The organism is Chryseobacterium sp. MYb7 (assembly GCF_002979455.1).
Lineage (GTDB): Bacteria > Bacteroidota > Bacteroidia > Flavobacteriales > Weeksellaceae > Chryseobacterium.
Window position 1 is genome coordinate 1 of record NZ_PCOU01000015.1, and the last position, 57,671, is coordinate 57,671.

The window sequence follows — 57,671 nt, forward strand, 5'->3', positions numbered from 1 at the left end:
TTAGGATATAAAACAGCTAAAAGACGCATCGCTATGGAACTTCGGGATATGATTACCGCAATTCTAATAATATTTGCGGGGGGTGATCCTGCAAAAGTCTTCAAAACTTAAAACATAAAAAATGGTCGGAAATTTCTTCCGACCACGACTAGGTTTCGATCCGGCTTTTTATTTCTTATTCCGTTTATTTCCGGTATGAATACGCTGAAAACATTGATCCAGATCATAAAAAGTAAACATAGGAACCTATTACATTTACAATTATAAAATGGCAAAGCAGATAATGAAGAAACGGGCTGATAAAAGCAGTTATGATATTTCAGCTCAAAAGATAACGTGGTATCTATGTGGTACACGGTTTTAACAAAATTTTAATCATTTTTTCTTTCTTTGCCAGTATAAATATAAACCGAAATTTATAGGTGATGTTTTTTTACTTAATCATTTGCTGAATACAACTAAATGTTATTTATCATTAGATTACGTTAAAAAAAACAATTAATTTTTGAATATATAGAAATTATTTTGTTCACGATATTATATTATCAGGAAACAGATTGATCAGAGAAAAAACTTGTACAGATACACAAAAGATGTGGCATCTGAAATGCGTAGATGAAAAAGTATTATGAAAAATAGAAAACCTGAAACTAACTTAGAGGATTTAAAACAAAAGATTCTTGTACAAGACGAGATAATGGCATTGGCCAAGTCGAATTCTCCTCGTCTCCTGAATAAATTCAGACTGGTTTATCCTGATTTTTTTAAAAAGTTATCCAATATACAGCCTTCCCTTAAAAATTCTGAATTGATCTTTTGTATTTATCTTAAGCTCAATATGACTACTAAGGAAATTGCAACTTATATTTTTGTAACCCCAAAAGCAATACAAAACAGGAAAAACAGGATCAGAAAAAAACTGAATATTCCTTCTGAATTTGATATTTATAAATGGTTTAATGAATTTTAAACCATTTTTTTCTGTATTTAAACGTTTATTATGGCTTTGTCCAGATCATGATACAAAAGAATTTTCCAATTGTTTTCTCTTGCTTCTTTTTCCCACTTAAGCCTTAGTTCCATTGCTTTTCTGCCATCAAAATCACTTTTATAGGCTAAGTGATATTTTAAATAGGAAGCCTGTGGCAGGTCATCAGCACCGTAGAAAACCGTTTCCCCATTTTCCTTGATCCAGAAAACCTGCATAAAAGGGGTATGGCCACCTACTACTTCATAGGAAATTTCATCTGTGATCTGTCCATGATCTTCATTCATCCATATAATATTTGGAAGTTTGATCAATTTTTCCAGGATATCAAAATCAAAAGAAGGATTGCCTTTCTTTTCCATCGCAAAATCCAGTTCACGTTTTTGGATATAGATCTGGGCATTCGGAAAAGCAGCCTCGAAACCATTTTCCGTAAGCTTCACAGCTCCTTCAATATGATCTTTGTGAAGATGGGACAACAGTAATTTTGTTATTTGCTCAGGACGGATATTTTCTCTCTCCAGAATTTCTGAAACCACTGTTTTTCCGGAGTCATTTTTCCAGCCAATTCCAGCATCCAAAAGGATATAATCATTTTCAGTAATAATAAGAAACGGCTGAACAGACATTTTGATTCCTCCGATTGTATCAAAATTTTCTTCAGTTAAAAGGGTAAAGTCTTTGGTTTTACTTGCCGAAAAATTGCCTTCTTTGAGTAGAATGATTTTCATGCTGCAAATTTCCTCAATATTTCTAATATTCAAAAAGTTTTTCGTCGATATATATTATCAATAAAAACAATCATAGAGGCAGAATGCTGAAATTATTCTACTTATTGCAAAATCCTGCGCTATTCATGAAAATGTAAAGGAAGGAAGCTGATCAATTCTTTTTTTAATGATTATCTTTGATCTCTTAAAAATCTGGCGGTAGCTGCCGTTGGATTACTTTCAATTCAAATAAAACTTTATACGTAATGCAGGAGAGTTCTTCCCATGGTATTTCCCGGACTGTGATCTGGCTTATGGCCATTATTTCCGGGCTTGTAGTCGCCAACAATTATTATAATCAACCTTTACTGGCCCTCATTTCTGAAGAGCTTCAGGTTTCTGAGAGTGCTGCAAGTAAAATTTCTGTACTTACGCAGATAGGCTATGCGTTAGGATTGCTGTTGATTGTTCCGTTGGGAGATAAGTTTTTCCGCAAGAAATTAATTTTAATTGATTTGTTTCTGGTGTTCGGATCGCTCTTATGGATGACTTTTGCTACTCAGTTGTGGATGCTGTATGCTGCCAGCTTACTGATTGGAGCTACATCGGTTATTCCGCAGTTGTTTGTCCCCATTGCCGCAGAACTATCGTCAGATAAAGAAAAATCCTCCAATATCGGATTGGTAATGTCCGGGTTATTGCTAGGAATTCTTCTTTCCCGTTTTATAGGAGGAATTGTAGGAGAGGTTTGGGGCTGGAGAGCCATGTTTGGTATTGCGGCAGGACTGATGATTCTGGTTTGGCTGGCTGTCTATAAAATGCTTCCTGAAATGTCTCCTAACTTTAAAGGTACCTACAAAGAACTGATGCGTTCTGTTGCCCAGCTTGCGAAAACACAGCCTGTCCTTCAGCTGGCATCATTCCGTGGAGCAATGGCATTTGGATCTATGTGTGCTTTGTTTACCACACTGGTTTTTCATATGGAGAAACCTCCTTTTAATGCCGGATCTTCTGTAGTGGGCAGTTTTGGATTGGCAGGTGCTGTAGGCGCTTTAGCCGCAGCCAAAGTGGGAAAATTGCAAAAATATCTGGATATTAACCGAATCATACTGTATTCTTTATTAATCGTTATTGGAAGCTGGGGCTTTACCTATTTTGCAGGAGAAACGTATTGGGGGCTGATTGTAGGGGTAATTCTTGTTGATTTAGGAGTACAGTCGAGCCATATTATGAATCAAACCAATTATTTTTTGATTAAATCAAATGCTGTGAACAGGCTGAATACTGTGTATATGGTATCTTACTTTATCGGAGGATCATTGGGAACCTGGCTGGCTTCTATCGCCTGGCAAAAGGCTCAATGGAGTCGTGTATGCCTTGTAGGAACTGTATTTGGTGTATTGGCTTTGATAGCGCATATATTATTTTGTAAAAGAGTCAATAAAGCATAAATCAGAATTTGTTTTACATTTCTGATTTTTTTAAGTTTCGGGGGATTTTATCTGCGATAAAATCCCCCGAAACTTTTTTATGATCATTCTTCTGCATTTTCCTGTGCCTGCATTAATTCTCTGTGTCTTCCTCCCCATTCGTCAAGCTGTTTCCATATGGGGATCAGCTCACGGGCAATAGCTGTAAGTTCGTAATCTACCCTTGGCGGAACTTCTGCATGAACTGTTCTCTTTACTAAGCTTTCTTTTTCCAGCTCTCTCAGTTGAAGCGTCAACATTCTTTCCGTTATTCCGGAAATAGAGTTTCTAAGCTCACTGAAACGTAATTTTCCGTCTTTTAACTTGTTTAAAATAATCAGCTTCCAACGTCCACCGATTCTGCATACCGCATAGCTCAGATCACATCCCTGTATATATTGTTTGTTGATATTATTCGTTGAATTTTCTTTTATTTTACCCATTACTTACAAATTTGTTAGTACCATACATTTAGCTGTATACAATGCAAATGTAAGGTTTGAGATTTAATTTTGTTCATCAAAACAGAAAATATACTGCAATAAAGAACAATAGCGCTCATGTTCTCCGCAGGAACAATAATTTAAATCAAAATAAAAATGCAATTAACGCCTAAAATAACGCAGATTTTAAATCATTTAGAAACCATACAGCCTTTCAACCCTCAAAATTCTTTAGATGGTGCCCGTAAATTTCTGGAAACCATGTCTCTTCAGCTTAGTGGTAAAAAAGAATCAGTAGCCATGATTGAAGAACTGCATATTTCAAAGGAAAGTCATCAGATTCCTATTAGAATTTATCGTCCTCATGGAAAAGAAATCCAACAATCGTCAGCTATTATTTATATTCATGGAGGCTGGTTTATAGCTGGAGGATATGAAACCCACGATGCTGTAGTCCGTAAACTGGCTAATAAAACCGGGTCTGTAGTGATTTTTATAGATTACCGTCTTGCTCCGGAACATCCTTTTCCAGCTGGTTTAAATGATTGTATTGATGGGGTAAAATGGGTATTCGACAATGCAGAATCTCTAGGAATTGATCCTGATAAGGTTGGAATCATTGGTGACAGTGCAGGTGGTGCCTTGTCAACGGCAGTTTCTACTCAGCTAGGAAAACAGTTGAAATTTCAGGTATTGATTTATCCTGCAGTAGACAATCAATTGAACTCTAAAACCTGGGAAATCTATGAAAACGGTCCAGTTCTTAACAAACAAGGTGGTATAGAAGCCTGGGCTGGCTATCTTCCGGAAGAAGAAAAAGATAATCCCCTTGCGATTCCTATTTTGATCAAAGACTTTAAAGAAACACCGCCTACCTTAATCATTCTGGCAGAGCATGATCCTTTATTAGATGATGGAAAACAGCTTTCTGAAAATATGGAAAATGGAGGGGTTGAGCTTAAAACAAGCCTTTACAAAGATATGGTTCATGGATTTATGCACATGGGAGAACTGTTGGAAGAAGTACAGTCTGCAGTAGATGAAATGGCTGATTTTGTCCATCAAAATTTAAAATCTGGTGAATAAAAGGAGCATGAAAAAATATGCATACATTGGATGTCTGGGATTTATAGCGGTTATTACCACAGAATTTGGGGTCATCGGAATTCTCCCGCAGGTTGCTGAACATTATAAAATCAGTATAGACAAAGCGGGATACCTCTTAAGTGCTTTTGCTTTGATCATTGCCCTTACAGGATCTTTTATGACCTTGCTTACATCAGGTTTTGACCGTAAAAAAATAATGCTCACTGCTATTTTCATGTTTCTGGTTACTGGATTTGTGTCTTCTTTTTCGCCTCCTTTCTGGCTACTGATGCTGGTGAGAATTTTGCCTGCATTCCTTCAGCCTGTGTATATTGCAACAGCATTATCAGTGGCAGTTTCTCAGGCAGATCACCGGAAAAAGAATGAATTAATGGGAATTGTATTTAATGGAGTCGCCATTGCCATGGTAACCACTGTGCCTTTTGCGACATGGATTGCAGGACTTTGGTCCTGGGAATATTCATTTATGATACAGACTATGGTAAGTCTGATTGCTCTGGTAGTCATTTATTTTATTCTTCCTCCCATGCCTGTGAAAGAGAAGAAATCTTATGGAAATCAGATCAGAATATTGAAGCAGCCCCCCTTTGTTCTGAGTACACTGACTAATTTTTTCATGATTACAGCCTGGTTTTCTACCTACAGTTATTTTGCAGATTATCTAAACAAAGCCAAAGGAATGGATACATCAATGGTAAGTTATATGCTCTTGTTATTCGGAATTATCGGAGTGATGGCCAATGGAGTTGCCGGAAAAATGCTCAATAGAAATGTAGCAGGTACAACCGCTATTTTTCTTTCCGGAACCATTCTAGTGCCAATTCTTCTCTATTTTTCTGATGGAAACTTATGGGCAACGATAGCAGTTATTGGAATCTGGGGGGTTCTGTATTCACCAAGCTTTTTGAATGCATCTACGTATATGATTTCTTCAGCACCTGACTCACTGGAGTTTGCCAACAGCCTTGCTACATCTTTCGGAAATCTTGGAGTTACGGTGGGAACTACAATCGGAGGATGGGTAATCGTTACAAAGGGCGTAGAGTATATTCCATGGATAGGCGTTGTTTTTGGGCTTCTTGCATTTCTGATGATGATCTTAAAAATGATAGTAAAGAAACGTAGTCAGGTGCTTTCCACCTGTCAGAGTTAAACTGTAATAATTTTTGTTACATTAAATAAAATACACTATCTTTGCATTATTAATTTGAAACTGGGTTAAACTTTTATTTTGATCCATTAAGATTTATAATTAAGCATTTAAGAGTAGTAAGATGAGCTTCGCTTTAAGCTTAAAAATCAGAATGATTCATCTTAACTATACTTTATTACTTAAATCTTTCTTAATGGTTTTATATTATTTGATAAGTTTAAACAGTTTTTTGATGTAAAATTAAATACAATGAAAATAGAAATCTGGTCGGACGTGATGTGTCCGTTTTGTTATATCGGAAAGAATAATTTTGAGCAGGCTTTGAATAAGCTTCCTTTTAAAGATGAAGTTGAAGTAGAGTGGAAGAGCTTTCAGCTGGATCCAAGTTTAGATCCGAAAGAAACTCAGGATACCCTTCAATATTTCAGAGAAAAGAAAGGTTTCCCTGAAGCTCAGGCTACCCAAATGCTTGGTCAGGTAACTCAAATGGGAAAAGGAGCAGGAATTGATTTTAATTTTGAAAAAACTCTAATTACCAATACCTTCAGTGCTCATAAATTGCTTCATTTGGCTAAAAAGCACAACAAATCCAATGAAATGGAAGAAGCTTTATTTATTGCTCATTTTATTGACGGGAAAAATGTAGGAGATGCAGAAGTTTTAGTATCTCTTGCTGAAAATTTAGGAATTGATAAAGAAGAAGCAAGACAGGCAGTTACAACGGATCAATTGGACGATGAAGTCAACCAGGATATTCAGGAAGCGAGAAACAATGGTATTTCCGGAGTTCCTTTCTTTGTTTTGAATGGTAAATATGCCGTTTCCGGTGCTCAGCCTGCGGAAGTATTTGAAAATGCACTTCAACAGACTTATAAAGAAACGGTGAGCCCGTTTAAGGATCTTTCCGGTGAAAACGGAGCCTCCTGTGATGCAGACGGATGCAGCATTTAAGATATCAAAAACCCCAAAATAGTTTTATTTTGGGGTTTTTAATTAAATAGAGTCTCGTATCTTTGTCATACAGTGGTAATAACTGTATAAATCTAATTTCTCAATGATAAAAATTAACACCGAAAGTCATTATTCAATTGATGATACCCTTTTTGTTTTTGCATTAGATTCCGAAGCGGGAACAGTATTCAACGCTAAAAATAAATTAATTACCGGCATCGGAAAGGTGAACGCAGCAATTGAATTAACCAAAGAAATTCATGCTAGAAAACCTAAACTGATTGTGAATTTAGGTTCTGCCGGAAGTAAAGGATTTCACAAAGGTGAAGTAGTATGCTGTACAAAATTCATCCAGAGAGATATGGATGTAAGAGGTCTTGGATTTAAACTATACGAAACCCCATTATCCGGAGTTCCACCTGTATTGGAATACGGTCTTAAAATGGACACCTTGAAAGAAGGAATCTGCGGAAGTGGTGATAGCTTTGAAATGAATCATTCCGAAACCGATTATAATATCGTAGACATGGAAGCTTATCCACTGGCATTGATTGCCCAAAAGGAAAACATCCCGTTTCTATGCCTGAAATATATCTCCGATGATGCCGGAAGCGATGCTGCAGATGACTGGAGTGTACAGGTACATCTGGCTTCTGAAGCATTTAAGAAAATTCTTTTTTCATAACATTTATTCTTACCATCATGAGCTCCATCATTATTAACAAAGCCTCAGCTGAGGACGTAGAAATTATACAAAGTTTAGGTATAGAAACGTTTTCTGAAACTTTTGCAGAAGATAATACGGAAGAAGCTATGAAAAAATATTTGGAAGAAAGCTTCAATACCGAAAAGATAAAATCGGAGCTCAATAACCCTGATTCTCATTTCTATATTGCATGGGAAGAAGACAATCCTGTAGGTTATCTTAAAGTAAATACGGGCAATGCCCAAACAGAACTTCAGGATGATAAGAGCCTTGAAATTGAAAGAATCTATGTAAAGAAAAGCCATCATGGAAAAAAAGTTGGACAATTACTTTATGATCAGGCTTTGGAAACTGCTCAGCAACTCAAGAAATCTTACTTGTGGCTTGGAGTATGGGAAGAGAACCTGAGAGCTTTACAATTTTATAGAAAAAACGGATTTGTTGAGTTTGATAAACATATTTTCAGATTAGGAGAAGAAGAACAGACGGATCTGATGATGAAAAAAATGCTGGATTAAACTTTTTTAACCACAGATAACGCAGATTTTCACAGATAATTATGTTTTAAAATTTGAGAAAAATCGGGATTTTAATTTTTTATCAGAAATTTTGTGATTAAAAGACAGAAAGTAAGGCAATTGTATTTGAGTAAAATATTCCCAAATGAACCATTCTGAATTTGTAAAGCATATTCATCAGTATTATCCTTTATCCGAAGAAACAGTTAAAGATTTATTGGGTATCTGTACAGAAGAATATTATCACAAAAATGATCTTCTGCTGGAATCCGGTTCTATGGCAAGGTATTATTATTTTGTAAAGTCCGGATTGATAGGCTATTATACAGAGGATGAACAAGGGAATAATATTTATAAAATCTTCTTCGAAGAAAACAGTTTTGTAGCTTCCACAGCAGCCATTATTAAAAATGAGCCCAGTGATTTCAACATCATTGCACTGGAAGACTGCTCAGTGATACAATATCCTGCAAAAGCTTATCGAGAATTACTCGAAAAACATCATGATCTGGCTCTTTTTCATCTGTACTATCTGGAAAAAAACTGGGTAGTAAAAAAAGAACCGCTGGAAGTATCCCTGAAGTATGAAACCGCTAAAAAACGGTATTTACAATTACTGGAAAATTCATCTTTGTATAACAGGCTGAAACAACACCATATTGCTTCTTATCTGGGAATTACACCTACACAGCTAAGCCGGATCAAAAAGGATGTTAGCTGAGATTGTAAATTCAACTAGAAAATAAATTAACAAAAGCTTCAACATATGTTGAGGCTTTTTCTCTTTTTCTGCCGCAATTTTGCTCTGTCAAAAGATCATTGGTACATTATATGTTCTACCATTAATAACCTGTGATTATCATTCATTAAATATTTTTCAACATGAAGAAGCTTATCAACATTGTATTTGTACTGACGGCATGTATTCAGCTATCAGCACAAAAAATTATTCATCAGGAAATTTTCAGTCCGAAAATGAATAAAAAAATTAAAACAGTAATCATTACCCCTAATCTTCAACCTAACACAACTTATCCATCAGTTTATATTCTTCACGGTTTCAGTGGAAATCCGGACAGAATTATTAAGCAAGATATTCCGGATCTGGTTAAAAAAGCACAGGAATTTAAAACCATCTATATACTTCCGGATGGTAACTACAGTTCATGGTATGTGGATAGCCCAATCATTAAAGATTCACAATATCAAACCTTTATTGGGAAAGAGCTGGTAGAGTTTATTGATAAAAATTATCCTGTGAAAGCAGAGAAAAAATTTCGCGGAATTTTAGGATGGAGTATGGGAGGTTACGGAGCAACCAATATCGGAGTTACTTATAATAAGACATTTGGTATTGTAGGAAGTTCTTGTGGAGCTTTGGATTTCAATTCATTTGGAGAAGGATATCAAAAATATATGGTGAATAAAGTATTGGGACCGTTGGAATCTATCAATCCCAATTTCCTCACTGACAGCAAAATAAAACTGATGGCCGGAGCAGAGCAGCAATATATTTTCGACTGTGGTACAGAAGATACTCAAATGATCAATATGAACAGAAATTTTCATAAAAAGCTGACAGAAATGAAAATCCAGCATCTCTACACCGAATCTTTGGGAGGACATGTCCCTGAATACTGGAGCAGATCATTATCTGAACAGTTGTCTTTATTTGACAGGTTTTTTAAACAGTAAATTATACCCCATTGATTTTAGGTTTCGGCTAAGGCCAAAACTTAAAATCAAATAAAAAAATCCTTTTTGCGCATAGCGCAAAAAGGATTTCGATTGATTGATGTTAAAAATTGCTAATAAGTCAGCATATTAAAAATGTTGAAAGTTTTTACCCAAATGTTCTTCTATCACAAAGAACGGATCTTCTGTAAGTGTATGTGCTCTCATATCAATAAGGCTCACTTTACTCATCATACGAAGCATGATTCTTCTCTCGCACGGATGTTCTATTCCGTCAATATTTCTTACTCCTGCACGGAAAGCCGATCTCCCATGAGCACATAAATGATTGTTTACCAGAATAACGTCTCCTGCCTGAGGCGTAAATCCTGAGTAAATCAAATGTCTAGCTTCTTCCCAGAACTCATGCAGCGTACTTTGCGCTTCCTCCGATTGTCTTATGCTGGAATTGAAAAGCTGTTCTGCAGCATCAAATCTCATAAACGGAAGGCTGTAATTCCCATACAATACAGAATCTAATGTCTCTTCTTCATTTTCTGCTGTTTCCAGATTAGCATCTTTCGGGATTTTATAAATACGCTCAAAAAGAGGTCTGTAATTTTCTCCGATAGACTCATGAGAACGGATTGAATAAAGAGTGGAAGGAACCTGCTCCTCATTTCTTACATACATAAAGCTTAAAAAGTCAGCCTGATGTTTCAGAAAAGCATCTTCTGTATGTACATATAAATCTGTTGAAGATCCTGATCCGGTTTGTGTTTCCTTCATTTTTTCGTCAGGAATGATGGCATGGATCAGTCCACCTCCTTTACGCTGTGAATAATATTGCACAGGCTTTGATGGAAGTGCCCCATGAATAAGAGCACACGCAAAACCATATAAATTAAATTTCGAATAATCTGCCGCCTGCCAATTCGGAGGGGTAGATCCTATATCCTCCTGATCTATATCCATTAATCCTGTAAAGATCAGTGCACCATACTGATTTTTTGAAAAGTCACTCGCAAAATCAGCCGCTATGTTTAAAATTCTCTCCGGTAAGAAATAAGACGCCAGCTGATGTACATGCTTTATAAAATCACGGTTTTCATAATTGTCATACTTTTTCTGAAGATGCAAAGCCGCATCTTTTATCATTCTTCTTTCCTGAGAGGTGACTTCTATGACCGTAGGAAGCAGTTTTACCGCTGTTAAACAGTCTTTATCTAAAATTTCTGTAGAATTCATTAAAAAAAATTTGGTGTTAAGTAATAATTTTTATCTTTGTTTTTAATTATTCTAAATAACAATAGCTGGTTCAAATTTAGTAATAATTACTCAATCACCAAATAAATTATAATAAAAAATGTAAAATTTAAAAACCTGACTATCAGATATATATAATCATATATCGAAAAAACCACAACAACTCACAGATTTAAAAAATCACATTACAAAACTTTTATGAACAACAATTTAATATCCCTAGAAGAGCTCGCAAGCACCACTTCACCTCACATTTCGGGGAATTTTGGGAATATTTTTCATCCTGACAATTATGATCATTATCGTAATGCTGTCAACAGTACTTTAGACCTGGTTCAGGAATTTCTTCACAGAAACAACAAGCCTTTCAGTGGTATAGAAGCCAAAACAATGAAAGGAATGGTACAACAGATTGATCTTAATCAAAAACTTTCCAATTATAATGAGCTTCTGGCAGAAGTAGATGATATTTATGTGAAACATGCCACAGCCTTTCACCTTCCACAATATGTAGCTCACCTTAATTGTCCTGTAGTAATTCCGGCATTGGCAGGAGAAATCCTTGTAAGTGCTATCAATTCTTCACAGGATACTTATGATCAGAGTGCCGGAGGAACCTTCATGGAAAGAAAACTGATCGACTGGACTGCTGGTCAAATTGGATATAATACGAATGAGAGCGATGGTGTTTTCACCGCGGGGGGCTCACAGAGCAATTTAATGGGATTGGTCATGATGCGTGACTGTTTTTCTCAGAAAAGATATCATCACAATATTAAAATGGATGGTCTGCCAGCAGAGGCAAGCCGTTTCAGAATATTTGTTTCAGATAAATCTCACTTCAGCAATCTGAAAAATGCGTCCATTATGGGACTGGGTGAGAAAAGTATTGTTAAAGTGCCTACTGATGACCGTTTCCGTATGGATATTTCTCTTTTGAAAAAGTATATCAAGAGAGAAGAACAGCTGGGAAACATCCCTATTGGTATTGTAGCAACAGCTGGAACCACAGACTTTGGAAATATCGATCCATTGGATGATATCGCCAATATTGCAGAACAATATAACATCTGGATGCACGTAGATGCAGCTTATGGTTGCGCTTTATTATTAAGTGAAAAGTACCGTGACCTGATCAATGGTATTGAAAGAGCAGATTCTGTAACGATTGATTACCACAAATCATTCTTCCAGCCTATCAGCAGCAGTGCTTTTATTGTTAAAAATAAAAAAGAATTGCTGATTCTTAAACACCACGCCGATTATCTGAATCCGAAAGAAATGGACGAAGAAGAAATTCCGGCACAGATCAATAAATCCATTACCCAGAGTACGAGAAGATTTGATGCTTTAAAACTTTGGTTTACCATAAGAATGATGGGGAAAGAACAGTTAGCAGAATATACAGACACCGTGATTGATCTTACCAAAGATGCCGCTGCAATGATTACGGAAGATGCAGATTTTGAACTTCTTTCAGATTCTGACTTAAGTGTTCTTGTTTTCAGATATATCAATCCGGAAATCAGTGATCTGAATGCGCTGAATCAATACATCAAGATGAAATTGTTCTACAGTGGAGAAATCCTTGTAGCAAGTACAAAAGTGGATGGAAACTTCTATCTGAAGTTTACGTTCCTGAACCCGATTACGACTACAGAAGACATTCATCAAATTCTCACCACAATCAAAAATCATGGAAAAGACTTTAATTCAGAAAAATAAAACGGGAGAAAAAGCCCGGGAAATTACTTTCAGAATTCTGTTGAACGGAATGTTGAGAGAACTGGGAAACGGAAAATTCTATCAGGGTGTTCCGAAATATGATCTTCTGACAGCAAAAGCTCTTCAGAATAGCAATTATCCGCTGTATATGAGATTTGAAATGAAGAAAAGCGGACTGTTTTTATTTGCTCCGGTTTCTTATCGTTCCGAAACCCTTTTTCATGAATACGGACCTGTTTTGTGGGCAGTGGATCATCAAAATCAGGAAGTTTTTGAAGTTAATGATCAAAAGCTTACTGAACTGGTTTACAGAGAACTTTCTGAGACGACAAACGAAACGGGTTTCAGAAACTTTGTGGAAAGAATTCAAAGCAGCTTAAGAAATCTGGAACTGACAACAGAAGCTTGTCTTCAGGATGATCAGCTGTTGACCTATTCTTTCCTTGAATCTGAGCAAATGCTTCCTGCCGGACACAATCTGCATCCTTTCACCAAATCAAGAATGGGATTCTCTGAGGAAGAACAGCTTTTATATGGTCCTGAATTCGGGAAAGGATTTCAACTGGATTATTTCCTGATTCACAAAGACTGCATCACGGAAAAGTCCCTTCCAGGAATTTCTGCAAAAGAAATCTTCGAAAAATGGACTTCTTTACCGGAAAGCTACGATTTTGAAAACACAAATGATTTTTATATAGTTCCATGCCATCCATGGGAAGCACAGTATCTTTTATCAACCGAAGAATATCCTGAAATGCTTGGTTCCGGGAAAATTATTCACATCGGGCCATTAGGAGAAGATTTTTACGCAACATCTTCCATAAGAACGGTATACAATCCGGACTTTAGCTGGATGTTAAAGTTCTCTTTGCATGTTTTAATGACAGGCTCTGTAAGAACAAATAGCTTAAAAGATCTCAACAGAGGATATGCTTCGGCAATCTGGTGGCAGCATCAAAAAGCTTCATTTGAACAAAATTTCCCGAATTTTAAATTACTGTTGGAACCTTCCACGTTAAGTGTTCATTATGAGGGAAAAAATATGGACAGTCTTAATATACTGCTCCGTGAAAATCCTTTTTCAAATGAAGATAAGGTGATTTTATTAGCAAGGCTTTGTCAGGATGAATCTACAGATGGTTTCAATTTTACGACGCATTTCTTTAAGAATGTTGCGAATCAATTGGGTGTAGATGTAGAAAAAGCAGCTATTATCTGGTTTGAAAAGTATGTAAACCTGTTGCTTTCTCCTTTAAATAGATTGTACAATCAATTAGGTATGGCGCCGGAAGTTCATCAGCAGAATCTGCTTGTTCAGCTGGATAATCAATTGCTTCCTCAATCTATTTACGTAAGAGATGGGCAAGGATATTTGATCAAAGAAAGTTTTAAAGGAAAATATGAATCACTGATCAAAGATTATCCTGAAATTGAAGATCTTTTCATCAGAGATGAGCGTCTTCTGGATATTGTTTCTCATCATCTTTTGGTAAGTAACCTGAGTGCACTGATTGCTTCCATAGGTAAAACAGGTCTGGTTAAAGAAAGAAGATTAATCCATATTCTGTACAGAGAGTTTGAAAATCTTCATGAAACTGAACCTTCCTCATTAACGGATTATGCATTGAATCAAAGATATTGGGCAGTAAAGTCAAACCTACAGTCGGCGGTTGCTGATGTAGATGGAGGTGTAAATGCTTCTTCTATTTCTTATGCTAAAGTTCCGAACCTTCTTCACAAGCATTTCTTCTCGGATCAGTTAATCAATCCACAGGGAACAGAAGTTTTCTTTAAAAGATATTTCCAGAAAGAGGATGTGACGATGAGTATGCGTCCTATAGATCTTGAAAATGACCTTGAAATGCTTCATGAGTGGTTCAACCGTGAACATGCTGTAAAAATCTGGCAGATGAACTGGCCGATAGATGAGCTTGAAACCTACTACAGGCTGATGCTTCCAAGTGATGAAACACACAGTTATATCATCGCAGGAAACGATGAACCTTCTTGTAATATTGAAGTGTATTGGGCTTGCAGAGATATCGTAGGCGATTATTACGAAGTGCTTCCTACCGATTACGGAACGCACCAGTTTATTGCACCTATTGATCCTAAAAAGAAATTTGTATCTCCATCCACTCAATCTATGGTTGACTATGTTTTTGCACAGCCACAAGTAGGAAAAATGGTAGGAGAAGGATCTGTAGACTCTCTTGCATCTATGATGAATAAAGCCCATGTAGGCTTCAAAGTAGATAAAGTAATAGAAATGCCTCATAAAAAAGCCAATCTGAACTTCTGTTACAGAGAATGGTACTGGGAAAAATTTCCACAGAATAAAGAGGTACAAATCACCACAAACATCACAAAAAATGACTAACGAAGCCGTATACAATGTAATAGGCATAGGTATAGGTCCTTTCAATCTGGGACTTGCCGCATTATCTAATCCGATTTCGGAACTGAAAACCCTTTTCCTGGACCAGAGAGATGGTTTCGACTGGCACCCGGGACTGATGATTGACCATGTAACCTTACAGACTCCATTTTTATGCGACTGCGTATCCATGGCTGATCCTACGAATCCTTTAAGTCTTTTGAATTATCTGAAGGAAACCGAAAGATTGTATAAGTTTTTTATCAGAGAAGATTTTTTCATTCCGAGAAAAGAATACAATCGTTACTGCCAATGGGTGATTGAACAGCTTCCACAATGCCGTTTTTCTACTCAGGTAGTGGATATTACTTATGAAGATGGTTTATATCATGTAACTACGATTCACACCAAAACCAAAGAAACTACGGTTTTCAAAACGGAAAGACTGATTTTGGGAACAGGGACACAGCCTCATATTCCTTCTTTCATTCCGAAGGATGATTCCCGTGTTATTCATACAAGTTCTTATCTGTATAGAAAAGAAGAACTTTTGTCTCAGGGTAAAAAAATAGCAATTATCGGTTCTGGCCAGAGTTCAGCAGAAGTTTTTTATGATCTTCTTCAAAACAGGAATGAAGAAACACAACTGGGATGGTATTCCCGTCCGGACAGATTTTTCCCTATGGAATATTCTAAGTTGACGCTGGAACTTACTTCACCTGACTACGTAGAATATTTCTACAACAGAAGTGAATCTGCAAGAAAAACCATTTTAAGCAAACAGCAAGCTCAGTTTAAAGGAATCAATTATGATCTGATCAATGATATTTACGACTTTATTTATGATCTGAATATTGACAATGCTGATCCTAATCTTAAAATTATTCCTAACAGCCAGCTGAATAGAGTAGACAGCAGTAACCCTGATTTCATCAATCTCGAATTTACCCAACTGGAACAGGAAGTACCTTATGATCAGGAAGCGGATTATCTGATTCTGGGAACAGGATATCGTTACCACGAGCCTGCATTCTTAAAGAATATTCAGGATAGAATCAAGAGAGATTCCAGCGGATTGTTTGATGTCAACAGAAATTATTCAATAGACCACAACGGAGGGGAAATTTATGTGCTTCATGCTGAAGTACACACTCACAGCTATATTTCTACAGATCTTGGAATGGCTGCATACCGTAATTCCTACATCATCAATGATATTCTGGGAAGAGAGCATTATAAAATTGAAAAGAAAATTGCTTTCCAGGATTTCGATGTAGAAAAATATGCTGATTTACCAACTGCCAAAATTTAATCAAAAAATGAACACCAACTTAAAAAATACAGTAAGCCAGGAAAACTGGAATCAGGCTAACAGAAACCTAATGGCCAAAACCATCGCAGAACTGATGCATGAAGAGCTTCTAAAGCCTGTGGTAACCTTTGAAAATAAAAACGGATATACTGTTTTTACCCTTGAAACCGGAGTTGAAAATATTGTCTACAGCTTCCGCGGACAGGAAAGAATGATGGATTATTGGCATATTGATAAAGACAGCATTACAAAAACAGAAAACGGTGAAGACCTGTCTTCAGTAGATGTAGCGGCTTTCTTTCTGGAAATGCAGTCTGTATTCGATTTAGATCCTTATACCATTGCAAGATACACGGAAGAATTACTGCATACTTTGTATTGTGATGCTTTAATCTTATCAAGAGGAGTAATGTCTTCAAAAGAGCTTGCAGATGCAGATTACCAGACGGTAGAGCATAATATGACCGGACATCCATGGGTAATTGTAAACAAAAGCCGATTAGGTTTTTCTCCAAGAGATCTTAAAACATTTGCCCCTGAAGCCGATGAAAATTTAAAAGTAATCTGGCTGGCTTCGCATAAAAGCAGATCGTCATTCCAGTCTTTGGAACATATTAACAGAGAAGAATTTTATCGTTCTGAAATAGGAGAAGATCTATATAATGATTTTCAGCAGCAGTTGTTGAACAAAAGAAAGGTTGTTGAAGATTATCATTTTATTCCTGTACATCCATGGCAGTGGGAGCATAAGCTTCAGATTCATTTTGCGGGAGATATTGCTTCCGGACTTTTAATACAATTGGGTGAGGGTAGTGATACGTACAGTGCGCAGCAGAGTATCCGTACTTTATTCAATGTAGATCATCCTAAAAAGAGATACCTGAAAACGGCTGTTTCTATTCTGAGTACGGGAAATATCAGAGGATTATCACCTAAACAGATGAAAATTGCTCCTGCTATTACAGATTGGGTAAAAGGTTTGATTAAAGACGATGCTTATCTGGATAATAAAGAAACTATTTTCTTAGGAGAAGAGGCTGCAATTACCTATTTGCATCCACAATATGGAGCTATTGCCAGTGTGCCTTATCAGTATAATGAATTCCTTGGCGCATTATGGAGAGAAAGTGCTGAAAACTATCTGAAAGAAGATGAGCAAATGGTAACCATGGCTTCATTACTTTATGTAGATGAAAATGGAGTTCCATTGGTTCAGGCATTTGCAGAAAAAGCAGGTGTGAGTATCAAAGAATGGATTGAAAGCTATCTTGATGCCTATCTTACCCCATTATTACACATTTATTACACCCATTCATTATGTGTAACGCCACATGGAGAAAACATTATGGTTGTTTTGAAAAATGGAATTCCAAAAAGAATCGTAATCAAAGATTTTGTGGATGATATTGTACTTACCACAGAAGCCAGAGAAAAACTTCCTGCACACCTTGCAGACGGTTTGATTCAGTCTTCCAACAAAGAAAATATCCCATTGTTTATTTTGCTTGGCGTTTTTGATGCCTTCTTCAGATATCTGTCGAATGCTTTGCATACGTATTCCAACTTTAATGAAGAAATATTCTGGGAACTCGTTCACAACTGTGTAGAAAATTATAAAACTGAGAATACCCATCTTCAGGAAAGATACGAAAAGTATGACCTGTACGTGCCGGCATTCAAAAGATTCTATATCAACAGTCTGCGTCTGAAAAATAACGGGTACAGCGAAAATAAAGCATTTGCTATTCCAAGAAAAGATGGAGCATTGCCTAATCCGTTGTATCAGATTGCTAATAAAAATTCAGTAGCAGCAGTATGAGGAAATTCCTGCATATACTAAAAGAAGGAGCGGTTTTTACGTATGGAGCCATAGCCGGAAAGAAAGTTGAACTGACTTCCGGAAGTATCAACCGTTCCATCTTTAGTCTTGCCATTCCCATGGTGATGGAACTTGTCATGGAATCTGTTTTTGTAAGCGTCAACCTGTTGATTATTGCAAAATTAGGCGACAAGGTTCTTGGTCTTGTGGGAATTACAGATAACTACATCAATTTTGCTTATGCCATTGCAGTAGGTTTGGGAATTGCAGCAGCAACCCTTACCGCCAGAAGAGCAGGCGAAAAGGATAAAGAGGGAATGGGAAGAACAGCCCAATACATCATCTTGCTGGCTCTGTTTTTTGCAGTGCTGATTGGTGGAGTTTCCTGCTTTTTCGCATCAGAAATCGTTGATTTTTTGGGAATCAATGCCAGTACGGTAACCGAAGGCGTTTCTTTCTCAAGACTGGTTTTCTTGAGTATCGGGCTTGTGATTCTCCGCCTTTCTGTGAATGGACTCTTCAGAGGGGCTGGTGATGCTGATATTGCTATGAAATCACTTTGGATCTGCCATATTTCCAATATCATTTTTGCAGTGATCCTGGTTTTCGGATTAGGATTTATTCCTGCTTTTGGATTAATGGGATTGGCGTATGCTACAGTTTTATCAAGAACGTTAGGTGTTTTATACCAAGCCTTTGTATTAATATCCGGAAAAACCAGTATCATCATCAGAGTTCCATTACAGCTTGATATTCCATTGCTGCAAAAGATTTTGAAGATAGCCTTTGGTGGATTGGTACAGTATATCATTCCAACATCCAGCTGGCTGATTATGGTGAAGATCATCTCTACCTTCGGAACAACAGCTCTTGCAGGATACATTATTGCCCAGCGTATTGCTTCAGTAGCAACGATGCCTGCCTGGGGAATAGGAAATGCAGCAGGAGTTCTTACAGGACAGAATCTGGGTGCAGGAGAACCGGAACGTGCTGAAAAAACTGTTTGGAGAGCCGGAACCATCAACATGACTTATCTGCTACTTGTAGCCTTATTCTGGCAGATTGCAGCGGAATATGTAGTGAAATTTTTCACTACAGAACCGGAAGTTGCAAGATATGCGGTTCAATACATCCATGTGGTATCTATGGCTTATCTGCTGTTAGGATTCACCATGGTGATCAGCCGTGCTCTGAATGCGGCCGGAAACATATTACAGGTAACGTTGTTGTACCTCGTCATGTTTTATGTGATTCAGCTTCCTCTGGCTTATCTCTTAGGAGTAAGATTTCAGTGGGAACTGAGAGGAATATTTACCGCAATCGTTTCTTCGGAAATCGTTTTGGCTGTACTATTCCTCATGATTTTTAAAAATGGAAAATGGAAAACTATAAAAATTTAAAATGAACACTACAGAAGAATTTTATGAAATTATCGCCTCTGCCATCGCCATAAAAAAAGAATTGGTAGATGAAAAACTAACGTATCAGGAAATCCCGGAATGGGATTCTATGTCTCATCTTCTTATCGTAGAAGCGCTTGAACAGTTTTATCAGATCAAGTTTGATTTTAATGATATTCTGGAGATGGGAACCGTCGGAAAAATTCGCGAAAAAATGAAAAAATACGAAGTATTCGTAGAAAACTAAGCATATGAAAATTTTAGAAAATGTAATTGCCAATAAGAACTTGGGGGTTACAGATGCTTCCACCGGTACAACAATACCGGTGGGAACACTGTACCGGTCTTTAGGCTTAAACCCGGTAGAAAAAGGACTGATGTTTTTGTACAATGACAATCAGCTGTCCAGTATTGAGGTGCTTCTCAATTTTTATGGAACAGCACACACGATTGCCGTACTGGGGCAGAAACTGCATGAGGAATTCAAAGAACGTATTGAGGCAGAATACCGTCCGAAATACATCTTTGATCCACAAAGAGAAGCCATTGAAGGATATACTCTGAAAGCATTCTCAGACAAGATCAGCATCTTTGCAAAGGATGATTATAAGAGTGAAGTTACGATTCATCCTGACATTAAAATCCTTTTGAGTACGTCTGGGACAACAGGTGTTCCGAAACTGGTTAAATTATCTGATGAAAGCCTTTATCAGAACGCATTGAGCATTCTTCAGTACATGCCGATTCAGGGAACGGATGTAGTTCCTTTAAATGTTCCGATCAACTTCGTATATGGATTCTCTATTTTCACTACCAATTGTATGCGTGCCGGAAGAATCGTGTGTACAGATAAAGACATTATGCAGAAAGCATTCTGGGATGAAATGGAGGAGTACGGCTACAGTACGTTGGGCGGAGTTCCTTTTCTTTATGAAAACCTAAACAGAATAGGATTTTTCAGAAAAGATTCTCCAAGTCTTAGATATTTTACCCATACCGGAGGGGTGATTAATGCTGAATTGAGAAAAACTATTTTCTCTTATTGTCACGAATTTAAAAAAGATTTCTTTGCACAATACGGACAGACGGAAGCAGGAGGAAGAATGGCTTATCTTACTACAGAAGGATTGCTGGAAGAAGAAACATCAATCGGAAATGTGGTAGAAAGAGGAAGCTTCAAAATTGATCCTGAAACGGATGAATTGCTCTTTTCTCATGTCAGTATTTTCGGAGGCTATGCCAATAAACTGGAGGATCTTGCCACTTATGAGCAGCCTTCCGTACTGCATACCGGAGATACCGCCAGAAAAGGTGAAAACGGAATTTATTACATCACAGGTAGAATAAAGCGTATCATGAAGCTTTTCGGAATACGTCTTAATCTCGATGAGGTAGAATTTATCCTTAAAAATGAAATGCAGGGCAATACTTTCGTATGTCTGAATGCCCATGATAAAAAAATCGTGGTATTGTATGACAATCCGGAAATAGATCCTCAGATCATCACCGAAACTATTAAAAATAAACTGCGCATCAACCCGCAATATGTACGCACAGAACTTATAGAATCATTCCCCTTATCACAAAACGGTAAAATAAACTATCCCCTGTTACAAAACTTACAGCATGAAAACATCTAAAACCCTTATATTACTTCTTGGTCTTGCTTTATCTTCAAATTCGCTTTCTGCACAGCAGGGCGACAGAATTCATGGCAAAATCATGCTGTCTGAAAAAGCACCGGTAAAAAACGCTGTTTTAAGACTTGTCAATACGTCTTATCAGGCAAAAACCAATAATTTAGGAGAATATTACTTTGAAAATGTACCACCTGGAGAATATATGCTTCAGGTGGTTTTAAATGATATCGAACTGATGAGGGAACCTATCCAGATTCAGAAAGATGTCTATGAAATCCCTGCTATCTATGCCCCTTTACATAATAATGTGATTGAGGGAATTACGGTATATGCAGTGAGCAGAAATAAATTTTTGGATAAAGACAGTACTTCAGTGGCTAAAATGCCTTTAAAAGTTCTTGAAAATCCGCAGGCTTACACAAGCATCAACCAGCAGATCATGAAGGAACAGCTTACTTACGATATTTCGGAAGTATTGAAAAACGTTCCGGGTATGGTAAAAATGCAGGGAAGCCCGGGAAGAGGTTCAGGAGACGGAAGTTTCTACTACAGCCTTAGAGGTTTTCCTACCAAAGTATCTATGGTAGACGGAGTGCCAGCAACCACCAACGGAGAGATAGACCCTGCCGATCTTGAGCGTCTTGAAGTGATCAAAGGACCTTCAGGAACATTGTATGGTGGGGCTGTAACATCTTTTGGAGGTTTGATCAACGCTGTAACCAAAAAACCGAAAGATTATTTCGGAGGAGAGGCCTCTTATCTGATGGGAAGCTATAACCTGAACCGTGTAACTGCTGATGTGTATGGGCCAATGACGGAGTCCAGAAAAATGTTATTCCGTTTGAATGCCGCTTATCAGTATCAGAACGGATTCAGAGATTCTGAGTTCAGAAAATCATTCTTTGTAGCCCCTACGATAAGCTATGAAGTGAATGACAGATTGAAATTCAATTTAGGAGCTCAGATTTACAATTATGAAGGAACCAATACACCGATTATTTTCCTTGCGAGAACAAGACCTTACTTCGCCCACAATCCGGACGAACTGGGCTTCGACTGGAAAAAATCGTATTCCAATAATGATATTACTTTAAAAGCACCATCTATTAATGTAAAAGCTGAGGCGAATTACAAAATTTCAGATAAATGGACGTCACAAACCTTGCTTTCAAGAAACTTCAGAAAGACAGAAGGATTGTATCAATATCAGTTCATCAGAGGGAATTTAAATGATGCTACGTTGGAACGTAATGTACAATGGCAGAACTCAGAAGCTTCTTCTACAAGTATTCAGCAGAACTTTAATGGTGAATTTAAAATCGGAAGCATAAAAAATAAAGTGTTGATTGGATTAGATTATTTAAATCAAACCATCAATAACAACCATTCCCCAATTGTGGTGTATGACAACATCAACGGACAAACTTTAGCAGGTTATGCCAATATCACAAGAGATCTTGTGCTGCAGAAAATCCAGACTTCTACAGCTCCTTTGGTAAGAAATAATTCTGCTTCAAATCTTTATGGAGCTTATATTTCAAACGTTACCTATATTACAGACCGTTTGATTACGCTTTTAAGCTTACGTATGGATCACTACGAAAGTAAAGGACAGCTCAACCTGAATAACAATACCAGAACCGGAGATTTCAATCAGACTGCATGGTCTCCAAAAGTAGGAATTGTATACCAAATCCTTAAAGATCAGTTATCTGCCTATGGTAACTATATGAATGGTTTCAGTTATACAGCACCTGTTGCACAGCAGCTTCCGGACATTAGCGGGGAAATGAAACCTCAAATGGCGAATCAGTGGGAAGTAGGATTGAAAGGAAACCTTTGGAGAAACAAGGTTAATTTTACCGTTTCATATTACGATATCCTTGTTGACAATATCCAGAGAGGAAGCGGTGTAATCCGTGACGGAAAAGAGTACAACATTGTTGTTCAGGATGGAAAACAAAGAAGTAAAGGTATTGAAATTGAAACCATCATGAACCCTGTTCAGGGATTAAATATTATGGCCGGATATGCCTACAATCACAGCAGATACGAAAAAGCAGATCCAGCTGTAGACGGGCGTCGTCCTGAGTCTGCAGGTCCTGCGAATGTATTCAATTCATGGATCAGTTATATCTTTCCAATCAAAGGACTTCAGGGACTTGGAGTTGGTTTTGGAGTAAACCGTGTTGGAAAACAGATTACCGGAAACAAAACCGTTACCGGACAGTTTGCATTCCCAGCTTATACTTTAGTGAACGCTTCCATCTCCCTTGAAAAAGAAAGATACAGATTAGGATTTAAAATGAATAACCTGGGCAATGTACAATATTTTGCAGGACAGGGAGTGGTAGTCGCTCAAATGCCTCGTAATTTTGTTGCTGAGGTGAGCTTTAAATTTTAAGAATGAAGCTGAAGTTTAGAAAAATTGCATATCAGTTACATCTATGGCTCGGACTAACGTCCGGGCTTATAGTTGTTATTATGGCCGCTACGGGATGTATTCTGGCTTTTGAAGAAGAATTAAAACATATTGTTCACCCCAACAGATATTACGTTGAAAACATCGGAAGAAACAAACTTTCATTGTCAGAGCTTACGGAAAAAGCAGAAAGAGCACTTCCGGAAGGTTTAAAGGTCAAAAGAGTCATCATGCCTTCCGATCCCTCAAGAAACTATGTATTCCGTACCTTAAAAATGGATAACGAAGCATGGACGTATTGGGGAACTTATCTTTATTATTATCGAATTTATGTAGATCCTTATACCGGAAAAGTACAGGAAGTAGAAGATGCCAAAAAAGACTTCTTCGAAATTGTACTCGATCTTCACAGAAGACTTCTGCTGGGTGAAAAAATCGGAAAAGCGATTACCGGTTATTCCACATTGATATTGGCTATTATACTTTTATCGGGGCTTGTGATATGGTATCCCCGCAAAATGAGTAAAGCCATGCTGAAAGGAATGTTTTTCATTAAAACATCCGCCAATTGGAAAAGGATTAACTATGATGCTCATAATGTGTTGGGATTCTATGCCATTATTCCTTTACTCTTAATCTCTTATTCCGCATTGATAAGGAGCTTTGAAGATGTAGACAAATGGGTAAAGAACACACTGAATGGAAATACTCCCACAGAAAAGAAAGCCAAAAGTACCATTCCTTCCGAAGAATTTTCAAACCGTGAAAATATTCTCAATCTGATTGGAAATACGATGGAAAAAGGATTGAAAGACAAGAAATCAGCCCTTGTGAATTTTCCGAGATCGGAAGAAGGAACCTATTATGCTGAGCTGACTTATGACGGAAGGCAGTATAGAAATGAACATTTTAATTTTGATCAATATTCAGGAGAAATTTTAAAATCTCAATCTTATAAAAACAAAAATATCGGATATGGAACCGCATTAAGAGAAAGAAATTATGATCTTCACACCGGAAGCATCCTGGGACTGACCACCAGAATTATTTATTTTCTGGCAGCGCTTATAGCACTATCACTCCCAATTACCGGTTTTATTATCTATTTGAATAAGAAAAAGAAGAAACCAAAACATAAGAAAAACAAAATTGTTTTTCCTACTCAGAATTGATAAAGAGAAATAAAAGTATTCATTATCAATTTTATCGGAGATAAAATCCTAGCGCCTTAAAAACAAAACGTTATAATCTAACTTGCGCCTTTGCGTTCTAAAACTAAAGTAGACTCTTTGCTTAAATTTTTTTTAAAAATCGCAAGGCGCAAGTTTTTAATCTCTATACTTTTTTAAGACTCAAGAACATTTCGACTTCGCTCAATATTAGATTTTCAGCAAGATAAACTGTAATTTATTCAACCAGTGTGATATTTCATCGCCCAATCAATCCCTTCACATTCTTCGAAAAAACCACAATTCCTTTGTTCATCTCATCAAAATTAAGATCTCCAAATCCTAAACGCATGGCCGTAAGCCCTTTATTCTGATACAGTAATGTTTTAGGAATGAAAAGATTGTCTTTTGCACAATTTCGGCTCAGTTGCATCAGATTCAGTGGAATATTCCATTCCAGCCATATGGCAAGCCCTCCGGAAGGTTTCTGAAACGTAATGAAATCACCTAAATTTTCTTTCAGTAATTCAGAAAAATAATCACGTCTTTCCTGATATACTTTTAAAGATTTTTTCAGATAACGGTTGATTTCCCCCTCTGCAATCATTTCTCCAAGCGCTCTTTCCATCAGAATATCTCCTTGACGGTCAATAATTCCCAGATATTTACGCATTTCCGTCATCAGATTCTCCGGAGCAACAATAAAACCTGTCCTAAACCCTGGAGCTAAAGACTTTCCGAAAGAACCAATATAAATTACCATTCCGTTTGTATCAGCACTGGCCAAAGGAAGAATCGGACTTTTGTCGTAATGAAACTCATAATCATAATCATCTTCCAGAATAATAAATCCGTATTCATTGGCTAATTCCAATAACTCAAATCTTCTCTGAGCACTCAAAGCAACAGTAGTAGGATAGTGGTGATGAGGTGTCAGATAAAGCATCCGTATTTTCTGCTTTTTACAGGCTTCCCGCACGCTTTCTACAATAATTCCTTCCTCATCAATGGGAATAGAAACAATATCAACCCCAGCTTTCATAAAGATCATATTGACAGAAAAATAACTCAAAGCTCCCACCAATACGGTATCTCCAGCAGAAAGAAGAATCTCGGAAACAATATAAATACTCATTTCCGTACTTCGGGTGATGAGCAGGTTATTTTTAGAAATAGGAAGTCCTCGGGAAAGATTCAGATATTGGGATAAATGTTCTTTAAAAAATTCACTTCCATCATGATTATAATGTCCCAAAGCCTTCTGATTAGATTTACGCTTCAAAATTGAGCTATAAAATCTTGAATGCTGTCCGATTTGGGTTAAACGGATATCCAGCACCCCATCATTAAACACATACTCACAGTCCGAATGTTCAAAAGGATTATCTAAAATATTGGATGTTTTGAATGAAAAACCAGTGGAAACAGGATAGTTTTGAAGGTTATTCTGTTCAAAATTGTTCAATTTAACAGGTTTTTCCTGATCTTTTCCAATCACAAAAGTTCCTTTGTTTGGAAAACTCTCTGTCCAGCCCTGAGCCGACAGTTCATCATACACCGCAACTGCTGTATTTCTGTGGATTTCCAGCATTTCACTGAAAGTTCTTGTTCCCGGAAGCTTGGTTCCGAAAGGCAAAAAGCCTCTCTGAATCGCATTGATCAGCTGATTGGCAATCTGTAAATAGATAGATGTTTCTGATTTTCTATCAATTTTTATAAAACTTTCATAAGGAATCTTAACCGGACTATCCATAATATCAAAACTGGCACCATATAACCATCCGGCAATATACTACTTTTGACATCAAAATAAAAATCTATGGAATTTCATCATCTGTTAAAAAAAATTGTACAGGAAGGAAACACCCACGCCAAGTGGCTGAACACACTTTCTTTTATGGAAAATGCCGGTGCAAGAAAAATATCAAAATGTGAACATCCAACATTGGTTTCTCAGATACAGCTGAAACACGCTGCTGAAGAGCACCGCCACGCTTATTATTTAAAGAAACAAATAGGGAAAATCAATCCTGAACTTTGCAAAACCTACGAAACTACAGAACTTCTGGCACCTATTGCAACAAGCCAATATCTTCACTCATTGGATATTAAAGCCTGCCGTTATCTTCAGAAAGCATTCAATCTTGATAAGGTAGATATTAAGTATGCAGCCTATCTTTTTGTAACCTATGCTATTGAAGTTCGTGCTGATGAGCTTTACCCAGTATATCAGCAAGTACTTACGGAAGCGTCTTCTAAAATCATGGTAAAATCGATCATTCTTGAAGAAGAGGGACATTTGGAAGAAATGATTCATCAGCTCAATGAATTTGCTCCAGACTGGAAGCATCATGCAGAACATATTTTAACCATTGAAAAAGAATTACATGAAGAATGGATCAATGCTGTTACCCAGGAAGTCGCTCAGTTGAATTATGCTTAGCAACAGCTCTCGTTTTCAGGAATCTCTTGATAAAAGAAAAGAGGAGGGAACGTTAAGGCGTTTACGGCTTCAACCTGATGGAATTGATTTTTATTCCAACGATTATCTGGGATTGGCAAAAAGCAAAGAACTTCAGCATTTATTGCTGCAAAAGATTACGGATAACCCTCAGTTGCTTTCCGGAAGTACAGGTTCAAGGCTGATTAGCGGAAATAGTGATATTGCAGTTTCTGTGGAAAAGGATATTGCCCAAAAACATCATTTCGAATCAGCATTGCTTTTTCCGTCGGGATATAATGCAAATCTGGCTTTGTTTTCTACGCTTCCCAGTCGTCACGATACCGTTATTGTGGACGAACAGATTCATCGGTCAGTACATGATGCCTGTAAACTTTCGAATGCTAGAAAATTGAAATTCAAGCATAATGAGATTGAAGATCTTGAAAATATTTTAAAAAGACAGGAAGGTCATTGTTATATCGCTATAGAAAGTCTTTATTCCATGGAAGGAGATTTTGCTCCTATTCAGGAAATTGCTTCGATTGCAGGTAAATATAAAGCTTCTTTGATTGTAGATGAAGCCCATGCATTTGGAATCTTTGGATATGGATTGATTGAAAAATATCAATTACAACATCATGTTTCAGCGGCAGTTGTGACCTATGGAAAAGCTCTTGGAGCCCATGGAGCGGCAATTCTCTGTAATGAAACGGTGAAATCTTACCTGATCAATTTTGCAAGTCCGTTCATTTATACCACATCAGCACAGGATTTCCAGTGGATAAGTATAAAAACAGGATATGAATTTTTAGATCAGCATCATGAACTAGCAGTAAAGCTTCAGGATAATATTAAAATTTTCCGAAGCAGAAATTTACAGTCTCCGTCAGCAGAAACAAGTCCGGTTCAGGCTATTGTAATTCCAGATAACCAAAGATTAAAAGAATTACAGGGCACTTTATCTGAAGAAGGATTTTTAACCTACGCCATCTACAGCCCTACAGTAAAAGAAGGAAGTGAACGGTTAAGAATATGTCTTCACAGCTTTAATACAGAAGAAGAAATTATGAAACTGACAGAAATTATTAAAGAATTTATTTAAAATAAAAAGGGAAAATAAAGCAATTTTCTCGGAAAACTTCCAATCACGAATCACGAAAACATGAAATTATTTATAACAGGAATAGGAACCGAAATAGGGAAAACAGTCTGTTCAGCCGTTTTAGTACAGTATTTTAAAACAGAATACTGGAAACCCATACAGTCTGGAGATCTTCATTATACAGACAGTCATAAAATTGAAGCCTGGACAGATACCGACTTTTGCCATCCGGAAACTTTCCGTTTACAGCTGGCTGCATCGCCACATCAGTCTGCAAGAGAAGAAAATATCACCATCAACCTGAATGATTTTCAACTCCCAAAAACAGCAAGTCCACTAATTGTAGAAGGAGCCGGAGGGCTTATGGTACCCATATCAGACACTACTTTCATGATCGATCTGATTGAAGAATTAAACCTTTCGGCAGCATTGGTAGTGAGAAATTATTTAGGATGTATTAATCACAGTTTGTTGTCAATCATCGCGCTACGACAGAGAGAAATTCAGCTGGAATATTTAATTCTTAATGGAGATTTTCCGGAAGACACAGAAAGAGTGATCTGCAGTTTTATCGAAAAAGAAACAAAAATTATAAAGATTCCGGAGATCAATACTACCGATAAGGAATCTATACAACTTGCTGCAAAGCAATTAACAATAACAAAAATAGGATAATGGATACAAAAACAACATTAAGAAACAACTGGACTAAAGAAGAAATTGAGGAAATTTATCACCTTCCTCTCATGGAACTGATCTATAAAGCAGCCACCGTACACCGCGAATGGCATGATCCTTCTGAAGTACAGATTTCCACTTTATTATCCATCAAAACCGGCGGATGTCCTGAAGACTGTTCATACTGTGGACAGGCAGCCCGTTATCACACGAATATTAAAGTACAGGCTTTATTGCCTACAGAAACTGTAATTGCCCATGCCCAGAAAGCAAAAGATTCCGGATCATCAAGATTCTGTATGGCTGCTGCATGGCGTGAAGTTCGTAATAACCGTGATTTCGACAGGGTAATTGATATGGTAAAAGGCGTAAACGATCTTGGTCTGGAAGTTTGCTGTACACTGGGAATGCTTACCGAAGAACAGGCGATCAGATTGCAGGAAGCAGGATTATATGCTTACAATCACAATCTGGATACTTCTGAGCAATATTATGAAGAAATCATCTCTACTAGAACTTTTGACAATAGAATCAATACCATCAATAACGTAAGAAAAGCAGGAATCACAGTATGTTCCGGAGGAATTATCGGGCTTGGTGAAACCCACAGAGATAGAATTTCAATGCTTCTGACGTTGGCAACAATGCCAAAACATCCGGAATCTGTTCCTATCAATGCATTAGCGAGAGTTGCAGGAACACCGTTAGAAGACAATGAGAAAGTAGATACCTGGGAAATGGTAAGAATGATTGCCACAGCAAGAATTGTAATGCCTTCTTCTATGGTGAGATTAAGTGCTGGTCGTATAGAAATGTCGGAAACCGAGCAGGCATGGTGCTTTATGGCAGGAGCCAATTCTATTTTCACAGGAGAAAGAGAAACGTTATTGGTAACACCTAATCCTGGAGTTTCCGAAGATATGCAGATGCTTCAGACATTAGGACTGAAACCAATGATGAAAAAAGAAACATGCTGCTAGATAATTATGAATGATAAATTATGAGTGATGAGTTGGATTATTGTTATTATAGCACTTATTATAAAATTGGTTTTTGAATTTTTATAAACTACTGTAATCGGATATGAGTTGGAAAACGCAAAGACGCGAAGATTTTGAAGGTAAATAATATTTTAAAGCGCAATGATTTTATCTCCGATAAAATTGAAAAGTACAAATTTTATCCTTTTGCAAGTTATGAATGATATAAAAAATCTACGGGAAAATTATAACACATTCTTTGCTGAAAATCTAATATTGAGCGAAGTCGAAATTTTTTTGCGCCTTAAAATATTAGCAATCGATGATAAATTTTGCGCCTTTGCACTTAATCTAACATTTAACATATTCAACTAAATTATTGTTAGATCCAATTTCATCACTCATTATTACTTTTTTACATCAATATATGAATACAATAACAAAAGAAATCAGCCTGCAACAGAGAGATAAATCCGTCAACTGGCATCCCTATACGCAGATGAAAACAGCTGACGATATTATTCCCATTGTAAAGGGAAAAGGAGTTTACCTTTATGATAATGAAGGTAAACAATATCTGGATGTTGTTTCATCATGGTGGGTAACGTTGCACGGGCATTCACATCCTTATATTGCACAACGTGTTTTTGAGCAGTTAAGCACGCTGGAACAGGTTATTTTTGCAGGATTTACGCATGAACCGGCTGTAAAGCTTTCAGAAAACTTACTGAAGCTGCTTCCGGCTGGTCAGGAAAAGGTTTTTTACTCCGATAATGGTTCTACAGCAGTAGAAGTTGCATTAAAAATGTGTATTCAATATGCATATAATCAGGAAAAAAAGAAAACCAAGATTTTAGCTTTTAAAAATGCATATCACGGAGATACCTTCGGAGCGATGTCTGTAAGCGGAAAGAGTTTCTGGACAAGACCTTTCGAAAGCATGCTGTTTGAAGTTGTTTTTATTGACACCCCCAATGCTGAGAACCTGGATAGTTTACATGCGCAGATTAAAGAATTAGCCGATGAAGTAGCCTGTTTTATCTATGAGCCATTAGTTCAGGGTGCTGCCGGAATGTTGATGTATAAAGCAGAAGATCTCAGCCAGTTGATGAAATACTGCAGGGAAGAAGGAGTCCTTATGATTCAGGATGAAGTTTTTACAGGATTTGGGAGAACGGGTAAGCTTTTCGCAGCAGATTATCTCACAGAAAAACCGGACATTATGTGTTTTTCAAAAGGATTGACAGGAGGAACAATACCTATGGGAATCACGACCTGTTCCAACGAAATATACAATGCTTTCCTTTCTGATGACCGTTATAAAACCTTATTTCACGGGCATTCGTTTACAGCTAATCCTTTAGCATGTACCGCAGCTCTTGCCAGCATGGAACTATTACTTACAGACGAAACTCAAATGAATATCAACCGCATTACACATCAGCATTCTGAGTTTGTGAAAGCACTTGCTTTTCATCCTCATGTAGAAAAGGTTCGACAAATCGGAACTATTTTAGCGTTCGATTTTAAAACCGGGAATGATACTTCTTATTTCAATGAAATAGGGAAGAAGCTTTACAATGAATTCTTACAGAGAGGGATTATCATGAGGCCGTTGGGAAATGTAATCTATCTGGTTCCTCCGTATTGTATTACTTCCGAAGAATTAGACTTTGTATATCAGGATATTATGGAAGTTTTGGATCTGTTTAAAGAGTAAACAATCCGTTTTTCGGTAATAATTATTTTTAATTTTTTTAATGTACCTTATAGGTTTCCAGAACCTATAAGGTTTTTATGTTTAATGCTGGTGCCAGTATTTTTTAAAGTTCCTGTTCTGCTTTCTTCAATACACTAATCAGCTCTTTCAATTCATCTTTACTGAATTCCAATAAATTCTGGTTTAAATAATGAGACGGAATTTTTATATAATTAACCCACGAAGAAAGTTTTTCCCGATAAACACTTCCAAATTCAATATTACTCATCGTAACAAACTTGTATTTGGTTTCCTGATTCGCCTTTTCATTTTCTCTCTGTTCAACAGTCTGAAGAGCCTGAATCAGTTTTCCCAGTTCATTCTTATCAAGGGTGAGTGTTTTTTTGGATATTTCATCAAATGTTTCGTATTCATACATGATTCCCAGAAGAGATTCTGATGAGCTGTCAGATACATCTTTCGTTACAATTTTTTGAATATTCAGGTTTTTAAACTTACCCAGATTGGTGATTTTTTTCTCAATTAATGTACCTTTTCTTGAATTGACAGTAAGTCCGCGGGATGTGGTATTAGATCTTTGAATCGTTGGCGGAGGCGCTATCTGTGCACCTGCCCATGTACCTAGTACACAGGATATCAAAATAATGATTCTTTTCATTTGTAAAAATTGTTATTAGTTTTTATACACTTAAAATTATACTGTAATATTCGACAATATATAAAATATTAATCAAATAGTTTTAGCCAAGTTCATTTCCCCAGGAATGAAGTTCGGAAAGAATAGGTCCCAGCTTTTGCCCTTTCTCCGTTAATTTATAATAGACTTCCGGCGGAAAATTATAAACTTCAATCCGTTCAATAATAAAATCATCTTCCAGCTGCTTCAGCTGCTCTGCCAATACTTTCTTGGAAACCCGGGGTATATTTCGCCAAAGCTCCACAAAACGCACCTGATCTTCTTCCAAAAGATTATGCAGGATTAAAGGTTTCCATTTACCCGAAAGAATTGTCAGGCTTCGTCTTAATCCACAGTTTTTATATTCTTCAAAATTCATAAGTTCATTGAATATTTATGGTTAACCTTTTGGTAACCTTCGATTGTTTTACCCTCATTGGGCAATAGCTTTGCTATACAAACTTAAGTAAAATGAAATTACAATTATGGCGCAATGCAACATTGCTATTGAATATTGACGGCATTTCTATTCTGGTGGATCCCATGCTAGGAGATAAAGGCTCTATGGGAAAGATGCCTATGACAGACAGTGAATTACTGAACCCCCTAGTAGGACTGCCTTTCAGCAGAGAAGAATTAAAGAAAAAATTAGAAGGAATTGATGCTGTGGCGGTAACCCATCTTCATCCAGATCATTGGGATACTGAGGCTATTGAGCTTCTTGATAAAAATATTCCGATCATCTGTTCTGATTCTATTTCAGACCATATTGCAGCACAAGGATTTACCAATATTATTGCTTTGAATAATAAGATTCAGTGGAAAAATATTGAGATATCTACAACCAAAGGTCAACATGGAACCGGAGAAATCGGAGAAAAAATGGGAATCGTAAATGGTTTTGTTTTTAAAAAAGAAAATCAATCTGTCTACATTGTAGGAGATACCATCTGGTATGATGAAATTGCACAAGAAATTGACAAACACAAACCACAGCACATTATTGTAGCTGGAGGTGCTGCTACTTTTTCCGTAGGAGATCCTATTATCATGACCAGTGAAGATATTATAAAAGTCTGCAAATACGCTCCGGAATCCACTGTTTGGGTAACTCATCTGGAAGCCGTAAGTCATTGCAGGGAAGACCGAAAATATATCAAAGAGAAGATTAATGAAAATGGATTAGCTACAAGATGTTTTATCCTTGATGATGGAGAAAAAGTTGACTTTCATTTTTAATTTTTGAATACAAAAATGACTCAAAAAGAAGTAATATAGAGACAAATAAAAAAGGATAGAAATGAGTTCTATCCTTTTTTATTTATCAAATGGTAATTTTAATCTTCTACACACTTATTTCTCGCAGCTTTCAATCCAAAATACAGCATCAGCAATACCGCACAGCTTAATAAATAAAATGAACTGTTCCAGGAAATATCCCAATCATGCAGTTTTCCAAACAATGGAGGCCCGAATGCGGCAATCAGGTATCCTACAGACTGCGCCATTCCCGATATCTTAACTGCATTGATACTGCTTTTCGTTCTCGTAGAAAAGAACAGGATCGAAAGACTGAAAGACAACCCATTGGAAATCCCTATAATTACGGCATTCACATAGATCCACTGAGATTTCATGAATACAAACATCATTGTACTTCCAAACATCAAGGTACATATAAATAGGATCATGATCCTCTGATCTTTCATTTTACTGGCAATAATTGGGCAGCAGAACGTCACAGGAATCATCGTGATCTGAATTACAAAGAACACCCAGCCGGAGCTTTCTCCCTGCATATGAAAATCAGCAAGAAATGAGGGAAGCCAGGCTACCAGACAATAATAAAATAAAGACTGTAGTCCCATGAAAATGCTGATATTCCATGCCTGAGCAGATTTGAACATATTAAAATCTGAAGTACTGAGTGCTGTTTTAGATGGGTTTGGATTCTTTTTATTGAATATAAATTCCAATGACAACACCAGAACCCCCAATGCCGCAATCACGAGCCAGATTCCCAGAGAACCTTTCCACCCAAATCCTGTCAATTCTCCGATTTTCACACTGAATCCTGAAGCTAAAGCAGCTGTGAGATTCATAGACACAGCAAAAATACCTGTCATGAGAGCAATCTGCTTAGGGAAATTATTCTTAACATATCCAGGAGTGACCACATTTCCGATACATATTCCCAAACCAATAAATATCGATCCTAAAAATAACAGCCAAAGTGATCCGGTAATCCGCAGAAACAATCCGAAACTTAAAATAATCAGAGAATACATCAATAGTTTACTGATCCCTAACTTATTAGAAAACCTGCTTACAAGCACAGAGCACGCTGCAAACATAAACAGTGGAATAGAGGTAAGCAGGCTCACCTGAAAATTATCAAGTTTCAAAGCATCTCTTATCTCTCCCAATACAGGAGCAACTGCCACAATCGGTGATCGCAGATTGCTTGAAATTAATATAACTACCAGAACATTAATAATTAATAAAACATACGAAGCATTCTTTTTTACTCCATTCTTCATCATAATAAAAACTTTTGTACAAAATTAGCACAGTAATTTTGTTTAATTTTGCCAAAGTTTTAACCTAAAACGACATGAACATCAACGACAGTATAGAAATAGACGAACTGAAGAAACCTTATTTTGTATGGTTTGAAGAAAACTGGGTTCACGATGATGTTCTCCATAATCACCAGAAAGGCCAGCTGGTATATGTAGAAAGCGGTTTTCAGTATATTACTATTGAAGAAAAAATATACCTTCTTCCTCAGAACCATGCCGTGTGGATTCCTCCCCATGCTGTTCATAAGACCAATTCCCATTCTGAAAAGATCAAACTGATGATCATGTTTGCAGATATTGATACCAAAGAACCTTTTTATCAAGAAATAAATGTATTTTCTGTTCCCCCGGTTTTAAAAGAAATGATAAAATATGCTGAAAAGTGGTCTAAGCTAATGATATCGGGCAACGATGAAAATTTATTTTTGAAAGCACTTTTCAATGAACTTCCAAGGATTGTAGAACATTCTCTGACCCTCCATATCAGCCTTCCAAAAGATAAACGGCTTACCAGAGTCATGGAGCATCTTCATAATCATTATCAGGATGAAATCAAGATGGAGGATCTCAGTGATGCAGCCCTTTTATCTTTTCGTACGCTGGAGCGTATTTTTAAAAAGGAGACTGGGCTTACCTTAAGTAAATACCAGCAAATGCTTCGTATTATTAAAAGTCTTGAGCTTTTAAGTTCAGAAAATTTCACCATTTCAGAAACAGCTTATAAGGTAGGATATAAGAGTGTTCAGGCCTATTCTAAAAGTTTTTTTTCCATGATGAAGTTCAGGCCTACAGATTTCATTAAAACTATTTAATAACCTTTTAAAGCAATTACAAAGCGGGTTGAAATATATTTAAAAAGGGATTTATTAACCCTTTAAAAGTTTGAATATTCCTTTATACAAAAGCAATTAACTTGTTTGAAAAATGGAATATTTCACATTTTAGTCAATTTTCCACTTCAGTAGGCTATATTCAATTATGAGATTGTTCAAAATAAAAAGGTCTCCACGAATGGAGACCTTAAAAAAACACAAATGATGAAAAAAAATTATTTCGATTCACAAATATAAGCAAAAATCCCGTTATACAAGACACTATAAGCTCATTTTTTTTAAAAAATATTTATTTTAAGTAAAAATAATTATTCTCTAAATGATTTTACTTTTTTTTAGGATTCCGGAATTCTTTATATAAAAATGTTCCTTATCAAAGATAATTCGCCATCTGATGAATTGTGTGCTGTTTTTTAAGCAAAATAAAATATTCATTAAAAGTGAATTATTAAAGAATTACAGCCTATATAAGTCTATATCTAAACAAATATTTAACTATTTTATGACGCTACTCATAAAATTCAGTACGGTTTTTGTATTAGTTTTCCAAAACATATAATTGCATGGGGCCAAAAACATTCAAGGGAGTTCCTACACAAACATTCGGAGGTTTCCACGATACGGAAAGCAGAATACTATTTAAGCAGGACTTAATTCCGTTGAAGTTTGAAATATTGAGAGAAAGATTCTTATCAATTAATAAATGGGAAGATTTTTGCGGAAAGACATTTGCAGCATTTAAACTCTATGACTTCAATGGTCATCCGGTAGATCGTGAACCTCAAAAAGGAGATTTTATCCGTATTGATATTCCGGGACCAGGTGAGAAGGAAGCCAAAGGATATGATTGGGTAGAAATTAGTGATATCTGTTTCTATCAGGACAGCTTTTCCGAAAGTATATCGATAATCTGCAGACCATCCATCAATCCGCAAAATAAAAAAAGCAGGCATATTGCTCATTTTTACAGTTCTGCTGCCAGCTCTACCTTTATGATCTCCAGAAATCCGGCTCACTTGAAAGCCGCAGTATACGGACGAAATGAAAGGCCTAATCTTAATGCTAATTTTCTTGATATTATAAGAAATCTTATCATTGCACCCGGAGGAATGATGGGGGCTGCTAAAATACAATGGAAGCAGCTTACTGATGGTTTTTTGAATCTTGATTAAAATACTTCTGCCTTTTTTGATCTAAGTCAAAGTTTTGTATTTGTTGTACAGGGACATTTGCACCCGAATATTTTAAACAAAATTTATGAGTACAACATTAGAAAAAGGGCAGACTATTAATTTCTACCAGGCAACCGCTCCAATTATTATTTCGGTATTTGCAGTATACCTTACCATAGGAATTGCTTTGGGAGTTCTTCCCAGGTTTGTCCAGAACACTTTAGGCTTTAACAGCATTATTGTAGGGCTTGTGATTGGATTACAATCGCTGTCAACACTTTTAACCCGTGCCTATTCCGGAAAAATAACAGATACCAGAGGAGCTAAGAAAAGTAAAATGGCTGGCGTAATACTGGCTGTTATTGCAGGAATTGTTTACGTTTTGGCCGTCTTGCTTCAGGCTCATCCGGTTCTTTCACTTGCTTTTCTGATATTAGCGAGAATCATTCATGGGGTGGGTGAAAGTTTTCTGGTTACCGGAGCATTAACGTGGGGAATAGATCTTGTAGGGGCTTCCAGTTCCGGAAAAGTAATGACCTGGAATGGTATTGCCATGTATGCCGGAATTGCCATTGGAGCCCCTCTCAGTATCTGGTTGAGTAAAGAATACAACATTTTGCCGGCCTTTATTCTTATTGCCTTACTTCCGTTGGTAAGATGGCTTTCCACTGCAAAACTTCCATCTATTCCTGTAGATAAAGATCATGTGAGAACACCTTTCTACAAAGTAATTGGTGCCATATCAGGTCAGGGTTTAAGCCTTGCTTTTTCATCAATGGCTTTTGGATGTATTGCCTCTTTTATTGCTTTATTTTTTTCAGAGAAAAATTGGGGTGATGCTTCGCTTGCTTTTATGATTTTCGGAATATGTTATGTCTTAACTAGAATTTTCTTCGCTTCTTTTCCTGACAAGTACGGAGGTTTTACAATCGCATTAATTTCTCTGATCATAGAAGTGGCAGGACAAATGCTAATCTGGACTTCTGGTTCAAAAATAGCCGCTATTATCGGCTGTGGATTGACTGGTGTTGGATTTTCATTGATTTTTCCAGCGTTGGGCGTTCTTGCTATTCAAAAAGTAAAACCACAGATGAGAGGAACCGCATTAGGAGCTTATGTAGCTTTTGTTGATCTTTCATTAGGGCTGGCAGGGCCTATTGCTGGATTAATTGCCGGATGGTTTGATTATCAGACTGTATACTTACTTGGAGGAATCAGCTGTGTCATTGCAATGGTTATTTTACTATTTAATAAAAAATAAAAATGGAAAACGCTGTAACAACTCAAATAAAAGAAACGAAAAAAATACGTTCTGTATTTACCGTTAAAAAGAAACTATTGATTACCCCACATCTTATCCGTGTTGTATTTCATATTGATGAAAACAAGGCTGAATTATTAACCAATGTGAAATCTGGTTCTAACAACAAAATCTTTATCCCAACTGAGGAAAGTGGCACTGTTATGAGAACTTATACCAACAGAAAAATTGATCTGGAAAAAAAGGAACTGAGCATTGATTTTGTTGTTCACGGTGATAATGGTCCGGCTTCTGCCTGGGCATTGAAAGCCAATCCGGGAGATCTTTTAGAAATAGGAATGAAAGAAAGTACAAAACCTTTAATTCCTGAAGCTGATTTTTATCTGATGGCAGGAGACGCAACGGCACTACCTGTGATTTGTACCATCGCAGAACAGTTTCCATCTTATGTAAGAGCAAAAATAATATTGGAAGTAGCAGATAAAGAGGACGAGTTGACCCTGTGTTCTGCGGCAGATATTTCGGTAGAATGGCTGCACAATCCTCATCCTGAGCAGGGAAGTAAGCTTGCAGAAAAAGTAAAATCTATTGATTTCCCTCCCGGAGTTTTAAAAGAATATGTTTACATCGCCGCAGAATACACTACCGTGCATGAGCTTCGTACTTATTTCAAAACAATACTGGAATGGGATCCTCATGGAATGTACATTTGCTCGTACTGGAAAGCCGGACAGGCAGAAAACCCGTAGATATTAGAGATGAAACAGTGTAAGCAAAGCCATTTATCCCTATTTTTGCTTACATGCAGGAACTTTTAACTTCATATATCAACAATAGAATATCAGTAACGGATCAGGAATTGGAAACAATTCTTTCTTATTTCAGTCCTCTTCAGTTAAAAAAGAATGAAATTCTTCTTGCCAACGGGCAGAACAGCCAGAGAACTTTTTTTGTCGTCAATGGCTGTCTCCGTATATTTTTTATCAATGAAGAAGGGCAGGACTCTACCAGATATTTTGCTTTTGAAAATCAGTTTGCAACAGCACTTACCAGTTTTATTACTTCTGAACCCTCTGAGGAATTCATAGAAGCCATAGAGGATTCAGAAGTCTATTTTATTACTCATAAAAACTTCTACCATCTTCTGGACATTATCCCACAATGGGAAAAGTTTTACAGGATCTATCTGGAAACGGCTTATGTTAACAATACGAAACGGCTTATGTCTTTCCTTGTTCAGGATGCTCTTGAAAAATACCGTCAACTTCTAGATGAAAATCCGGTTGTCGTAAGAAGACTTTCCAATAAAATGGTGGCTTCTTATCTCAATATTTCACAGGAAACATTAAGCAGATTGAAATCAAGGCTTTGATCTATTATTTTTAATAAGCAATTATAAGAATAAACTTACCGCACAATATAATAGCAGAATTCCCATAATAATATTGACCACTTTATAATGACGGTTCAGAAAATGGTGTAGCTTTTGTCCGGCGACTGCCCATATCCAGGTAGCCGAATTACCTATAAAAGAAAGGGAAAAAGCAAAAATAAGAATGATCCACAGCTCTTTGTATTGAGGGAAAACGAAACTGCTAAATGCTGTTATCCCGTAAATAATAATCTTAACATTAACTAGCTGCAACAAAAATCCTTTCCAAAAATCTCCTGTAGAATGGGAAGACTGTTCTTCTTTTTCAATATCAATTTCGATGGGCTTTCCGGAAATTACCGACCATGCAAGATAGATGAGATAAGCCGCACCAATATATTTCAGGTAATTGAGAAGGAAGCCATAGGTATTCAAAAGAAAACCTGTAAAAAAAGCAGACAGTACCATTACCATCGTAAACCCCGAATAAATCCCAAGAAGCAATGTTTTACTCTTTTGGTATCCTGATTTCATACTGCTGTTCAGAGCAAGAATATTATTGGGACCAGGAAGAAGTGCCGTCAGGACGCTGTAAATGAAAAATGAAAACCACATATATTTTTTTAACAAAATTAAAGAGCGTAAACGCTTCAAACAATCGGAATTATTTATACTTTTACTTCGAAAATATTAAAGTATGGATATTCATCAGCTCAAAAGTTTTAAAACAATTGTTGAAAAGGGAAATTTTCAGGATGCTGCTAAAGAGCTTAATTACTCATTATCTGCCATCAGTTATCAGATTCAACAGCTTGAAAATGAAGTAAAATTTCCTTTGTTTGAAAAAATAGGCCGAAGAATGCTTCCTACTGAACAATCTTTAAAACTGATTCCTCACATTAAAAAAATAGAAGAGGAGATAGAGCAGATTAGACAGCTGAATTCAAAAGACAGAAAAGTAGAAGGAAGCCTTAATATTTCAGTTTCTGACAGCCTGCTTACGTATATCCTGCAACCTGTACTGAAAGAGTTTATTGAAACAGCGCCTGATGTAAAGCTTAGATTAAAAGTAAGAAACTGCTATGAAGTTCAGAAAGAAATTATCCGGAATGATATTGATCTGGGTATTCATTATCAGGTATATGGATATGATGATCAGATCAAAGTCACAGAAGTTTCTACGTTCACAGTAGGGGTGATGGCATCCCCGATATTTTCACAGCAGGAGAGAAATTTTGACAAAAAAGATCAGATAAAATTATGCTCAGTGATCAATAATGATCCGAATGGTGTTTATCAGCAGTATTTTGAAGAATATCTTAAGAAAAAAAATATCACAACCGGTCAGAATATCGAGCTATGGAGCATAGAAGCTATCAAAAAAAGTATCATGAATAATCTGGGAATAGCATGTTTACCACATTTTGTTGTAGAAGAAGAAATCGAAAAAGGAGAGATAACAGAGATTGTCATCAAAGGATTTCAGCGTACCATCACCATGATTACGGCTCATCATTCTAATAAATGGATCAGCCCTGCTATGGAGCTTTTTTTAAAAATTCTTAATGAACAAATGATCTGCGAACCTGCTGTCAGCCTGAGAAATTAAAAGAAAATTAATATCTGAGCCTTCTTAAGAAAAATTTAAGCCTTATATTTGCATCCATGTTAAAATGGTTCTCCATATTATGTTCAATGATGTATGTACTGGCTACCACCAATGCGGGGGAAGTATTGAAAGTGCCTATGTTTGTTGAGCACTTCATGGAATACCATGGAAGCTTTTCAGAATTTGTAATGGAGCATTATGATAATCACAAGGAGGATTCTGATTGGGATGCCGATCAGAAACTGCCATTTATCAATCCGCCAATTGTACTTACCGTACATGCCCAGCTTCCGGAACTTTCATTCGAAATAAAAAAACCTAAGGAAATTACTGTTTCCCAAAAAAGCAGTATTTATAAGGAAAAAGATTTCTCCAATCAATATCTTTCTCAGATTTTCCAGCCTCCACGGCTTTCTTAACCCACTTTACATTGAAAATTAATACTTTATGTTTTTACCTAAAGTAGTGAATTCTTGTTACATATCCATTAATTCGTAATGCGATGTATTGATGCTTAAACCTGAACCAGAGAAGTTACAAACGCTTGTTTTGATACCTTGAATTTTGGGTGAATTTCAGCTTCTATAAAGCATTCCGGATTACAATTAATAGTTTTTCCATGTTAAATAAAATTATTGAGTTTTCTGTAAAGAATAAACTCATCATTGCTCTGTTTACAGGGGCACTCATCCTTTTTGGAGTCTATGAAACCACCAAACTTCCCATTGACGCTCAGCCAGACATTACTAACAACCAGGTTCAGATCATTACCACGGCTCCTTCTTATGGGGCGGCAGATATAGAACGTCTTGTAACCTTTCCTATTGAGCAAGCTACCAGCAACATTAGCGGAATTAAAGAACTGAGAAGCTTTTCACGTTTTGGACTTTCATTAGTAACTGTCGTTTTTGATGATAATACCGATGTGTACTGGGCACGTCAGCAGGTTCAGGAGCGTTTGCAGCTTGTTCAGGACAATATACCGAACGGAATCGGAAAGCCCGAATTAGGGCCCATTTCAACAGGATTGGGAGAGATTTTCCAATATGTGGTAAGAGCCAAAAAAGGATACGAAAATGTATATGATGAAACAGAACTGAGAACCATTCAGGACTGGGTGGTCAGAAGGCAGCTTCTCGGAACAAAAGGCGTGGCAGATGTGAGCAGTTTCGGAGGAAAATTGAAACAATATGAAATTGCCATTAACCCTAATAAACTACAGGCGTTCAACATCAATATCAATGATGTTTTTGCAGCGCTGGAAAAGAATAATCAGAACACTGGCGGTGCATACATTGAAAAGAAAGAAACCGTTCTGTTTATCCGTAGCGAAGGACTTCTGGGAAGTACAGAAGATATTGGAAGCATTCAGGTAGCGGAAACCAAAGATGGCATTCCTGTACATATAAAAGATGTAGCGTCTGTAAAGATCGGTTATGCGACAAGGTATGGCGCTATGACTTATAATGATACCGGAGAAGTGTCCGGAGCAATTGTTCTGATGCTGAAAGGTGAAAATGCCAATGTAGTGATCGGAAATATCAAGCAAAGATTAGAAAAAATTCAGGAATCATTACCGGAAGGAGTAGTGATTGAACCTTTTCTGGATCGTGCTAAAATGGTGAACAACACCATCAGTACCGTAAAAACAAACCTGATGGAAGGGGCTTTGATTGTTGTTTTCATTCTGGTTTTATTTTTAGGAAATTTCAGAGCAGGATTACTGGTGGCTTCCGTTATTCCTTTGGCTATGCTTTTCGCCATTATCATGATGAATATTTTCGGGGTAGGAGGAAATCTGATGAGCCTTGGAGCGCTGGATTTTGGTCTTATTGTAGACGGAGCCGTCATTATTGTGGAAGCCGTACTGCATCAGCTTGCCTATAAAAAGCATTTTGGGAAAGACGATATGCTCACCAAAAAAGAAATGGATGACCAGGTTTCAAGCTCTGCGACCAAAATGGTTAACAGTGCAGTTTTCGGTCAGATCATTATCTTAATCGTATATCTTCCGATTTTTACGCTTCAGGGAATTGAAGGAAAGATGTTCAAACCTATGGCTCAGACCGTTGCTTTTGCATTGATTGGGGCATTTATTCTATCCCTGACTTATATTCCAATGATGAGTTCTCTGGTATTAAGCAGAAAGAAAAAGGAAAAAGAGAATATTTCAGACCGCGTCATGGGTAAAGTAGAAACCGGACATCAGAAACTCCTGATGAAAGCTCTTAAATTCAGAAAAACTATAATTATTGGCGTGTTGATTCTGTTTGCAGGAGCTGTTTTTACGCTTTCCAGAATGGGTGGAGAATTTATTCCGTCTTTGGAGGAAGGCGACTTTGCAGTTGAAATGAGAATCCTTCAGGGAAGTAATATCAATGAGACTAAAAAAGCCACCACTCAGGCCGCAAATATCCTTTTAACACAGTTTCCTGAAGTGGAAAAGGTAGTTATGAAAATCGGTAGTGCTGAAATTCCTACAGAACCAATGCCGATGGATTCCGGAGATATGATTGTTGTTTTGAAACCGAAAAAAGAATGGACTTCTGCAAAATCATTCCCGGAACTTTCTGACAAAATGAGTAAAGCATTAAGTGTTATTCCCGGGCTTACAACAAGTTTCCAATTTCCGGTGCAAATGCGTTTCAATGAGTTGATGACCGGAGCCAGACAGGATGTGGTTTGTAAAATTTACGGCGAAGATCTGGACAGCCTTTCCACGTATGCCAAAAAAATTGGAAGTATCATCAGTACTGTAAAAGGGGCGCAGGATCTTTATATTGAGCCTGTAGTTGGTGCTCCGCAGGTTGTGATTGATTATAACCGTTCCGAACTGTCCCGATATAATATTTCGGTAGCAGATATTAACAGAGTGATCAATATGGCTTTTGCCGGCCAGACTGCCGGAGCTTTGTATGAAGGAGAAAAGAAATTTGATATCGTTGTCCGAATGGATAATGAGCACAAAAAAGATATTACCAGCATTCAGAATCTTCTGGTTCCTACTTCTTCGGGAGAGCAGATTCCATTGTCACAGCTGGCTAAAGTAGAGCTTAAAAACAGTCCGAACCAGATTCAGAGAGAAGATACCAAAAGAAGAATTATCGTAGGATTTAACGCAAGAGGAAGAGATGTTCAGAGCATCGTGGAAGAACTTCAGCAAAAAGCAGGTAAAAATCTGAAACTATCGCCGGGATATACCATTTCTTACGGAGGTGCTTTTGAAAATTTAAATGAAGCCAAAGCCAGATTAGGTATAGCAGTTCCTATTTCATTAGTGATGATTTTCCTGTTATTGTTCTTTGCTTTTGGTTCTGTAAAACACAGCTTGCTGATCTACACCGCTATCCCATTATCAGCGATAGGTGGTGTGTATTTTCTTGCGTTGAGAGGTATGCCTTTCAGTATCAGTGCAGGGGTAGGATTCATCGCTTTATTTGGAGTTGCTGTACTTAATGGAATTGTTTTAATATCTGAGTTTAACCGATTGAAAAAGAATGGAATAAATAATACCAACAGAATTGTACTCATAGGTACAAAAATAAGGCTTCGTCCCGTTTTAATGACCGCTTTTGTAGCCTCTCTGGGATTTCTTCCCATGGCAATCAGCAACGGTGCAGGAGCCGAAGTACAGAGACCGTTGGCTACTGTTGTCATCGGTGGTTTGATGCTTGCGACCCTTTTAACCTTATTTGTACTTCCAATTTTATACGTCCTGTTTGAACATATTAATAAAGATAAAATGAAATTCTCAAAAAAACTCAACTATAAAAAACTGTCTGTTTTCTTGTTGTTATTGTCCTTCGGAATTAATCAGGCTCAGGAAAACATCACCTATGATCAGGCTTTGGAAAAAGCATACCAGCAGAACGGTACTCTTAAAAACTCAAAATTAGTATCAGATTATCAGGAAAAACTGAAGGCCAGCTATTTGGATATTCCCCAAACGGAAGTTACAGGTGGATTTGGGCAAATTCAGGGAGAGGAAACGGATAATTCATTCGGAATTTCTCAGAGGTTCAGCTTTCCGACCGTCTATTCGAAAAGAAAACAAATGCTGGATGCCGAGTGGTCTGCCAGTGTCATCAATCAGAATCTGACCAAAACACAGCTTAACAAAGAAGTTACAGACGTTTTCTACAGGATACTGGTGCTTCAGGAGAAGAAAAAAGTGCTGGAATACATCAGCCAGCTGTATAATAATTTTGCAGACAAAGCCGGATTAAGATTAAAAAAAGGAGAAGCCAATATTCTGGAGGAATCTACCGCTGAAATTCAGAAAGAACAGGTAAAAGTACAGTTGAATACTCTTGAAAATGATTTGAATATCGCTAAACTTCAGCTTCAGTTATTACTTCAATCTACAACACCTTACCAACCCATTGCAGACCAGCCTACAATGAACATTGGTCTACAGATTTCTGAAGAAATGGTAAAACAGCACCCTGAACTTCAATATCTGCAGCAACAGATTAAAGTAGGTGAGGCAGAAGTACAACTTGAAAAAAGCAGACTGCTTCCGGATCTTCTTATAGGATATACCAATCAGAGTATGAAAAACATCAATAATAATCGTTTCAACTCAGTTCAGGTGGGAGTGGGAATTCCATTGTTTACAAAAGGACAAAGAGCTTTAGCCAAAGCAGCACAAGCTAAAATCGCCATCTCCGAAAATCAATATCAGAGAAAAGAAATTGAGCTTAAAAACAGACTGAATCAACAGTTAAATAATTATATGAACCAACAGCGGATCATCGAAAATTATCAACAAAAACAGCTTCCAAAATCTGAAATCATTTTAAAAACAGCCCAGAAACAAATGGAAGTAGGGGAAATAGATTATCTGAACTGGGTGATACTGGTGAATCAGGCCGTAAAAACCAAGGCAGATTATATTGATCAGCTGGAAAAACTTAATCAGATCGGAGCTGAACTTCAATTCTTAATTTCAAAATAATACCATCATGCATTTCAAGAATATATCACTATACAGCCTTGCTTTCATCCTTACTTTATCTTCATGTTCAGGAAAAAAAGAAGAGGAAAAAACCGTTTACGAAAACACTAAATTTTCTAAAAATGACAAAAACTCCGTTCATCTTACAGAAAAACAGATTCAGTCTGTAGGGTTAACAACCACCACCATTCAAAATAGGAATATGGAGAAACTGGTAAGGCTGAACGGAAAAGCAGAAATTGCACCTTCCCACATTAGTTTGGTTTCCAGTATTATGGGTGGACATATCAAGTCTATCAATGTCATTAATGGAAGCCATTTCAGTAAAGGACAGGTACTCGCTGTTGTGGAAGATCCTCAGTTTATACAATTGCAGCAAGATTATCTGGTGACAAAAGCTCAGCTCGAAGCGGCAAGACTGAATTTTAACCGTCAGAAAGATTTGAATACAAGCAAAGCCAGCAGCGATAAGACTATGCAGACCGCTCAGGCGGATTATTCTACTTTGAACGCTACTTTAAAAGGGCTGGAAGAAAAGCTGAGAATCATCGGAATTAACGCCAAAGGTCTGACTACCGGAAATATCAGAAGTAAGATCAATATTTATGCTCCGTTTACAGGTTTTGTAAGCAAAATTCTGGTGAATAACGGGCAGTATATCAACCCTGCAGATACTTTATTTGAACTCATCAATCCAGCTGGATTACTTTTGGAGCTAAAGATTTTTGAAAATGATGTGAATGATGTAAAATTGGGACAGGAAATTTTGGTGTACAATAACCAGCATCCGGATGTGAAATCGAATGCTAAAATTGTCAGCGTAGTTCCAAGTATTGAAAACGGAGGTTCTGCAACGGCAATCGCCAAATTATCTTCTGTAAATACTGAATTTGTAAAAGGAATGTATGTGAATGCCGAAGTAAATATCAGCAGTCGTTATACACAAGGACTTCCCAACGAAGCGGTAGTCTCTTTTGAAAACAAAAATTATGTTTTTGAAGACCTTGGTAAATCCAATTACAAAATGATTCCCATAGTGACCGGAATTTCAGATGACCAGTTTACAGAGGTATTAAAAGCTGATTTTTTAAAGGATAAGAAAATTGTACAGAAAGGAGCTTACAGCCTTCTGATGATGCTTAAAAACAAAGCAGAATAGTATTAAATAAATTCTATATTATTAAAAAAGATCATTCTTTCGAATGGTCTTTTTTATTTATTATGACTAAAAAATCAACGTAAAGTTATCACAGTTATGTATTATAAAGTAAAGAGAACAAAGGGAGAATCAATTTTATCGATTTATTTAATTAATGAAAATAGAAACATGACATTTGACATGTTTTACATATTGACAAATACTATTTTATGCATAATTCATTTTAAAATAATATTTTTAGGAAGTGAATAGTTGTAAAGGATTTTTAGATGAATAATAAAAGAACTTTTATCAAAAACTTTATGACAAAAAAAACTTTGCACAATTTCCATATTCCGGTAATGGGACTGGCTTACACCATAGACAGCCCAATTCGAGTTGCCCAATATGGAATTTCTTCTGTGATCTCCATCATTGATGATGAAATCCTGGAAAAGATGAAGAACTTTTACAATAAAAAGTTCAATCTTGATTATTTCGGAATTTCAACAAAAACAGAGGATTACAGAGCAAAAAGAGTTACCGCTTATCTGGATATGGTAGATGATATCGTGAATGAGAAATTTGAATCTTTCAAACAGGAAATCAGCAAAAATAAAGAGGCTTTGAGGGACTTCATGGCCATGCTTCCCAATACTTCAGATCTCAAAAACAGCCTTCAGAATCTTATTAATCAAAAGGATGAATGGAGTTTCAATATCAAAAACTTCATTGAATCCAATCTAAAACCGGGAAGTATTGATGTCAATATCATGACGAAAGTAGATAAAGACAATTATCAAAATAACGAACAGCTTCCTGTGATGTACAACGACGCCCATGCCTCACTGCGTGGATTTGCCAAAAGTAAATTATCATCATCAATGGTTCTTTCTGCAGGCATGAATCCTCGTTTGTACAGCTATATGGAAGAGTTCGAAGATTTTTTCCCGGATGAAAACGGAAAGATCAAAAAGAAAATTATTCTTAAAGTAAGCGATTTCCGTTCTGCCATGATTCAGGGGAATTTTCTGGCCAAAAAAGGGTTGTGGGTATCAGAATACAGGATAGAATCCGGACTGAATTGTGGAGGCCATGCTTTTGCAACCGAAGGAATGCTTCTGGGACCTATTATGGAAGAATTCAAGCAGAAAAAAAATGATCTGATACAATCTGCTCATGCCTTAATGATAGCTGCTTTAGCACAGAAAGGAAAGCATGTAGTTTCTGAGCCTTTGGAAATGAAAATTACCGTTCAGGGGGGAGTAGGAACTTCTGAAGAACACGAGTTTCTGCTGGCTAATTACAGTGTAGACAGTGTTGGATGGGGTTCACCATTTTTATTGGTTCCGGAAGCAACCTCTGTAGATACCGAAACCCGAAATTTACTTGTGCAATCAAAAGAACAGGATTTTTATCTGAGTAATATTTCTCCGCTGGGAGTGCCTTTCAATACCGTAAAAGGGACATCTAATGAAGTATTGAAGTATGAAAAAGAAGCAAAGGGGAAATATGGAAGTTCATGTCCAAAAAAACTTTTGGCGCTAAGCAAAGAATTTTCTCGGGAAGGAACCTGTACCGCTTCCAGAAAGTATCAGGATATCAAACTGAAAGAGTTGTACGACAACAAGGAAACCTTGCCTGAAAAGGAATTCAACAGGAGAAAATCAGAAATCACAGACAAAGCCTGCCTGTGTGTTGGGCTGGTGAATGCTGCATACATGGAGCAAAACCTTGAAATTAAAGGCGAAAAACAAGGCGTTGTGATATGTCCGGGACCTAATATTGCCTTTTTTGACAAGGAAGTTTCTCTTTCGGAAATGGTGCAACATATTTATGGAAACACCAATATTCTTTCCGACAACCAACGTCCGAACATGTTTATTAACGAATTGAAAATGTATGTAGATTATCTGAAAAAAGAAGTTTCAGAATCTACTGTGCAGATTACCCATTCTCAGACCAAAAAATGGAACGCTTTCAAGAAAAATGTTCTTGAAGGGATAGCATATTATCATGAGCTTTTTAAAGCATCATCATTCTTCAGTAACGGTTTATCAACCATCAACCTGCAATTACAGGAATATAAGCTTCAGCTTATCGCTATTGAGGTTCCGCAGGTTGAAAAATAACCGTATTTTTTAATTGATAGATAATAAAAACAGCTTTTACATGGGCTGTTTTTATTTTTTAGTTGTTTTTGTTGGAAAACACACCGGTGCAAGAATATTTCGACTTTGCTCAATGTAAGATTTTCAGAAAGAGATATAAAATAAACAGCATTCAATTTTATCGGAGATAAAATCTTTGCCTCTTAAAGCAGTTAGTTTTTAATTTATTTGCGCCTTTGCGCTTTTCCAACAAATATTTAGTCAAAAAAACTGAGGAAACATCAGCATTTTCATTTATAATAACTATTGCGTGAATGGCTATATTGAATATTCCCCAGACTTAATATTGCTTACCTTAGAGCTCACTTAGTAAATTATTTTTATGGAAAAAAGAAAAATCAAAAACACCGATTTATCGATTGCGCCAATCAATTTCGGAGGAAATGTTTTTGGATGGACGCTGGACGAGAAACAGTCTTTTGATATACTGGACCGCTTTGTTGAAGCAGGATTCAATTTTATAGATACTGCAGATACCTATTCATGGTGGGTAAACGGAAAAGGAGGGCAGTCTGAAGAGATCATCGGAAAGTGGATGAAGAGCAGAGCTAACCGTAATGACATCGTTTTGGCAACCAAAGTGGGTTCAGAAACAAAAGAACACGGTTATGATATCAGCAAAAAGCATATTCTAAAATCTGTAGATGAGTCTCTACAAAGGCTTCAGACGGATCATATTGATCTCTATTATACGCATTTTGATGACAATACCACTCCGGTAGAGGAAACCCTTTCCGCTTATGATGAGATCATTAAGGCTGGAAAAGTACGTTATATTGCGGCTTCCAACTTATCTCCGGAACGTTTGAAAGCATCATTTGAAGCTGCGGAAAAGAATAACCTTCCTAAATATGTCGCTTTACAGCCTCATTATAATTTAATGGAAAGAGAAGGCTTTGAACAAAATTATGCTCCTCTTGCAGAGCAGTTTGATTTAAGTGTATTTCCATATTGGTCTCTGGCAGCAGGTTTCTTAACAGGTAAATACCGCGATGAAGCAGATCTTGCAAAAAGTGCAAGAGGTGAAGGAGTAAGAAAATATTTAAATCCAAAAGGGCTTGAAGTCTTAAAAGCACTGGATCAGGTGAGTGCAAAACACAATACCACGCAAGGAACGGTTTCTCTGGCATGGCTGCTATCCAATCCATTGATCACAGCACCTATTGTAAGTGCTACCAGTGCATCACAACTTGAAGCGGTATTCAATGCACCAAAACTTATTTTAGACCAGGAAGATATTGATCTGCTGAATAACGCAAGTAACTAATTTTTTCGACTTTATTATAGACTAAAATTAAATCCGTTCAGCAGTGAACGGATTTTTTTATCATTCGACGATGTTAACCACCCCGTCAAAAATTCTTTGAATTTTCGCCACCCCTCCAGAGGATGGGAATTCAGGTTTTCGGTTGTTATATTCTGTTATTACTATTAATCGGAATATTCTTTCAAAAGCTGTCTGTAGCTCATTAATATGGATGATTTTGAGATAAAACCGATAAAATCATTATTGTCATTCACTACAGGTAAATTCCATACTCCTGTATCGTCAAAGGTCTGCAGAATATCCAATGGTTTATTCTCGCGATGAAGAACCGCTGATGGAGCTTTCATGATTTGAGTCACTGTCTGAGACGTTTCCATTTCTTTATTAAACAAATAAGGTCTTATATCATCTAAAGTAAGAACCCCTCTCAGTTTTCTGCTTTCATCCACAACGGCAAAAATATTTTTATCACCATTCTTTACCATTTCAAACAGCTCTGTAACAGGAGCATTTTCATTAATGGTCTGTGAATATTTGTCAATAAAATCTTCAGTTCTTAAAGCAAAAAGAAGGTTTTTATCATGCTTATTGGTGAAAATCTTTCCTTCATCTGCTAAAGATTTTAGTTCCGGAGAAATAGGAGAGAACCATTTGGCAATAAGGTAGGATATAATGGAAGCAATCATTAGAGGAATAAACAAATCATATCCAAAACTTGATTCTGCAATCAGAAATATAGCCGTAAGCGGGGCATACAGTACACCGCTCATAGCGCCTGCCATTCCAACCAGTACAAGATTGGTCACCGGAACATCTGTAAACCCAATATGCTGACAAACCAATGCAAACAAATATCCCAAAGTTCCTCCAGCAAAAAGAGAAGGGGCAAAGTTTCCACCATTTCCACCACTGAAGATTGTGAATGAGGTTGCAAATGCCTTTAAAAGCAATACCAGAACCAAAAATATGATAATGGTCCAGTCTCCGATTTCAAAATATCTAAAAAAACTGTTTTCAATAATAGTGTAGGTATTTCCGTTGGTAAAAGCTTTTACCGTTTCATATCCTTCCCCAAACAGAGGAGGAAAAAGAACACATAATAGAGAAAGGACAGCTCCTCCGAACATCGCTTTACGCATTCTCGAAAGCTGAAGTCCTTTTATAAAATGTTCTACTTTTTGAGAAATAATAACGAAATAACGGGCATACAACCCTGTGACAATTCCTAAAATAAGATAATATGGAACATTTTTATAGTTGAACGGATCTCTCGTATAAAATCTGAAAAGAACATCTTCCTGAAGCAAAATCCTCGACAAAAGGCTTCCGCAGACCGCAGCCACAACCAGTGGAATAAAATCTGTGAAGACTACTCCGGTCAAAAGAATCTCAAAGGCAAACATAATTCCGGCAATAGGAGCATTAAAAGCAGATGCAATCCCGGCAGTAGCACCAGCAGCCAGCAATAAAGTACGTTCTTTATAGCTTAGTCTGTAGGTCTGTGCATAATTGGAACCAATAGCAGCTCCGGTAACGGCAATAGGGCTTTCCAAGCCGGCAGAACCTCCCAATCCTACGGTAACAGCACTTTGTATCACCTGAGAATACATTTTAACGGACGCTACAATACTGGAGTTCTGTGCAATTTCATACAAAATGGCTCCAATCCCTTTACGATCCTGACCTTTAAATAGGGTCAGAACGATCATCGTAGTCAGAACAATTCCTAAAAAAGGAAAAACGATATAAAATAATATCTGATATTCAAAATGAACTTTATTGGTAATGAAATAATGAATATTGTGCACCAGAGTTTTCAGGATAACTCCCGCAAGACCAGCCGTACAGCCAACCAGAATTCCGGAAAGAACAAGAAATTGGTTTCTGCTCAGCCTGTTGTTCAGCCAATGCAGAATAAGTTCATAACTGCGTGCTTTTTCCAGACCGTATTTTTGGAAATCTCTTTTAAATTTAAGGAAGCTCAGGTACTTTTTTTTGTTGTGAATTTTCACCTTGGAAATATTTTACACTATCATCAGATTGATACAGTTCTGTAAATTTATGAAATATATCACAAAAAACCTCCTTTTGAACCTTTACACTTGTTCTATAGATTCTATTTTTTTAATTTAAAATTCAAAATTTCTTCTAAATTTGGTAATAGATTTATCGCATGAAAATTCTCATTATTGAAGACGAAGCCGCGCTTGCTCAAAGTATTTCCGAATATCTTTCCGGAGAAAATTATCTCTGCGAAACGGCCAGCACATTTGGTGAAGCTATGAGTAAAATAGAAACATTTGATTATGACTGTATTTTGCTGGATATTATGCTTCCTGATGGAAATGGACTTACAATTCTGGAAGAATTAAAAAAACAACAGAAACAGGACGGTGTGATTATTATTTCTGCAAAAAATGCTCTTGATGATAAAATTGAAGGACTGAAACTGGGTGCAGACGATTATCTCACCAAGCCTTTTCATCTTTCTGAGCTTATGGCAAGGGTATATTCTATTATCCGGAGAAAACAATTCAGCAGTTCCAATGTAGTAAAACAGAATGAACTTCAGATTGATCTGTTAGCCAAAACGGTAGCTGTAAACGATGAAGTTATTTCGCTGACTAAGAAAGAATTTGATCTCCTCATTTATTTTATCGGAAACAAAAATAAAGTAATCTCTAAAAGTACGCTGGCGGAACATCTCTCCGGAGACTTTGCTGATATGCTTGACAATCATGATTTTGTATATGCCCATGTAAAAAACCTTAAGAAAAAGCTCTATGACGCGGGATGCGGCCATTATCTTAGAACAGTGTACGGAACGGGGTATAAGTGGGAAAGCTAGAGTAATTATGAATGATGAATTATAAATTATGAGTGAAAAGAAAAATGTGCTGAAAGATAAAAGTTTTAGTTTTACAATTAGGATCATTAATCTTTATAAATATCTCTCAACTGCTAAGAATGAATATGTTCTGAGTAAACAACTATTAAGAAGCGGAACAGCAGTGGGAGCCTTAATAAGAGAATCGCAGAATGCAGAAAGTAAGGCAGATTTTATTCATAAACTCGCTATCGCCCAAAAGGAGTGTGATGAATCTATTTACTGGATTGAGCTTTTGTTTCAGACAGATATTTATCATCCACAGAATATGAAAGTATCAATAATGAAGCTACAGAAATATTAAAAATAATCCGAAGTATCATCATTACAACAAAAAATAAATCATAACTCATAATTTATAATTCATAATTACTGTGAAGCCTCTACTTACCAAAACCACCAAACCCTTTCTTATCTACGTACTCATTGTACTGATGATCAGTATTCCTGTGTACTATTTTGTGGTGGATACGATCTGGAAAAGTGAACTGGATGAGCACAATCAGATTATTGTAGAGAAAACGGCTTATGAATTCAATCAGCTGCAGCTTTCGGAAGAAGCACTCGACAAAAGTCTTGAATTATGGAATCATATTCAGCCAGAAACCAATATTGAAAGAATTTCTCCCAATCAGGTAAAGCGGGACACTATTTATACTTATGAAAGACATCTTCCATTCATTTCGGAACAAAAAAAAGAACGTTACAGGTGTCTTGAAAAAGTCATTTATATTCACAACAAACCTTATCTGTTTACCATACAGACCAATATTGAGGAATCTCATGAAACCATAGCCGTCATTGCGATGATTACCATCTTCTTTTTTGTAATGATTGTCGTTGGGCTTTTATATCTTAACAGAAAACTTTCTTCATCTATCTGGAAACCTTTCAGAAGTACATTGAACCAGCTTAAAACATTTAATCTTAATAGTCAGAATACGATAGAATTTCCGGCTTCTGATACTACTGAATTTGAAGAGCTTAATCAATCCCTTTATAAGCTTATAGAACGGAATATTTCCACATATAAAACCCAACAAGAGTTCACTGAAAATGCTTCCCACGAACTGCAAACTCCGCTGGCTATTATTAAAAACAAACTGGATCTTTTACTTCAGGATCAGAATCTTACCGAGAAGCAATACAGCATTGCAGAAGATATGAACAGGGCACTTACAAGAAGTTCCCGTATCAATAAAAACCTTTTGCTGCTTGCTAAAATTGAAAACAATCAGTTCGACAGTTCGGAAATTATTTCGTTTGATCATTTGCTTCATCAAAGTATTGATATTCTCGGAGAACACTTCGAGCAAAAAAATATTTCCGTTACAGAACACATTTCAAATGGAGTACAGGTAAGCGGAAACAATATTCTGGCAGAAATATTAATCAACAATCTTATCATCAATGCGATTCGGCATACATCTCTCGGGGGCAGCATTTCCATACAGCTTACCCATTCGGGTTTCGAAATTTCCAATTCCGGGATGGAAAAGCTGGACACGAATTTGTTATTCAAAAGATTTTCAAAACTTTCAACGGATAACAGCGGAAGCGGGCTTGGCCTTTCTATTATTCAGGAAATCTGCAGGTTTCATCATTGGACCATCAGTTACAGGTTTGAGAATCAAAACCATGTTTTCACTGTTAAAATATAGTTAAAAAATTTCCAGATTCCGGCAATTCTAAATTTCTTCTAAATCGGATGGCACCTTTGTATTGAAAACATACTGAGGTATAAATTTTATTTAGAAATGATTGTAAAAACATTCCTTTTATGGGCAGGAAAAGATCTTTATCTGCCAAATCGCCACTACTTGTGGAAGCAACGCCGGTTTCATTCCGATTCCCGTTGGAAAAATTCGGCTGCACGAATCAATGATTTTTTTTCTCCAGATACAGATACTTGTAATTCTCCGGTATCATTTATTCAATATAAATTAAATCGGAATGAGAACAGCAAATAAAGTTGCAGCCGTGACTCTTCTTTTTTGGCTGATGAAAATTGTAGCCACCACATTAGGAGAAACTTTAGGTGATTTTATTTCTATGACACTTAATCTCGGATATGTTGTAGGAATTCTTGTTACCCTGCTGTTTTTTATAATCATTGTAACGGTACAGCTCCGTTCGAAAAGATATATTCCGGCAATTTACTGGATGGTGATTATAGGAAATACAACCTTAGGAACGGAAATCTCTGATTGTCTCGACAGAACACTGAAAGCCGGATACCTCACAGGCAGCTTAATTTTATTTTCCGGTCTTTTACTTTCTTTGTTTTTATGGTATAAGAAGTACGGTAACCTTGAGGTGTATCCCATTTTTGAAAGGAATAAAGAACTGTATTACTGGACTGCCATCTTATTTTCCAACAGTCTGGGAACTGCTTTTGGAGATTTTCTGAGTGATAATTTAGGACTCAGCTATATGACCGGAGCTTTGATTACCGGACTGATTATTCTGATCGTTGTAGTGCTTCATTATGCCACCAAGATCAATCATGTTTTGCTGTTCTGGATTGCTTTTGTTTTTACCAGACCATTTGGTGCCACATTCGGAGATCTTTTAACAAAACCTTTAGCTAAAGGAGGTCTTGATCGGGGAACCCTGAATGCTTCTCTGATATCTCTTGCTCTGATGGTATTGATGATTATTGTTTCACAAAGAAAAAACAACCGGGAATTACCCTTTCAAAACGAATAATTCAACATCTGTTATAATGAAAATGATTTTAAAGAAAATAAAAACCAGAAGAATGAATAAAGCAGCCCTGTTATTTTTTCCAGCCTGTATAATGGTCTCTTCTCTTGTTTCTGCACAGACAGCTTCTGTGACAGCTTCAGGAAGGATCACAGGTATAGACAAAACAGCTTTACCTTATGCCCATATTATTTTAAAAGAAGAAAAAGACAGCACTTTTACAGCCGGAACAATTACCAATGAAGAAGGCAGATTTTCTCTTACCGGAATACAACCGGATCATTATGTTCTGGAAACTTCCCTCATCGGATATAAAACACAGACACAGCCTATTTTTATAGGAAGCCTATCCGAGTTTCTGGAAATTCCTACGATTGAGCTTGTTCAGCAACAGGAAACGGAAAACAAAATAGAAGCCATTACCATTACGGCCTCCAAAAAGAATGAAATAGACAATCGTCTTGATAAGAAAACCTACTCTGTAGCAGATAATATCAGCCAAAGTGGGGGTTCTGTACTACAAAGCATGCAGAATCTTCCCGGAATTACCGTACAGGATGGCAAAGTACAGCTTAGAGGGAATGATAAAGTAACAGTATTAATTGATGGTAAACAAACTGCTCTCACCGGTTTTGGAAGCCAGACCGGACTGGACAATATTCCAGCTTCCGCGATTGATAAAATTGAGATCATCAACAATCCTTCCTCGAAATATGATGCGAATGGAAATGCCGGAATCATCAATATTATTATGAAAAAAAATAAGCAAAACGGATGGAACGGAAAAGCGGGGTTTACCACAGGCTTAGGTTCACTTTGGGTAAGAAAGGAAAACCTTCCTACGATAAGACCGCAATATACGCTCACGCCAAAGATTAATCCTTCATTGTCTGTTAATTACAGAAAAAACAAAGTCAATATATTTTTACAGGCAGATAATCTTTATACGGAAACACTTAACAAGAATGAGTTTGTAACCCGTACTTATGATAACGGAACGGTCATCAGTTCCCAGCTGAAAAGAAACAGAAATACCAATTTCTTCACCACCAAAGCCGGAATCGACTGGAATATTGATCATCAAAATACCTTAACCATTTCAGGAATGTACGGAAGTGAGAAAATTATCGACAGGGGAGATCAGCCGTTTTTCAATGGGGATATGTCCCAGCGTCTTCGTCTGTGGCAGTTTCTGGAAGATGAACTGAAAACAACAGTAATGGGAACAGCTTCTTATCAGCATAAATTCAAAGAAGCCGGACATGTGC

At 36.9% G+C, this 57,671-nt stretch carries 49 protein-coding genes (1 of these 49 running past the window's edge); 40 read left to right on the forward strand and 9 right to left on the reverse strand.

What is annotated here, in order from left to right; all coding sequences use genetic code 11:
- Positions 1–628 precede the first annotated feature (628 nt).
- On the forward strand, positions 629–970 hold the full coding sequence (locus tag CQ046_RS12980; protein WP_105702657.1) for a helix-turn-helix transcriptional regulator: 342 nt from the start codon (positions 629–631) through the stop codon (positions 968–970).
- A 17-nt stretch (positions 971–987) separates the two neighbouring features.
- Here CQ046_RS12980 and CQ046_RS12985 read toward each other — a convergent pair whose 3' ends face one another.
- Positions 988–1,719 carry an MBL fold metallo-hydrolase gene (locus tag CQ046_RS12985; RefSeq protein ID WP_105702658.1) on the reverse strand — a complete coding sequence of 244 codons (732 nt, stop codon included), beginning with the start codon at positions 1,717–1,719 and terminating at the stop codon, positions 988–990.
- 245 nt (positions 1,720–1,964) lie between these two features.
- Here CQ046_RS12985 and CQ046_RS12990 point away from each other — a divergent pair, with 245 nt between their 5' ends.
- Positions 1,965–3,149, forward strand: coding sequence for an MFS transporter (locus CQ046_RS12990; protein WP_105702659.1), 1,185 nt, complete (start codon positions 1,965–1,967; stop codon positions 3,147–3,149).
- A gap of 83 nt (positions 3,150–3,232) precedes the next feature.
- On the opposite strand, the gene CQ046_RS12995 is transcribed toward CQ046_RS12990, so the two are convergent.
- Positions 3,233–3,610, reverse strand: a complete 378-nt coding sequence (locus tag CQ046_RS12995; protein WP_105702660.1) for a winged helix-turn-helix transcriptional regulator — start codon at positions 3,608–3,610, stop codon at positions 3,233–3,235.
- Positions 3,611–3,766: 156 nt separating this feature from the next.
- On the opposite strand from CQ046_RS12995, the gene CQ046_RS13000 reads away from it, so the two are divergent.
- The 7 genes from CQ046_RS13000 (at position 3,767) to CQ046_RS13030 (ending at position 9,740) form a co-directional block, all read left to right on the forward strand.
- Complete coding sequence (locus CQ046_RS13000; protein ID WP_105702661.1) at positions 3,767–4,696, forward strand: alpha/beta hydrolase; 930 nt, start codon at positions 3,767–3,769, stop codon at positions 4,694–4,696.
- A gap of 7 nt (positions 4,697–4,703) precedes the next feature.
- Positions 4,704–5,870 carry an MFS transporter gene (locus CQ046_RS13005; protein ID WP_105702662.1) on the forward strand — a complete coding sequence of 389 codons (1,167 nt, stop codon included), beginning with the start codon at positions 4,704–4,706 and terminating at the stop codon, positions 5,868–5,870.
- A 249-nt stretch (positions 5,871–6,119) separates the two neighbouring features.
- Positions 6,120–6,821 carry a DsbA family oxidoreductase gene (locus CQ046_RS13010; protein ID WP_105702663.1) on the forward strand — a complete coding sequence of 234 codons (702 nt, stop codon included), beginning with the start codon at positions 6,120–6,122 and terminating at the stop codon, positions 6,819–6,821.
- Between the two features lie 103 nt (positions 6,822–6,924).
- On the forward strand, positions 6,925–7,506 hold the full coding sequence (locus CQ046_RS13015) for a nucleosidase (RefSeq protein ID WP_105702664.1): 582 nt from the start codon (positions 6,925–6,927) through the stop codon (positions 7,504–7,506).
- Positions 7,507–7,523: 17 nt separating this feature from the next.
- Entirely contained in the window at positions 7,524–8,045 is a 522-nt protein-coding gene (locus tag CQ046_RS13020; protein WP_105702665.1) for a GNAT family N-acetyltransferase, read from the forward strand.
- 145 nt (positions 8,046–8,190) lie between these two features.
- A complete protein-coding gene (locus CQ046_RS13025) occupies positions 8,191–8,766 on the forward strand; it encodes a Crp/Fnr family transcriptional regulator (RefSeq protein ID WP_105702666.1) in 576 nt (191 codons plus the stop codon).
- Positions 8,767–8,927: 161 nt separating this feature from the next.
- Positions 8,928–9,740, forward strand: coding sequence for an alpha/beta hydrolase (locus CQ046_RS13030; RefSeq protein WP_105702667.1), 813 nt, complete (start codon positions 8,928–8,930; stop codon positions 9,738–9,740).
- Between the two features lie 129 nt (positions 9,741–9,869).
- Here the strand turns inward: CQ046_RS13030 and CQ046_RS13035 are convergent, their stop codons facing one another.
- Positions 9,870–10,967 carry a TauD/TfdA family dioxygenase gene (locus CQ046_RS13035; RefSeq protein WP_105702668.1) on the reverse strand — a complete coding sequence of 366 codons (1,098 nt, stop codon included), beginning with the start codon at positions 10,965–10,967 and terminating at the stop codon, positions 9,870–9,872.
- A 216-nt stretch (positions 10,968–11,183) separates the two neighbouring features.
- Between CQ046_RS13035 and CQ046_RS13040 the strand changes: the two genes are divergently transcribed.
- From CQ046_RS13040 to CQ046_RS13080, 9 genes are read left to right on the forward strand one after another with little or no spacing between them, the layout of a single operon-like run.
- Positions 11,184–12,710: a pyridoxal phosphate-dependent decarboxylase family protein gene (locus CQ046_RS13040; protein ID WP_105702669.1), complete on the forward strand. Its 1,527-nt coding sequence runs from the start codon at positions 11,184–11,186 to the stop codon at positions 12,708–12,710.
- Positions 12,682–15,090, forward strand: a complete 2,409-nt coding sequence (locus tag CQ046_RS13045; protein ID WP_105702670.1) for a GNAT family N-acetyltransferase — start codon at positions 12,682–12,684, stop codon at positions 15,088–15,090. Before CQ046_RS13040 ends, CQ046_RS13045 begins: the two co-directional genes overlap by 29 nt.
- Positions 15,083–16,399 (forward strand): lysine N(6)-hydroxylase/L-ornithine N(5)-oxygenase family protein, encoded by a 1,317-nt coding sequence (locus CQ046_RS13050; RefSeq protein WP_105702671.1) that lies wholly within the window; start codon positions 15,083–15,085, stop codon positions 16,397–16,399. The genes CQ046_RS13045 and CQ046_RS13050 overlap by 8 nt, the downstream gene beginning before the upstream one ends.
- Positions 16,400–16,406: 7 nt before the next feature.
- The gene (locus tag CQ046_RS13055) at positions 16,407–18,218 is read left to right on the forward strand and encodes an IucA/IucC family protein (protein WP_105702779.1); all 1,812 of its coding nucleotides are present in this window, start codon (positions 16,407–16,409) and stop codon (positions 18,216–18,218) included.
- On the forward strand, positions 18,215–19,618 hold the full coding sequence (locus CQ046_RS13060; protein ID WP_105702672.1) for an MATE family efflux transporter: 1,404 nt from the start codon (positions 18,215–18,217) through the stop codon (positions 19,616–19,618). The genes CQ046_RS13055 and CQ046_RS13060 overlap by 4 nt, the downstream gene beginning before the upstream one ends.
- A 1-nt stretch (position 19,619) precedes the next feature.
- The gene (locus CQ046_RS13065; RefSeq protein WP_047374822.1) at positions 19,620–19,865 is read left to right on the forward strand and encodes an acyl carrier protein; all 246 of its coding nucleotides are present in this window, start codon (positions 19,620–19,622) and stop codon (positions 19,863–19,865) included.
- A 4-nt stretch (positions 19,866–19,869) separates the two neighbouring features.
- Positions 19,870–21,258 (forward strand): AMP-binding protein, encoded by a 1,389-nt coding sequence (locus tag CQ046_RS13070; protein ID WP_105702673.1) that lies wholly within the window; start codon positions 19,870–19,872, stop codon positions 21,256–21,258.
- The gene (locus CQ046_RS13075) at positions 21,245–23,662 is read left to right on the forward strand and encodes a TonB-dependent receptor (RefSeq protein ID WP_123906615.1); all 2,418 of its coding nucleotides are present in this window, start codon (positions 21,245–21,247) and stop codon (positions 23,660–23,662) included. Before CQ046_RS13070 ends, CQ046_RS13075 begins: the two co-directional genes overlap by 14 nt.
- A gap of 2 nt (positions 23,663–23,664) precedes the next feature.
- Positions 23,665–24,852: a PepSY-associated TM helix domain-containing protein gene (locus CQ046_RS13080; protein ID WP_105702674.1), complete on the forward strand. Its 1,188-nt coding sequence runs from the start codon at positions 23,665–23,667 to the stop codon at positions 24,850–24,852.
- A 256-nt stretch (positions 24,853–25,108) separates the two neighbouring features.
- Here the strand turns inward: CQ046_RS13080 and CQ046_RS13085 are convergent, their stop codons facing one another.
- Positions 25,109–26,602 (reverse strand): PLP-dependent aminotransferase family protein, encoded by a 1,494-nt coding sequence (locus tag CQ046_RS13085; protein ID WP_105702675.1) that lies wholly within the window; start codon positions 26,600–26,602, stop codon positions 25,109–25,111.
- 66 nt (positions 26,603–26,668) lie between these two features.
- On the opposite strand from CQ046_RS13085, the gene CQ046_RS13090 reads away from it, so the two are divergent.
- From CQ046_RS13090 to bioA, 5 genes are all read left to right on the forward strand, one after another.
- The gene (locus tag CQ046_RS13090) at positions 26,669–27,292 is read left to right on the forward strand and encodes a hypothetical protein (RefSeq protein ID WP_105702676.1); all 624 of its coding nucleotides are present in this window, start codon (positions 26,669–26,671) and stop codon (positions 27,290–27,292) included.
- The gene (locus tag CQ046_RS13095; RefSeq protein ID WP_105702677.1) at positions 27,285–28,394 is read left to right on the forward strand and encodes an aminotransferase class I/II-fold pyridoxal phosphate-dependent enzyme; all 1,110 of its coding nucleotides are present in this window, start codon (positions 27,285–27,287) and stop codon (positions 28,392–28,394) included. Before CQ046_RS13090 ends, CQ046_RS13095 begins: the two co-directional genes overlap by 8 nt.
- Positions 28,395–28,454: 60 nt before the next feature.
- Complete coding sequence (bioD, locus tag CQ046_RS13100) at positions 28,455–29,069, forward strand: dethiobiotin synthase (protein WP_105702678.1); 615 nt, start codon at positions 28,455–28,457, stop codon at positions 29,067–29,069.
- Positions 29,069–30,052, forward strand: a complete 984-nt coding sequence (bioB, locus tag CQ046_RS13105) for a biotin synthase BioB (protein ID WP_047374806.1) — start codon at positions 29,069–29,071, stop codon at positions 30,050–30,052. Before bioD ends, bioB begins: the two co-directional genes overlap by 1 nt.
- Positions 30,053–30,479: 427 nt before the next feature.
- Positions 30,480–31,772: an adenosylmethionine--8-amino-7-oxononanoate transaminase gene (gene bioA / locus CQ046_RS13115; RefSeq protein WP_105702681.1), complete on the forward strand. Its 1,293-nt coding sequence runs from the start codon at positions 30,480–30,482 to the stop codon at positions 31,770–31,772.
- 103 nt (positions 31,773–31,875) lie between these two features.
- On the opposite strand, the gene CQ046_RS13120 is transcribed toward bioA, so the two are convergent.
- The gene (locus CQ046_RS13120) at positions 31,876–32,430 is read right to left on the reverse strand and encodes a hypothetical protein (protein ID WP_105702683.1); all 555 of its coding nucleotides are present in this window, start codon (positions 32,428–32,430) and stop codon (positions 31,876–31,878) included.
- A gap of 82 nt (positions 32,431–32,512) precedes the next feature.
- Positions 32,513–32,827, reverse strand: a complete 315-nt coding sequence (locus tag CQ046_RS13125) for a winged helix-turn-helix transcriptional regulator (RefSeq protein ID WP_105702684.1) — start codon at positions 32,825–32,827, stop codon at positions 32,513–32,515.
- Positions 32,828–32,919: 92 nt separating this feature from the next.
- On the opposite strand from CQ046_RS13125, the gene CQ046_RS13130 reads away from it, so the two are divergent.
- Positions 32,920–33,687: an MBL fold metallo-hydrolase gene (locus tag CQ046_RS13130; RefSeq protein WP_105702685.1), complete on the forward strand. Its 768-nt coding sequence runs from the start codon at positions 32,920–32,922 to the stop codon at positions 33,685–33,687.
- 98 nt (positions 33,688–33,785) lie between these two features.
- Here CQ046_RS13130 and CQ046_RS13135 read toward each other — a convergent pair whose 3' ends face one another.
- Complete coding sequence (locus tag CQ046_RS13135; protein ID WP_228406949.1) at positions 33,786–34,991, reverse strand: CynX/NimT family MFS transporter; 1,206 nt, start codon at positions 34,989–34,991, stop codon at positions 33,786–33,788.
- 71 nt (positions 34,992–35,062) lie between these two features.
- Between CQ046_RS13135 and CQ046_RS13140 the strand changes: the two genes are divergently transcribed.
- The 5 genes from CQ046_RS13140 to CQ046_RS13160 all read left to right on the forward strand — a co-directional run bounded on the left by CQ046_RS13140 (position 35,063) and on the right by CQ046_RS13160 (position 39,668).
- Positions 35,063–35,842 carry a helix-turn-helix domain-containing protein gene (locus CQ046_RS13140; RefSeq protein ID WP_105702687.1) on the forward strand — a complete coding sequence of 260 codons (780 nt, stop codon included), beginning with the start codon at positions 35,063–35,065 and terminating at the stop codon, positions 35,840–35,842.
- Between the two features lie 584 nt (positions 35,843–36,426).
- Entirely contained in the window at positions 36,427–37,035 is a 609-nt protein-coding gene (locus tag CQ046_RS13145; RefSeq protein ID WP_105702688.1) for a hypothetical protein, read from the forward strand.
- Between the two features lie 85 nt (positions 37,036–37,120).
- Positions 37,121–38,296: an MFS transporter gene (locus CQ046_RS13150; protein ID WP_105702690.1), complete on the forward strand. Its 1,176-nt coding sequence runs from the start codon at positions 37,121–37,123 to the stop codon at positions 38,294–38,296.
- Positions 38,297–38,298: 2 nt separating this feature from the next.
- Complete coding sequence (locus CQ046_RS13155; protein WP_105702691.1) at positions 38,299–39,045, forward strand: siderophore-interacting protein; 747 nt, start codon at positions 38,299–38,301, stop codon at positions 39,043–39,045.
- Positions 39,046–39,098: 53 nt separating this feature from the next.
- Entirely contained in the window at positions 39,099–39,668 is a 570-nt protein-coding gene (locus CQ046_RS13160) for a Crp/Fnr family transcriptional regulator (RefSeq protein WP_105702692.1), read from the forward strand.
- A 21-nt stretch (positions 39,669–39,689) separates the two neighbouring features.
- Here CQ046_RS13160 and CQ046_RS13165 read toward each other — a convergent pair whose 3' ends face one another.
- The gene (locus tag CQ046_RS13165; RefSeq protein WP_105702693.1) at positions 39,690–40,283 is read right to left on the reverse strand and encodes a LysE family transporter; all 594 of its coding nucleotides are present in this window, start codon (positions 40,281–40,283) and stop codon (positions 39,690–39,692) included.
- 82 nt (positions 40,284–40,365) lie between these two features.
- Between CQ046_RS13165 and CQ046_RS13170 the strand changes: the two genes are divergently transcribed.
- The 6 genes from CQ046_RS13170 to CQ046_RS13195 all read left to right on the forward strand — a co-directional run bounded on the left by CQ046_RS13170 (position 40,366) and on the right by CQ046_RS13195 (position 50,810).
- Positions 40,366–41,277, forward strand: a complete 912-nt coding sequence (locus CQ046_RS13170; protein WP_105702694.1) for a LysR family transcriptional regulator — start codon at positions 40,366–40,368, stop codon at positions 41,275–41,277.
- An 86-nt stretch (positions 41,278–41,363) separates the two neighbouring features.
- Positions 41,364–41,696: a hypothetical protein gene (locus CQ046_RS13175; protein WP_105702696.1), complete on the forward strand. Its 333-nt coding sequence runs from the start codon at positions 41,364–41,366 to the stop codon at positions 41,694–41,696.
- A 200-nt stretch (positions 41,697–41,896) separates the two neighbouring features.
- A complete protein-coding gene (locus CQ046_RS13180; protein WP_105702698.1) occupies positions 41,897–46,234 on the forward strand; it encodes a CusA/CzcA family heavy metal efflux RND transporter in 4,338 nt (1,445 codons plus the stop codon).
- Positions 46,235–46,241: 7 nt separating this feature from the next.
- Positions 46,242–47,393 carry an efflux RND transporter periplasmic adaptor subunit gene (locus CQ046_RS13185; protein WP_105702699.1) on the forward strand — a complete coding sequence of 384 codons (1,152 nt, stop codon included), beginning with the start codon at positions 46,242–46,244 and terminating at the stop codon, positions 47,391–47,393.
- Between the two features lie 302 nt (positions 47,394–47,695).
- The gene (locus CQ046_RS13190; RefSeq protein WP_105702781.1) at positions 47,696–49,504 is read left to right on the forward strand and encodes a hypothetical protein; all 1,809 of its coding nucleotides are present in this window, start codon (positions 47,696–47,698) and stop codon (positions 49,502–49,504) included.
- Between the two features lie 361 nt (positions 49,505–49,865).
- Positions 49,866–50,810, forward strand: a complete 945-nt coding sequence (locus CQ046_RS13195; RefSeq protein WP_105702700.1) for an aldo/keto reductase — start codon at positions 49,866–49,868, stop codon at positions 50,808–50,810.
- A gap of 164 nt (positions 50,811–50,974) precedes the next feature.
- Here the strand turns inward: CQ046_RS13195 and CQ046_RS13200 are convergent, their stop codons facing one another.
- The gene (locus tag CQ046_RS13200; RefSeq protein WP_105702701.1) at positions 50,975–52,822 is read right to left on the reverse strand and encodes a chloride channel protein; all 1,848 of its coding nucleotides are present in this window, start codon (positions 52,820–52,822) and stop codon (positions 50,975–50,977) included.
- A 161-nt stretch (positions 52,823–52,983) separates the two neighbouring features.
- On the opposite strand from CQ046_RS13200, the gene CQ046_RS13205 reads away from it, so the two are divergent.
- From CQ046_RS13205 to CQ046_RS13230, 5 genes are all read left to right on the forward strand, one after another.
- Positions 52,984–53,658, forward strand: a complete 675-nt coding sequence (locus tag CQ046_RS13205) for a response regulator transcription factor (RefSeq protein WP_105702702.1) — start codon at positions 52,984–52,986, stop codon at positions 53,656–53,658.
- Positions 53,659–53,686: 28 nt separating this feature from the next.
- A complete protein-coding gene (locus CQ046_RS13210; protein ID WP_317047018.1) occupies positions 53,687–54,001 on the forward strand; it encodes a four helix bundle protein in 315 nt (104 codons plus the stop codon).
- A 70-nt stretch (positions 54,002–54,071) separates the two neighbouring features.
- Positions 54,072–55,358 (forward strand): sensor histidine kinase, encoded by a 1,287-nt coding sequence (locus tag CQ046_RS13215; RefSeq protein ID WP_105702703.1) that lies wholly within the window; start codon positions 54,072–54,074, stop codon positions 55,356–55,358.
- A 292-nt stretch (positions 55,359–55,650) separates the two neighbouring features.
- Positions 55,651–56,406, forward strand: a complete 756-nt coding sequence (locus tag CQ046_RS13225; RefSeq protein ID WP_105702706.1) for a hypothetical protein — start codon at positions 55,651–55,653, stop codon at positions 56,404–56,406.
- 52 nt (positions 56,407–56,458) lie between these two features.
- Positions 56,459–57,671: the 5' portion of a TonB-dependent receptor domain-containing protein gene (locus tag CQ046_RS13230; RefSeq protein ID WP_105702782.1), read on the forward strand. 1,208 nt of this gene lie beyond the right edge of the window; the window shows 1,213 of its 2,421 coding nt (coding positions 1–1,213); the start codon lies at positions 56,459–56,461; its stop codon lies off the right edge, out of view.

Coding starts and splice junctions, on each gene's coding strand:
- CQ046_RS12980 (WP_105702657.1), top strand. CDS start 629: ATGAAAAATAGAAAACCTGAAACTAACTTAGAGGATTTAAAACAAAAG.
- CQ046_RS12985 (WP_105702658.1), bottom strand. CDS start 1,719: ATGAAAATCATTCTACTCAAAGAAGGCAATTTTTCGGCAAGTAAAACC.
- CQ046_RS12990 (WP_105702659.1), top strand. CDS start 1,965: ATGCAGGAGAGTTCTTCCCATGGTATTTCCCGGACTGTGATCTGGCTT.
- CQ046_RS12995 (WP_105702660.1), bottom strand. CDS start 3,610: ATGGGTAAAATAAAAGAAAATTCAACGAATAATATCAACAAACAATAT.
- CQ046_RS13000 (WP_105702661.1), top strand. CDS start 3,767: ATGCAATTAACGCCTAAAATAACGCAGATTTTAAATCATTTAGAAACC.
- CQ046_RS13005 (WP_105702662.1), top strand. CDS start 4,704: ATGAAAAAATATGCATACATTGGATGTCTGGGATTTATAGCGGTTATT.
- CQ046_RS13010 (WP_105702663.1), top strand. CDS start 6,120: ATGAAAATAGAAATCTGGTCGGACGTGATGTGTCCGTTTTGTTATATC.
- CQ046_RS13015 (WP_105702664.1), top strand. CDS start 6,925: ATGATAAAAATTAACACCGAAAGTCATTATTCAATTGATGATACCCTT.
- CQ046_RS13020 (WP_105702665.1), top strand. CDS start 7,524: ATGAGCTCCATCATTATTAACAAAGCCTCAGCTGAGGACGTAGAAATT.
- CQ046_RS13025 (WP_105702666.1), top strand. CDS start 8,191: ATGAACCATTCTGAATTTGTAAAGCATATTCATCAGTATTATCCTTTA.
- CQ046_RS13030 (WP_105702667.1), top strand. CDS start 8,928: ATGAAGAAGCTTATCAACATTGTATTTGTACTGACGGCATGTATTCAG.
- CQ046_RS13035 (WP_105702668.1), bottom strand. CDS start 10,967: ATGAATTCTACAGAAATTTTAGATAAAGACTGTTTAACAGCGGTAAAA.
- CQ046_RS13040 (WP_105702669.1), top strand. CDS start 11,184: ATGAACAACAATTTAATATCCCTAGAAGAGCTCGCAAGCACCACTTCA.
- CQ046_RS13045 (WP_105702670.1), top strand. CDS start 12,682: ATGGAAAAGACTTTAATTCAGAAAAATAAAACGGGAGAAAAAGCCCGG.
- CQ046_RS13050 (WP_105702671.1), top strand. CDS start 15,083: ATGACTAACGAAGCCGTATACAATGTAATAGGCATAGGTATAGGTCCT.
- CQ046_RS13055 (WP_105702779.1), top strand. CDS start 16,407: ATGAACACCAACTTAAAAAATACAGTAAGCCAGGAAAACTGGAATCAG.
- CQ046_RS13060 (WP_105702672.1), top strand. CDS start 18,215: ATGAGGAAATTCCTGCATATACTAAAAGAAGGAGCGGTTTTTACGTAT.
- CQ046_RS13065 (WP_047374822.1), top strand. CDS start 19,620: ATGAACACTACAGAAGAATTTTATGAAATTATCGCCTCTGCCATCGCC.
- CQ046_RS13070 (WP_105702673.1), top strand. CDS start 19,870: ATGAAAATTTTAGAAAATGTAATTGCCAATAAGAACTTGGGGGTTACA.
- CQ046_RS13075 (WP_123906615.1), top strand. CDS start 21,245: ATGAAAACATCTAAAACCCTTATATTACTTCTTGGTCTTGCTTTATCT.
- CQ046_RS13080 (WP_105702674.1), top strand. CDS start 23,665: ATGAAGCTGAAGTTTAGAAAAATTGCATATCAGTTACATCTATGGCTC.
- CQ046_RS13085 (WP_105702675.1), bottom strand. CDS start 26,602: ATGGATAGTCCGGTTAAGATTCCTTATGAAAGTTTTATAAAAATTGAT.
- CQ046_RS13090 (WP_105702676.1), top strand. CDS start 26,669: ATGGAATTTCATCATCTGTTAAAAAAAATTGTACAGGAAGGAAACACC.
- CQ046_RS13095 (WP_105702677.1), top strand. CDS start 27,285: ATGCTTAGCAACAGCTCTCGTTTTCAGGAATCTCTTGATAAAAGAAAA.
- bioD (WP_105702678.1), top strand. CDS start 28,455: ATGAAATTATTTATAACAGGAATAGGAACCGAAATAGGGAAAACAGTC.
- bioB (WP_047374806.1), top strand. CDS start 29,069: ATGGATACAAAAACAACATTAAGAAACAACTGGACTAAAGAAGAAATT.
- bioA (WP_105702681.1), top strand. CDS start 30,480: ATGAATACAATAACAAAAGAAATCAGCCTGCAACAGAGAGATAAATCC.
- CQ046_RS13120 (WP_105702683.1), bottom strand. CDS start 32,430: ATGAAAAGAATCATTATTTTGATATCCTGTGTACTAGGTACATGGGCA.
- CQ046_RS13125 (WP_105702684.1), bottom strand. CDS start 32,827: ATGAATTTTGAAGAATATAAAAACTGTGGATTAAGACGAAGCCTGACA.
- CQ046_RS13130 (WP_105702685.1), top strand. CDS start 32,920: ATGAAATTACAATTATGGCGCAATGCAACATTGCTATTGAATATTGAC.
- CQ046_RS13135 (WP_228406949.1), bottom strand. CDS start 34,991: ATGATGAAGAATGGAGTAAAAAAGAATGCTTCGTATGTTTTATTAATT.
- CQ046_RS13140 (WP_105702687.1), top strand. CDS start 35,063: ATGAACATCAACGACAGTATAGAAATAGACGAACTGAAGAAACCTTAT.
- CQ046_RS13145 (WP_105702688.1), top strand. CDS start 36,427: ATGGGGCCAAAAACATTCAAGGGAGTTCCTACACAAACATTCGGAGGT.
- CQ046_RS13150 (WP_105702690.1), top strand. CDS start 37,121: ATGAGTACAACATTAGAAAAAGGGCAGACTATTAATTTCTACCAGGCA.
- CQ046_RS13155 (WP_105702691.1), top strand. CDS start 38,299: ATGGAAAACGCTGTAACAACTCAAATAAAAGAAACGAAAAAAATACGT.
- CQ046_RS13160 (WP_105702692.1), top strand. CDS start 39,099: ATGCAGGAACTTTTAACTTCATATATCAACAATAGAATATCAGTAACG.
- CQ046_RS13165 (WP_105702693.1), bottom strand. CDS start 40,283: ATGTGGTTTTCATTTTTCATTTACAGCGTCCTGACGGCACTTCTTCCT.
- CQ046_RS13170 (WP_105702694.1), top strand. CDS start 40,366: ATGGATATTCATCAGCTCAAAAGTTTTAAAACAATTGTTGAAAAGGGA.
- CQ046_RS13175 (WP_105702696.1), top strand. CDS start 41,364: ATGATGTATGTACTGGCTACCACCAATGCGGGGGAAGTATTGAAAGTG.
- CQ046_RS13180 (WP_105702698.1), top strand. CDS start 41,897: ATGTTAAATAAAATTATTGAGTTTTCTGTAAAGAATAAACTCATCATT.
- CQ046_RS13185 (WP_105702699.1), top strand. CDS start 46,242: ATGCATTTCAAGAATATATCACTATACAGCCTTGCTTTCATCCTTACT.
- CQ046_RS13190 (WP_105702781.1), top strand. CDS start 47,696: ATGACAAAAAAAACTTTGCACAATTTCCATATTCCGGTAATGGGACTG.
- CQ046_RS13195 (WP_105702700.1), top strand. CDS start 49,866: ATGGAAAAAAGAAAAATCAAAAACACCGATTTATCGATTGCGCCAATC.
- CQ046_RS13205 (WP_105702702.1), top strand. CDS start 52,984: ATGAAAATTCTCATTATTGAAGACGAAGCCGCGCTTGCTCAAAGTATT.
- CQ046_RS13210 (WP_317047018.1), top strand. CDS start 53,687: ATGAGTGAAAAGAAAAATGTGCTGAAAGATAAAAGTTTTAGTTTTACA.
- CQ046_RS13225 (WP_105702706.1), top strand. CDS start 55,651: ATGAGAACAGCAAATAAAGTTGCAGCCGTGACTCTTCTTTTTTGGCTG.